This is a genomic window from Citrobacter sp. CK189, assembly GCF_030333505.1.
Taxonomy (GTDB): Bacteria; Pseudomonadota; Gammaproteobacteria; order Enterobacterales; family Enterobacteriaceae; genus Citrobacter_B; species Citrobacter_B koseri.
In genome coordinates this window covers 287,737-345,407 of the sequence record NZ_JAOWFV010000038.1, presented here as the reverse complement: position 1 = coordinate 345,407, position 57,671 = coordinate 287,737, and the positions used below count along the sequence as shown (strand labels likewise).

The following is a 57,671-nucleotide window of genomic DNA, read 5'->3' as shown; positions in this document are numbered from 1 at the left end:
GCGCCAGTAGCGCATAAACCAGGCCAGCGACTCCAGCGACCCGCGCCAGGCATTCCCCATCGCCGCACAGTCGGAGTCGGCAAACAGCGGCTCAAAATTGGGCACCACGGTTTTATCGTCGCGCGCCCGGCTGGACATCACGCCGTTTTCCGCCGTTAAGCGATTCTCGGCAATGTATTTGAGTTCTTTCATTACGTCAGACGTGCGCTGAATATAGCGCTGCGCCTGGTCGGAACTGAGATTGAATTCCTGACGGATTTCAGACTCTCTCTGATGCAGCGCATTGACGATGTAAAACACCGAAGCAAAAGCGATCAGCAGCCAGATCAGTAACGCCAACGCTCTGAACAGGTAGCGCGAAACTTTCAGGGTTGTACGAAAGGAAGCAAGGTATTTCAAAGGGGCGAAGCTCCGCCTCAGGCGATAAATAGAGTGTGGTTAAGGTAGCGGTAAATGCCCGGCGTCGCAATGCCCTCTCTTTGCGGGAATATGATATACCGCTGAGAAACCTGCGCCTCAACCCCCGATAATTGGCGTTTGCCTGATAAAGACCACACGGATGTCAGCATGCGCTACCTGAGACGGCTTTACCCGCGACGCTTACGCAATCAAATGATACTGATGGCTATCCTGATGGTCATCGTGCCGACGCTCTCTATTGGTTATATCGTAGAAACCGAAGGCCGATCAGCGGTCTTATCTGAAAAAGAGAAAAAATTATCGGCTGTCGTGCATCTGCTTGATGAAGCGCTGGGCGACAGCTTCAACCAGCAGGAAAATCTGCCGCGCGATGAGCGTATCCGCGCGCTGAATGCGCAGTTATCACCGGTCACTGAGCGTATCACCCGCGCGTTCCCGGGAATTGGCGCGGGCTATTACAATAAGGCGCTGGACGCCATTATCACCTACGCTCCTTCGGCACTGTATCAGAACAACGTCGGGGTCACTATCGCTCCCGACCATCCTGGCCGGGAGGTCATGAGTACCAACGCCCCGGTGGTATTTTCAGGCCGGCAGGTGCGCGGCGATATCCTCAACTCAATGATTCCGATAGCGCGGCATGGCGAGGTCATTGGTTATATCTGGGCGAATGAGTTGACCGAAGATATTCGCCGACAGGCCTGGAAAATGGATGTTCGTATTATTGCCGTTCTGGCGGCGGGGCTTATCAGCAGCCTGTTACTGATCATTCTCTTCTCACGCCGCCTGAGCGCCAATATCGATATCATTACTGAAGGCTTGCCTACTCTTGCGCAGAAAACGCCGGCCCAGTTACCCGATCTCCCCGGTGAACTGGGGCAAATCAGCCGCAGCGTCAACGCTCTGGCGCAGACACTGCGGGAAACTAAGACGCTGAACGATCTGATTATTGAGAACGCCGCCGATGGGGTTATCGCAATCGACAGACAAGGTAATGTCACCACGATGAATCCTGCCGCAGAGACCATCACGGGTTATACGCTGCATGAGCTGGCCGGGCGCCCCTACTCAACGCTGTTCGCCGATCCTCATTTCTCCAGCCCTGTGCTTGACACTCTGGAGAACGGCACTGAACATCTGGCTCAGGAAGTCAGCTTCCCCGCGCGTGACCGGACAATTGAACTCAGCGTCACCACCAGTCGTATTCATAACGCTGACGGTGAGTTGATTGGCGCGCTGGTGATGTTTTCCGATTTAACCGCCCGTAAAGAGGCGCAGCGCCGTCTGGCGCAAACGGAGAGACTCGCCACGCTGGGTGAACTGATGGCAGGCGTGGCGCATGAAGTGCGCAACCCGCTCACCGCCATCCGGGGTTATGTGCAGATTATTCGCCAGCAAATCAATCTGCCTGTCCATCAGGAGTACCTGTCCGTCGTACTGAAAGAAATTGATTCTATTAATAAAGTCATCCAGCAACTACTGGACTTCTCCCGACCGCGACAAAGTCAGTGGCAGCAGGTATCCATTAATACGCTGATCGAGGAGGTGTTGATCCTGGTGCAGACTTCCGGGGTGCAGGCGCGAATCAACTTCAATACGGAATTCAACGCCGCATTGCCCACGATCGTCGCCGATCGCGAACTGCTCAAACAGGTGCTCCTGAACATGCTTATCAACGCGGTGCAGGCGATAGGCGCGCGCGGCGAAATTCGTATCCGAACCTGGCGCTACACGACCACGCATCTGGCGATCGCCATTGAAGATAATGGCTGCGGCATTGACGTCGCTTTGCAGAAAAAAATCTTTGATCCGTTCTTCACCACCAAAGCGTCAGGAACCGGCCTCGGGCTGGCGTTAAGTCAGCGCATCATCAATGCGCATCAGGGCGACATATACGTTACCAGTATGCCCGGATGCGGCGCGACCTTTACCCTTATTTTACCGATTAACCCGCAGGAAACCTCGTCAGAATGAAAACTCGCTACCGTATTCTCATCGTTGATGACGAAGATAATGTTCGCCGTATGCTCGCCACCGCGTTTTCGCTGCAAGGGCATGAAACCCAGTGCGCCAGTAACGGTCAGACAGCGCTGCAACATTTTGCCGACACGCCGCCCGACGTGGTGCTGATGGACATCCGCATGCCGGAGATGAACGGCATTGAAGCGCTGAAAGTGATGCGCGCACAGCATCCACGGGTCCCCATTATTCTGATGACAGCCTACGCTGAAGTGGAAACCGCCGTAGAAGCACTGCGCAGCGGCGCATTTGATTATGTGATTAAACCGTTCGACCTCGATGAACTTAACTTATTGATTCAGCGGGCCTTGCAGCTCCAGGCCATGAAACAGGAGATCCGCAGCCTGCATCAGGCACTGAGCACCAGCTGGCAATGGGGACATATCCTGACCAACAGTCCGGGGATGATGGATATCTGCAAAGATACCGCGAAAATCGCGCTTTCCCAGGCCAACGTGCTCATTAGCGGCGAAAGCGGCACTGGAAAAGAGTTGATCGCCCGCGCCATTCACTATAACTCACGCCGGGCAAACGGCCCCTTCATCAAGATTAACTGTGCGGCGCTGCCAGAATCACTGCTGGAAAGCGAACTGTTCGGCCACGAAAAAGGGGCGTTTACCGGCGCACAAACGCGACGCCAGGGGCTGTTTGAGCGCGCTCATCAGGGAACGCTGCTGCTGGACGAAATAGGCGAAATGCCGCTGGTGTTACAGGCTAAGCTGCTGCGAATCCTCCAGGAGAGGGAGTTTGAACGCATTGGCGGGCATCAAACCATTCAGGTTGATATCCGCATTGTCGCCGCCACCAACCGGAATTTGCAGGAAATGGTGAAAGAAGGCACCTTCCGTGAAGATCTGTTTTATCGGCTGAATGTGATTCATCTGACGCTTCCTCCTTTGCGTGAGCGGCGGGAAGATATTCCCCTGTTGGCCAACCACTTTTTGCAGAAATTCAGCTCAGAAAACCAGCGGGATATTATTGAAATCGACCCTTCCGCCATGTCACTTCTCACCGCCTGGCCGTGGCCCGGTAATATCCGCGAATTATCCAATGTGATTGAGCGCGCGGTAGTGATGAACACCGGGGCGGTGATTTTTGCCGAAGACCTCCCTACCCAGTTCCGCCAGTCGGTGAGTCACGCCAGCGGAATAAAGCCAGCCCAACCCGGTGAACGGAACCTGAAAGAAGAGATTAAACGCGAAGAACGCCGAATCATTATGGAAGTTCTGGAGCAGCAGGAGGGAAACCGCACGCGCACCGCGTTAATGCTGGGCATCAGCCGACGCGCGTTGATGTACAAATTGCAGGAGTACGGCATCGATCCGGCAGGCCTCTGATACCAGAAGTTGCTATGCAGAATTTTGCACAGTGCGCAAAATTCTGCATAGCGCCTCACGCCCTCTCATCCCCCTTCCGTGAAAATTAATTTTTATATTCATCAGGTTAACCCTTCTCTTTTCGGTTTATTAATCCTGGCATCCCGCTTGCTATTCCTTTTGCGTACCCAAAATGGAGTATGCAAAAGGGAAACATAATGAAAACAAAACTGATTACCTTACAGAACGCCTCAGGCTTCTTTCGTGACGGCATGACCATCATGGTTGGCGGTTTTATGGGGGTAGGCACCCCGCCCCGCCTTGTTGAAGCCTTACTTGAATCCGGTGTCAGGGACCTGACGCTGATCGCCAACGATACCGCATTTGTCGATACCGGCATCGGCCCGCTCATCGTGAATGGCCGGGTGCGCAAGGTCATCGCCTCCCATATCGGCACCAACCCGGAAACGGGTCGGCGGATGATTGCCAAAGAGATGGAGGTTCAGCTGGTTCCGCAAGGCACCCTGATTGAACAAATCCGCTGCGGCGGCGCCGGGCTGGGCGGTTTTCTGACCCCGACTGGCGTCGGCACCGTGGTTGAAGAGGGAAAGCAAACGCTTCAGCTCGATGGCAAAACCTGGCTGCTGGAGCGTCCACTGCGTGCAGATCTGGCGCTTATTCGCGCTCACTGCGCCGACCCGCTTGGCAACCTGACCTACCAGCTCAGTGCCCGTAATTTTAACCCCCTCATTGCTCTCGCCGCAGACATCACCCTGGTTGAGCCTGACGAACTGGTTGAAACAGGCGAGCTACTGCCTGACCAGATTGTCACCCCTGGCGCCGTTATCGACCACATCGTTATTCCACAGGAGAGCAAATAATGGATGCTAAACAACGTATTGCGCGCCGCGTGGCGCAAGAGCTGCATGATGGCGACGTGGTTAACCTGGGAATTGGTTTGCCGACGATGGTTGCAAACTACCTGCCGGATGACATTCACATCACCCTGCAATCTGAGAACGGCTTTCTGGGACTGGGGCCGGTCACGACGGCCCACCCGGATCTGGTGAACGCTGGCGGTCAACCCTGCGGCATTTTGCCCGGCGCGGCAATGTTCGACAGCGCCATGTCGTTCGCATTGATTCGCGGGGGCCATGTTGACGCCTGCGTACTCGGCGGGCTACAGGTGGATGAGCAGGCAAACCTCGCCAACTGGGTGGTTCCCGGCAAAATGGTTCCCGGCATGGGGGGCGCAATGGATCTGGTCACCGGCGCGCGCAAAGTGATCATTGCAATGGAACATTGCGCGAAAGACGGCTCGGCGAAAATTCTGCGCCAGTGCACCATGCCGCTCACCGCCCAGCACGCGGTGCATATGCTGGTTACCGAACTGGCTGTATTTCGCTTTATCGACGGCAAGATGTGGCTGACAGAAATCGCCGAAGGGTGTGATTTGGAAACCCTGCGGGCAAAAACTGAAGCGCACTTTGAGGTTGCGGCCGATCTGGTCATTCAGAGAGGTGACGCATGATTGGGCGTATTTCACGCTTTATGACGCGGGTCGTCAGCCGCTGGCTTCCTGATCCGCTGATCTTCGCAATGCTGTTAACCCTGCTGACGTTCGGGATCGCTCTCTGGCTGACGCCGCAAACGCCGGTCAGTATGGTGAGGTTCTGGGGCGACGGCTTCTGGAACCTGCTGGCTTTCGGTATGCAAATGGCGCTGATTATCGTGACGGGCCACGCCCTGGCCAGTTCCGGCCCGGTTAAAAGCCTGCTGCGTACCGCCGCTTCAGCCGCTAAGACGCCCGCCCAGGGCGTCATGCTGGTGACCTTCTTTGGCTCGGTCGCCTGCGTGATCAACTGGGGCTTTGGTCTGGTGGTCGGCGCAATGTTTGCCCGTGAAGTGGCCCGTCGCGTGCCGGGTTCCGATTATCCGCTGCTTATCGCCTGCGCCTATATCGGTTTTCTCACCTGGGGCGGCGGCTTCTCTGGCTCTATGCCCCTGCTGGCCGCAACGCCAGGCAACCCGGTAGAACACGTCGCGGGGTTGATTCCGGTTAGCGATACCCTGTTCACCGGGTTCAATATTTTCATCACGCTCGGCCTCATCGTGGTGATGCCGTTTATTACCCGAATGATGACGCCAAAACCCTCCGACGTGGTCAGCATCGATCCGAAACTGCTGCTGGAAGAAGCCGATTTTCAGAAGAAATTGCCGGCTGACGCGCCACCGTCGGAAAAACTGGAAGAGAGCCGCATTCTCGCGCTGATCATTGGCGCATTAGGGATTGCTTATCTGGGGCTCTACTTCGCCGAGAAGGGATTCAACATCACCATCAATACCGTCAATCTGATGTTTATGATCGCCGGTCTGCTGCTGCACAAAACGCCAATGGCCTACATGCGCGCCATCAGCGCCGCAGCGCGCAGTACCGCCGGTATTCTGGTGCAGTTCCCCTTCTACGCCGGGATCCAACTGATGATGGAACACTCCGGCCTCGGTGGCCTTATCACTGAATTCTTCATCAACGTCGCCAACAAAGACACCTTCCCGGTGATGACCTTTTTCAGCTCTGCGCTGATTAACTTTGCCGTGCCATCAGGCGGCGGCCACTGGGTTATCCAGGGACCATTCGTCATGCCTGCGGCTCAGGCGCTGGGGGCGGACCTCGGCAAGTCAGTCATGGCAATCGCCTACGGTGAGCAGTGGATGAATATGGCGCAGCCATTCTGGGCGCTGCCCGCCCTGGCAATCGCCGGACTCGGGGTACGCGACATTATGGGCTACTGCATCACCGCCCTGCTCTTCTCCGGGATCATTTTTGTCATCGGTTTGACCTTTTTCTGACGGCAACCACGCACTTTTAAGGAACAGAAGATGAAAAACTGTGTCATCGTCAGCGCGGCGCGTACCGCAATCGGCAGTTTTAACGGCGCACTGGCAACTACCAGCGCCATCGACCTTGGCGCCACCGTGATTAAAGCGGCACTTGAACGCGCGCAGCTCGACCCGCAACGGGTGGATGAAGTGATTATGGGCAATGTGCTACAGGCTGGTCTTGGGCAAAACCCGGCGCGTCAGGCACTGCTCAAAAGCGGCCTCGCAGAGACGGTCTGCGGCTTTACCGTTAACAAAGTATGCGGCTCCGGCCTCAAAAGCGTGGCGCTTGCCGCGCAGGCGATTCAGGCCGGACAGGCACAGGCGATTGTCGCAGGCGGTATGGAAAATATGAGCCAGGCGCCGTATCTGCTGGATGCCAAAGCCCGCTGGGGCTATCGTCTTGGCGACGGACAGCTCTCCGATGTGATCCTGCGCGACGGTCTGATCTGCGCCACTCACGGCTACCATATGGGGATCACGGCAGAAAACGTCGCCCGGGAATACGGCATCAGCCGGGAGATGCAGGATGAGCTGGCGCTGCTCTCACAGCGCAAAGCCGTTGCCGCTATTGATTCCGGCGCATTCCAGGCCGAAATTGTGCCGGTTAGCGTCACATCCCGTAAGAAAACCGTGGTGTTTGAGCACGACGAGTTTCCGAAAGCCGATTCAACGGCGGAAGGTCTTGCAGCATTACGCCCGGCCTTCGACAAGGCGGGTACGGTAACGGCAGGAAACGCCTCTGGGATCAATGACGGCGCGGCAGCGCTGGTAGTGATGGAAGAATCCGCAGCGCTGGCGGCGGGCCTGACCCCACTGGCTCGTATCAAAGCCTACGCCAGCGGCGGCGTCGCCCCGGCGTTAATGGGGATGGGGCCGGTTCCCGCCACGCAGAAGGCGCTGCAACTGAGCGGTTTAACACTTTCGGATATCGATCTGATCGAAGCCAACGAGGCGTTTGCCGCACAGTTCCTTGCCGTAGGTAAGACGCTCGGTTTTGATCCGCAGAAGGTGAACGTCAACGGTGGGGCTATCGCCCTGGGACATCCCATCGGCGCCAGCGGCGCGCGTATTCTGGTGACGCTGCTGCACGCCCTCTCTGCACACGATAAAACGCTCGGGCTGGCCACGCTCTGCATCGGCGGCGGTCAGGGTATTGCGATGATAGTGGAAAGGATGAATTAAGGATTTGCGCCTTTGCCGGGTGGCGGCCTGATAAGGCGTTTACGCCGCCATCTGGCAAAAAAAAGGAGGCGCAATGGCCTCCTTTCACACACGATTTACAACGCCGAATTACTCGTCAGCGTCATCCGCTGCATCGTCATCGGTTTCCGCTTCCGGGGCGATATCCTCGTCCCCTTCCGCTACGCTGCCGTCGATGGAGTCGAGTTCCTCATCATCCACCGGCTCAGCAACACGTTGCAGACCCACCACGTTTTCATCTTCCGCCGTGCGGATGAGGATTACGCCCTGGGTGTTACGGCCAACGACGCTGATTTCCGATACGCGGGTACGAACCAGCGTACCGGCATCGGTGATCATCATGATCTGGTCGGCATCATCCACCTGTACCGCGCCAACAACGGAACCGTTGCGCTCGGTGACTTTAATGGAGATAACGCCCTGCGTGCCACGAGACTTGGTTGGGTATTCGCCTTCCGCCGTACGTTTACCGTAACCATTCTGCGTCACGGTCAGGATAGCGCCTTCACCACGCGGAATAATCAGGGAAACGACGCTGTCTTCGCCCGCCAGTTTGATGCCACGTACGCCGGTCGCGGTACGACCCATCGCACGAACGGCATCTTCTTTAAAGCGCACCACTTTACCGGCAGCGGAGAACAGCATGACTTCGTCGGAACCGGAGGTCAGATCCACGCCGATCAGCTCGTCGCCTTCGTTCAGGTTCACCGCGATGATACCGGCGGAACGCGGACGGCTGAACTCGGTCAGCGCCGTTTTCTTCACCGTACCGCTGGCGGTTGCCATAAAGACGTTAACGCCCTCTTCGTACTCGCGTACCGGCAGAATGGCGGTGATACGTTCATCGGCTTCCAGCGGCAGCAGGTTGACGATCGGACGGCCACGCGCGCCACGGCTCGCTTCCGGCAGCTGATAGACCTTCATCCAGTACAGACGGCCACGGCTGGAGAAGCAGAGAATCGTGTCGTGGGTGTTAGCCACCAGCAGACGGTCGATAAAGTCTTCTTCTTTTATACGCGCGGCAGATTTACCTTTCCCGCCACGACGTTGCGCTTCGTAATCGGTCAGCGGCTGATATTTGACGTAACCCTGGTGAGACAGCGTTACAACCACATCTTCCTGGCTGATCAGATCTTCGATATTAATATCGGCGCTGTTAGCGGTGATTTCAGTGCGACGCTCATCGCCAAACTGATCGCGGATCAGTTCCATCTCTTCGCGAATCACTTCCATCAGACGATCGGCGCTGCCCAGAATGTGCAGCAGCTCTGCGATCTGTTCCAGCAGCTCTTTGTACTCGTCGAGCAGTTTTTCATGCTCCAGGCCGGTCAGTTTCTGCAAGCGCAGATCCAGAATCGCCTGTGCCTGTTGTTCAGTCAGGTAATACTGACCATCACGCACGCCAAATTCCGGCTCCAGCCACTCAGGACGGGCAGCATCATCACCGGCGCGTTCCAGCATAGACGCCACGTTGCCCAGATCCCATGAACGGGAGATTAACGCCGCTTTTGCCTCTGCCGGCGTTGGCGCACGGCGGATCATCTCGATGATCGGATCGATGTTCGCCAGCGCAATCGCCAGCGCTTCAAGGATATGCGCGCGATCGCGGGCTTTACGCAGTTCGAAAATAGTACGGCGTGTCACCACTTCGCGACGGTGACGCACGAACGCGGAAATGATCTCTTTCAGGTTCATGATCTTCGGCTGGCCGTGGTGCAGCGCAACCATGTTGATACCGAAAGAAACCTGCAACTGGGTCTGGGAATAAAGGTTGTTAAGCACCACTTCCCCGACGGCATCGCGTTTCACTTCAATCACGATGCGCATCCCGTCTTTATCAGACTCGTCGCGCAGCGCGCTGATGCCTTCAACGCGTTTGTCTTTCACCAGTTCAGCGATTTTCTCGATCAGGCGCGCTTTGTTCACCTGGTACGGAATTTCATGAACGATGATGGTTTCGCGGCCGGTTTTCGCGTCAGCTTCCACTTCCGCGCGAGCGCGAATGTACACTTTTCCGCGACCGGTACGATAGGCTTCTTCAATACCGCGACGACCGTTGATGATCGCGGCGGTCGGGAAGTCCGGGCCAGGAATGTATTCCATCAGCCCTTCAATGCTGATGTCTTCATCATCGATATACGCCAGGCAACCGTTGATCACTTCCTTCAGGTTGTGCGGCGGGATGTTGGTGGCCATACCTACCGCGATACCGGACGAGCCGTTTACCAGCAGGTTAGGAATTTTGGTCGGCATGACGTCAGGAATTTTTTCCGTGCCGTCATAGTTGTCAACGAAATCCACCGTCTCTTTTTCGAGATCGGCCATCAGTTCATGGGCAATCTTCGCCAGACGGATTTCCGTATAACGCATTGCCGCGGCAGAGTCGCCGTCGATAGAACCAAAGTTGCCCTGACCATCCACCAGCATGTAACGCAGCGAGAAAGGCTGCGCCATACGGACGATAGTGTCGTACACCGCGGAATCACCATGAGGATGGTATTTACCGATTACGTCACCAACAACACGGGCAGATTTTTTATAGGCTTTATTCCAGTCATTGCCCAATACGTTCATGGCGTATAGTACGCGACGGTGTACCGGCTTCAGGCCATCTCGGACATCCGGCAGCGCACGGCCAACAATGACCGACATCGCATAATCCAGATAAGAGCTCTTCAGCTCTTCCTCAATGTTGACCGGTGTAATTTCTCTCGCAAGGTCGCTCATCTAACCGCTATCCCTCTACTGTATCCCGGATTCAAAGGTCGCAAATTATAACACAATCGCAATGAGACAGGTAAATGGAATGGTCTTCTACGGAGGCTTTATTCATCCCGTCGTGCTGATATACTCAGGCGACTTGCCAAATAAGGAGTAAAAGCGCCAATGAATGCCGAAAAACCCCCGGTGACGCATAACGTTGATCACGAAGAAATCGCCAAATTTGAAGCTGTCGCGTCACGCTGGTGGGATCTTGAGGGTGAATTTAAGCCTCTGCACCGCATTAACCCGCTGCGCCTGGGCTACATTGCCGAGCGTTCCGGCGGCCTGTTCGGCAAAAAGGTGCTCGACGTTGGCTGCGGCGGCGGCATTCTGGCTGAGAGCATGGCGCGTGAAGGTGCGACGGTAACGGGCCTGGATATGGGCTTTGAGCCTTTGCAGGTCGCGAAACTGCACGCGCTGGAAAGCGGTATTCAGGTTGATTACGTGCAGGAGACGGTTGAAGAGCATGCGGCGAAACATGCGCACCAGTACGACGTCGTGACCTGTATGGAGATGCTGGAGCACGTACCGGACCCGCAATCGGTCGTCAGGGCCTGTGCGCAATTAGTTAAACCGGGCGGTGAAGTCTTTTTCTCAACCCTTAATCGCAACGGCAAGTCGTGGCTGATGGCGGTGGTAGGAGCGGAGTATATTTTACGCATGGTGCCGAAAGGCACGCACGATGTGAAAAAATTTATTAAGCCTGCGGAGTTGCTGAACTGGGTCGATCAGACCGTGTTGAAAGAGCGTCACATGACCGGGCTGCACTACAATCCGATTACCAACACCTTCAAGCTCGGGCCGGGCGTTGATGTTAACTATATGGTTCACACTACCGCACAAGTTGACTAACTGCGTCTGTAGGCCGGGTAAGGCGTTTATGCCGCCATCCGGCAATTTGCCCGGGGCGCTGCGCTTGCCGGGCCTACGCATCGCCTACCAATCCTGAGTAGGATCGCCAGGGCAATTTTTGCGCCAGATCATAGGAACTTTTCCTGCCTTAGATGAAGAAATCAGCACTCGATCAAATTTTCATTTTTTTTTATGAATTATTGACATGCCCTCCAGGCCTTATAAGACGCGCACTTAGCGATTATCACCCTTTTGCAACCTCAATTTAACCTCAAAATCAACTCTTGTACTGAAAAGAATCCCTACTAGAATACTCACCATATAGCGTTTCATTTATCAGTTACCCCCTATATATAGTATTTATCCACAGACTTAGTCACAACGTGGCATTGTGGATAAACGGGGGATATTTTTTCTTTCACGGACAGGTAAAACCCACATGAATCAGAGTCTGCTGGTGACAAAGCGTGATGGTCGTACTGAACGCATCAATCTCGACAAAATCCATCGAGTTCTGGATTGGGCGGCAGAAGGACTGAATAACGTATCCATCTCCCAGGTTGAACTGCGTTCTCATATCCAGTTCTACGACGGCATCAAGACGTCCGATATCCATGAGACCATCATTAAGGCCGCTGCCGACCTGATCTCCCGCGATGCGCCGGATTATCAGTACCTGGCCGCGCGCCTGGCGATTTTCCACCTGCGTAAAAAGGCTTACGGCGAGTTCGAACCGCCAGCGCTTTACGATCATGTGGTGAAAATGGTTGAGCTGGGTAAATACGACAATCATCTGCTGGAAGACTACACGGAAGAAGAGTTCAAGCAGATGGATTCGTTCATCGTACACGACCGTGATATGACCTTCTCCTACGCTGCCGTTAAGCAGCTGGAAGGTAAATACCTGGTACAGAACCGTGTAACCGGCGAGATTTATGAAAGCGCGCAGTTCCTTTATATTCTGGTTGCCGCTTGCCTGTTCTCTAATTATCCGCGTGAAACCCGTCTCGACTACGTGAAACGTTTCTACGATGCGGTTTCTACATTCAAAATTTCTCTGCCGACGCCAATCATGTCCGGCGTGCGCACCCCGACTCGTCAGTTCAGCTCCTGCGTGCTGATCGAGTGCGGCGACAGCCTGGACTCCATTAACGCCACCTCCAGCGCGATCGTGAAATATGTTTCTCAGCGTGCCGGTATCGGCATCAACGCCGGTCGTATTCGCGCGCTGGGTAGCCCGATTCGCGGCGGCGAAGCGTTCCACACCGGCTGTATTCCGTTCTACAAACACTTCCAGACGGCGGTGAAATCCTGCTCTCAGGGCGGCGTGCGCGGCGGTGCGGCGACGCTGTTCTACCCGATGTGGCATCTGGAAGTGGAAAGCCTGCTGGTACTGAAGAACAACCGCGGCGTGGAAGGCAACCGCGTGCGTCACATGGACTACGGCGTACAGATCAACAAGCTGATGTATACCCGTCTGCTGAAAGGTGAAGACATCACCCTGTTCAGCCCGTCCGACGTTCCGGGCCTGTACGATGCGTTCTTCGCCGATCAGGACGAGTTCGAGCGTCTGTACACCAAATACGAAAAAGACGACAGCATTCGTAAGCAGCGCGTGAAAGCCGTGGATCTGTTCTCGCTGATGATGCAGGAACGCGCATCAACTGGCCGTATCTACATTCAGAACGTGGATCACTGCAACACCCACAGCCCGTTTGATGCGCAGGTTGCACCGGTACGCCAGTCCAACCTGTGCCTGGAAATCGCCCTGCCGACCAAACCGCTGATGGACGTTAACGACGAAAACGGTGAAATCGCGCTGTGTACGCTTTCCGCCTTCAACCTGGGCGCAATTAACAGCCTGGATGAGCTGGAAGAGCTGGCGGTGCTGGCGGTACGCGCGCTGGATGCACTGCTGGATTACCAGGATTACCCTATTCCGGCGGCTAAACGCGGCGCAATGGGTCGCCGTACGCTGGGTATCGGCGTGATTAACTACGCTTACTATCTGGCGAAACACGGCGTGCGTTACTCTGACGGCAGCGCGAACAACCTGACGCACAAAACGTTTGAAGCCATTCAGTACTATCTGCTGAAGGCCTCTAACGAGCTGGCGAAAGAGCAAGGCGCATGCCCGTGGTTTAATGAAACCACTTACGCTCAGGGCATTCTGCCGATCGACACCTACAAAAAAGATCTGGATGCGATCGCCAACGAAGCGCTGCACTACAACTGGGAAGCGCTTCGTGAGTCCATCAAAACGCACGGTCTGCGTAACTCCACGCTTTCCGCCCTGATGCCGTCTGAGACCTCTTCGCAGATCTCCAACGCCACTAACGGTATTGAACCGCCGCGCGGCCATGTCAGCATCAAAGCGTCGAAAGATGGCGTACTGCGCCAGGTGGTGCCGGATTACGAAGGGCTGAAAGACCGCTATGAGCTGCTGTGGGAAATGCCGAGCAACGACGGCTACCTGCAACTGGTCGGTATCATGCAGAAATTCATCGACCAGGCGATTTCAGCCAACACCAACTACGATCCGACGCGCTTCCCGTCTGGTAAAGTACCGATGCAGCAATTGCTGAAAGATCTGCTCACCGCCTATAAATTTGGCGTGAAAACCCTGTACTATCACAACACCCGTGACGGTGCGGAAGATGCGCAGGACGATCTGGTGCCGTCTATTCAGGACGATGGCTGCGAAAGCGGCGCATGTAAGATCTAAGTTATTTTTGCCGGGTAGCGCTACGCTTACCCGGCCTACGGTTTTGTAGGCCCGGCAAACGAAGTACCGCCGGGCGATACAATCTCAACAGGACTCACTTCAATGGCATACACCACTTTTTCACAGACGAAAAACGACCAACTCAAAGAGCCGATGTTCTTTGGCCAGCCGGTCAACGTGGCACGCTACGACCAGCAAAAATATGACATCTTCGAAAAACTGATCGAAAAACAACTCTCCTTCTTCTGGCGCCCGGAAGAAGTTGACGTTTCACGCGATCGTATCGATTTCCAGTCATTGCCGGAACACGAAAAACATATTTTCATCAGCAACCTGAAGTACCAGACGCTGCTGGACTCCATTCAGGGACGTAGCCCGAACGTGGCATTACTGCCGCTGATCTCCATCCCGGAGCTGGAAACCTGGGTAGAAACCTGGGCGTTTTCTGAGACGATCCACTCGCGCTCGTATACCCATATCATCCGCAACATCGTTAACGATCCGGCGGTGGTATTTGACGACATCGTCACCAACGAACAAATTCAGAAGCGCGCGGAAGGCATTTCTCACTACTACGATGAGCTGATTGAAATGACCAGCTACTGGCATCTGCTGGGGGAAGGTACGCACAACGTGAACGGCAAAACCGTCACCGTGAACCTGCGTGCGCTGAAAAAACAGCTCTACCTGTGCCTGATGAGCGTTAACGCGCTGGAAGCGATTCGTTTCTACGTCAGCTTCGCCTGCTCCTTCGCTTTCGCGGAACGTAAGCTGATGGAAGGTAACGCCAAAATCATCCGCCTGATTGCCCGCGACGAAGCGCTGCACCTGACCGGCACGCAGCATATGCTGAACCTGCTGCGTAGCGGCATAGACGATCCAGAAATGGCGGAAATCGCCGAAGAGAGCAAGCAGGCGTGCTATGACCTGTTTGTACAGGCCGCGCAGCAAGAAAAAGAGTGGGCGGATTACCTGTTCCGCGACGGTTCCATGATCGGCCTGAACAAAGATATTCTGTGCCAGTACGTCGAGTACATCACCAATATCCGTATGCAGGCGGTCGGCCTGGAGCTGCCGTTCCAGACGCGCTCCAACCCGATCCCGTGGATCAACACCTGGCTGGTTTCCGATAACGTCCAGGTGGCGCCGCAGGAAGTGGAAGTCAGTTCTTACCTGGTCGGCCAGATTGACTCGGAAGTTGATACCGACGATCTGAGTAACTTCCAGCTCTGATGGGACGCGTGACGCTACGTCTTTCCGGCACCGAAGTGCTGTGTCGGGAAGAACACCCTTCTCTGCTGGTGGCGCTTGAGGCGCATCAGGTTGAAGTGGAGTATCAGTGTCGTGCGGGCTATTGCGGCTCCTGCCGCTGCCGTCTGGTTGCAGGCCAGGTTGACTGGCTGACCGAACCGCTGGCTTTTATCAGCGAAGGGGAAATTTTGCCCTGCTGTTGCAGGGCAAAAGGCGATATTGAGATAGAGATGTAACCTTGTCGGGTGGCGCTACGCTTACCCGACCTACAAAACCGCAGTTCACAGGCCGGGTAAGGCGAAGCCGCCACCCGGCTTTTTAGTGCTTATCCTTCAAAAACACCACCGCTTTATCCGGGAAATCGGTGAACAATCCGTCCACCCCCGCCTTGTTATACAGGATGTCATAAAGCTGATTAACATCCGTGGCGTAGTCAGGAAGCTGATCGGCGCGTACGGTGTAAGGGTGTACCACCATCTTGTTCTGCTGCGCCTCTTTCACCATGCCGGTCAGCGTGATATGCCCGACCTTCGATTTTTCATCAATCAGCATATGGTAGTCCGGGCCGATCCCGTCAGCATAGCTGGCGATTTCTTTCATCGCGCCAGGCTTGAACATCCAGTCGTAGTTATAGTTAACCCAACTGCCGTCCGGCTGTTTTTGCTGAGTTTCATTCCAGTCGGTATACGCAATCAACTGCACCAGATTGAGATCCATCCCCCTCTTCGGTTCCAGCTCATTCTTAATGCGCTTCAGCTCCGCGGCATCGAAACACTGCAAATAAACGTTATCTTTTTTACCGGTATAACCATACTTTTTCAGCACATCCAGCGTCTTAGCCGCAATATCCTTCCCTTCCTGATGATGGAACCACGGCGCTTTGATTTCTGGATAAATACCGATATTTTTTCCGGTCGAATGATTCAGCCCCTGAACAAACTCAATCTCTTCCTCAAAGGTATGCACGCGGAAATCTGATTTTCCCATCGGGAAACGGCCAGGGTAAGTCTGTACTTTCTTGCCGTTCTCAATATCAAAACCTTCGGTGAACTTCAGGGATTTAATTTCATCCAGTGTGAAATCAATGGCGTAGTAACGCCCGTCCTTGCGGGCGCGATTCGGAAAACGTTCGGCAACGTCGGTAACCCGGTCAAGGTAGTGGTCATGCAGGACGACCAGATGGTCGTCCTTCGTCATCACCAAATCCTGCTCCAGATAATCGGCGCCCTGCGCATACGCCATCGCTTTCGCTGGCAGTGTGTGCTCCGGCAGATAGCCGCTGGCGCCACGGTGCGCAATCACGATTTTATCCGCAGCGATTGCCGCGCTGCTCACGCCCATACCCGCCAGCATCAATGCCACGCTGAGATTTTTCAGTGTCGTCTTCATTCACTTAAGCTCCGTTGCGTTTCAACATCAGCTCTTCATGGTGGCGTTTTTCGCCAATCATCACGATAATCAGCAGGATAACCGCCAGAACGCTGCCGCCGATCATCACCATGAAGCCGCCGTCCCAGCCGAAGAAGTCAACGGTATAGCCGACAATAGCGCTCGCCGCGACGGAACCGCCGAGATAGCCAAACAGGCCGGTGAAGCCCGCCGCCGTACCTGCCGCTTTTTTCGGCGCCAGTTCCAGCGCGTGCAGACCAATCAGCATGACCGGGCCATAAATCAGGAAGCCGATAACAATCATACAGGCCATATCCACGGTCGGATTTCCTGGAGGGTTCAGCCAGTAAACAACCGTAGCAATGGTCACCAGCGTCATAAAGAACACGCCCGTTGCGCCACGGTTGCCACGGAACACTTTATCCGACATCCAGCCGCACAGCAGCGTACCCGGGATACCGGCATATTCGTACAAGAAATACGCCCAGGACGATTTATCCAGCGCAAAGTGTTTCACTTCTCTCAGGTAGGTCGGCGACCAGTCGAGGATGCCGTAACGCAGCAGGTAAACGAACACGTTAGCAATCGCGATGTACCACAACAGTTTGTTCGGCAGCACGTACTGCATAAAGATCTGTTTTGCAGTCAGCTCTTCTTCCGCTTTTTCGTTGTAATCATCCGGGTAGTCGTTTTTGTACTCTTCAATCGGCGGCAGACCGCAGGACTGCGGCGTATCGCGCATCAGCGCGAAAGCGAAAATCGCCACCAGGATCGCACCAAACGCCGGCATGTAGAGCGCGGCTTTCCAGTCATTAAACCAGGCCATCCCCAGCAGGAACAGCAGCGGAGGAATACCGCCGCCAACGTTATGCGCGCAGTTCCAGACGGAGACGATACCGCCACGTTCTTTCTGTGACCACCAGTGCACCATTGTACGACCGCACGGCGGCCACCCCATTCCCTGGAACCAGCCGCAAAGGAACAGCAGCACGAACATCACGGCAATGCTGGATGTGGCCCACGGCACAAAGCCCATAAACAACATCACGGCCGCCGCCAGAATCAACCCTGCGGGCAGGAAAACGCGCGGATTCGAGCGGTCGGAGACCGACCCCATGATAAATTTCGAAAAACCATAGGCGATGGAGATCCCGGACAGCGCAAAACCCAGATCGCCGCGCGAGAATCCCTGCTCTACCAGGTAAGGCATCGCCAGCGCAAAGTTCTTACGCACCAGATAGTAAGCGGCATAACCAAAGAAAATCCCCAGGAAAATCTGCCAGCGCAGCCGACGATATGTCGGATCAATCTCCGCTGCTGGCAAGCGCGTTTTATGTTGCGCAGGTTTAAAAATACTTAACATATGTAGCCTCCGTGGCCGTGTCTTATTAGAGGTAAACACCGCAGTTCGTTTAACTAACCAACCTCGCTGCTCCCAGTGTGGGCGCGATGTTAAGTAAAGATACCTGTCGTTAATGTGAATTACAGCACAGATTGTTACACATTTATGACAAATGTTCAGAAAAGCGCACGAAATCACGTTTCATTTTCGAATCATGAGCGATTATGCGCGAAATCAAACAAACCATGCTTTTTATGTGGCTAAATGATAAAAAACGAACTGTGAGGGATAACCATGAAAACTCGCGACTCGCAAACAAGTGACGTGATTATCATTGGTGGGGGAGCCACAGGCGCAGGGATCGCCCGAGACTGTGCGCTACGCGGATTGCGCGTTATCTTAGTTGAGCGCCACGATATCGCGACCGGCGCAACCGGCCGTAACCACGGCCTGCTGCATAGCGGCGCCCGCTATGCCGTTACCGACGCGGAGTCTGCCCGCGAATGCATCAGCGAAAACCAGATTCTGAAACGGATCGCCCGCCACTGCATTGAGCCAACGGACGGTCTGTTCATTACCTTGCCGGAAGACGAATTATCCTTCCAGGCCACCTTTATTCGCGCCTGCGAAGAGGCGGGTATTCGCGCCGAAGCAATTGATCCGCAACAGGCGCGGCTGATCGAACCGGCCGTCAATCCGCAGCTGATTGGCGCGGTGAAAGTGCCTGACGGCACTGTCGATCCCTTCCGGCTGACCGCCGCGAATATGCTGGATGCCAGAGAACATGGCGCAATCATTTTAACGGCGCATGAAGTCACCGGACTTATTCGCGAAGGCGCGACCATTTGCGGCGTGAACGTGCATAACCATCTCACAGGGGAAAGCCAATCGCTGCATGCGCCGGTCGTGGTGAATGCCGCAGGCATCTGGGGTCAGCGCATTGCGGAATACGCCGATCTGAGCATCCGCATGTTCCCGGCGAAAGGGTCGCTGCTGATTATGGATCATCGCATTAACCAGCATGTGATTAACCGCTGCCGCAAGCCGTCCGACGCCGATATTCTGGTGCCCGGCGATACCATCTCGCTCATCGGCACCACATCGACCCACATTGACTACAACGAGATCGACAGCAACCGCGTCACTGCGGAAGAGGTTGATATTCTGCTGCGTGAAGGGGAAAAACTGGCGCCGGTGATGGCGAAAACGCGCATTTTGCGCGCCTACTCGGGCGTGCGTCCGCTGGTCGCCAGCGATGACGATCCGAGCGGTCGTAATGTCAGCCGCGGCATTGTGCTGTTTGACCATGCTGCACGCGACGGGCTGGACGGGTTTATCACCATTACGGGTGGTAAGCTGATGACCTACCGCCTGATGGCGGAATGGGCAACCGACGCGGTATGCCGAAAACTGGGCAACACTCGCCCCTGCGTCACGGCGCAAACCGCCCTTCCCGGCTCACAAGAACCCACGGAAAACACGCTTAAACGCGTGATCTCGCTGCCCGCCCCGCTACGCGGTTCCGCCGTCTATCGTCATGGCGATCGTACTCCGGCCTGGCTCAGCGAAGGTCGCCAGCACCGCAGCCTGGTCTGTGAATGCGAAGCAGTCACCGCAGGCGAAGTGCAGTACGCCGTCGAAAATTTAACCGTCAACAGCCTGCTGGATCTGCGCCGCCGTACCCGCGTAGGCATGGGCACATGTCAGGGAGAACTGTGCGCCTGCCGCGCCGCCGGGCTGCTGCAACGTTTTAATGTCACTACCGCCGCCCAGTCCATCACTCAGCTTTCTGCGTTCCTCAATGAACGCTGGAAAGGCGTACAACCTGTCGCCTGGGGAGACGCGCTGCGCGAAAGCGAGTTCACGCGCTGGGTTTATCAGGGATTGTGCGGTCTGGAGAAGGAGCACCAGGATGAAATTTGATACGGTCATTATGGGTGGCGGTCTCGCTGGATTACTGTGTGGCCTGGAATTGCAAAAACACGGTTTGCGCTGTGCAATCGTCACTCGCGGCCAAAGCGCGCTGCACTTCTCCTCCGGCTCGCTGGATCTACTCAGCACCCTGCCGGACGGTCAGCCCGTCACAAATATCACTGAAGGTCTGAATGCGTTACGCGAACAAGCGCCGACGCACCCTTACACCACAATTGGCGCGTCAACCGTTCTGGAACTGGCGCAGCAGGCGCAAGCGTTGCTGGAAGCGTCTGGCGCGCATTTACAGGGCGATGTACAACAGTCGCATCTGCGTGTCACGCCGTTGGGAACATTGCGCGCCACCTGGCTAAGCTCGCCAGAAGTGCCCGTCTGGCCGCTGGCCGCGCAACGCATTTGCGTCGTCGGCATCAGCGGTTTACTGGACTTTCAGGCGCACCTCGCGGCGGCGTCGCTGCGTCAGCACCATCTCACGGTAGAGACGGCAGAGATCGACCTGCCTGAGCTGGACGTATTACGCGATAACCCGACGGAGTTTCGTGCGGTGAATATTGCGCGTTTGCTCGATAACGAAGAAAAATGGCCGTTGCTCCACGACGCGCTCTTACCGATAGCAAAAACCTGCGACATGATCATCATGCCCGCCTGTTTCGGCCTGGCGGATGACAGCCTCTGGCGCTGGCTCAATGAACGCCTGCCCTGCTCACTGAATTTGCTGCCGACGCTGCCGCCTTCCGTGCCGGGCATTCGCCTGCACAATCGCTTGCAGCGCCAGTTTGTTCGTCAGGGCGGGATCTGGATGCCGGGCGACGAGGTGAAAAAAGTGACCTGCCGTAACGGCGTCGTGAGCGAAGTCTGGACCCGCAACCATGCCGACATTCCTCTGCGCCCGCGCTTTGCGGTACTCGCCAGTGGCAGCTTCTTCAGCAGCGGCCTGGTCGCCGAACGCGACGGCATTCGCGAACACATTATGGGACTGGACGTTCAGCAAACGGCCACCCGCGCCGAATGGTATCAGCGTGATTTCTTTGATGCGCAACCCTGGCAGCAGTTTGGCGTCACGACCGATGATGCGCTGCGCCCCTCACTGGCGGGGCAGACCGTAGAAAATCTGTTTGCCATCGGCTCGGTGCTCGGCGGATTCGATCCGATAGCCCAGGGATGCGGAGGCGGCGTATGCGCAGTCAGCGCCTTACACGCCGCACGTCATATTGCAGAACGTGCAGGAGGTCAGCAATGAGCGATACGAGTTTCGAGAGTTGTATCAAATGCACGGTGTGCACCACCGCCTGCCCGGTCAGCCGGGTGAATCCTGGCTACCCAGGCCCCAAACAGGCAGGGCCGGACGGCGAGCGCCTGCGCCTGAAAGACGGCGCGCTGTACGACGATGCGCTGAAATACTGCATTAACTGCAAACGCTGCGAAGTGGCCTGCCCGTCAGACGTTAAAATTGGCGATATCATCCAGCGCGCGCGCGCCAGGTATGACACTTCGCGCCCGTCGCTGCGCAACTTTATCTTAAGCCACACCGATTTAATGGGCAGCGTCTCTACGCCGTTCGCCCCGGTCGTCAATACCGCGACGTCGCTGAAACCGGTTCGTCAGTTGCTCGACTATGCGTTGAAGATCGACCATCGCCGCACGCTGCCGAAATACTCCTTCGGCACCTTCCGCCGCTGGTATCGCAGCGTTGCGGCACAGCAGGCGCAGTACAAAGATCAGGTCGCCTTCTTCCACGGCTGCTTCGTCAATTACAACCATCCGCAGCTCGGTAAGGATTTAATTAAAGTCCTGAACGCAATGGGCACCGGCGTGCAGTTGTTAAGTAAAGAGAAGTGTTGCGGCGTGCCGCTGATCGCCAACGGTTTTACCGATAAAGCGCGCAAGCAGGCGGTGAGCAATGTGGCGTCGCTCAGAGAAGCGATTGGCGTAAAAGGCATTCCGGTTATCGCAACCTCATCAACCTGCACCTTTGCCCTACGTGATGAATACCCGGAAGTGCTGGACGTGGATAACAGCGGGCTGCGTGAGCATATCGAACTCGCGACCCGCTGGCTGTGGCGTAAGATCGATGCAGGCCAGACGCTGCCGCTGAAAAAATTACCGCTGAAGGTGGTTTACCATACGCCGTGCCATATGGAAAAGATGGGCTGGACACTCTATACGCTGGAGTTGCTGCGCCAGATCCCAGGTCTGGAACTGACCGTGCTGGACTCCCAGTGCTGTGGGATTGCCGGAACCTACGGTTTTAAAAAGGAAAACTACCCCACCTCGCAATCCATCGGCGCCCCGCTGTTCCGCCAGATTGAAGAGAGCGGCGCGGATATTGTGGTGACCGACTGTGAAACCTGTAAGTGGCAAATTGAGATGTCGACAAGCAAACGCTGCGAACATCCGATTACCCTGCTTGCCCAGGCATTAGGTTAAGCGCGTTAACGTCTTATCGGGCCTGCAAACCACGGCAGGCCCGATAAGCGCAGCGCCATCAGGCTACAGGGTTAACGACTCCACTACCTCAATCCAGCCATGTTCACTGGCAATATCCTGACCGTTTAACCACCGACGCACCATATTCAGCGCCATCATGGCGCAAACTTCCTGCCGCACCGCCAGACTGTAGCGGCTGGCGCTGAAATGCACGCGCAGGGCAAATGTCCCATCCGGCGTCGCCAGCGCGAAATTAAGGTGGTCGTTTTCCAGCCCGGATACCGCCAGCGCCAGTCCGGCGTAGTGGTTGCTCCGTCGCTCTGTCGTCCAGTGCGCGGTCTGAGCCAGCGTCTCTTCCTGGGAAGGCACCACTTCGCTGGCAAGAATCGGCGCATTCGCACGGGAAAGCTGCAAAGCCAGCAGCCCGCTGGTGAACTGTTCGCTGAGCGTCAGGCTAAGCTGGCGCGTCTGCAAACAACGGGCGATTTGCGCAGGCAGTCCTTCCGTCCCTTCAAAAATCAGGTTCTGCCCTGCCACCCGCTTCACCTCCGGCCATAGCGCCAGCATCGCGTCCCGCTGCGCATCCGGGCCGGTGAGTTTCAGTTCAATAATCGGCATTGAAGAGCGATATCCCATCGTCACGCCCGCCGGTAGCGGCAGCGAATCGAGGCTCTGCGCCAGATCGCTTTCCGAACGTCCAAACGTGGTGAGTCGCAGACAAACCGGCGGTTCAGGAAGCGCAAAACGCGCACGCAGACGCGGCATAATTTCATGCTCGACCATCACCTTAAATTCAGACGGGACGCCCGGGGTAAAGAACATCAGGCAGCGATTTAGCTTCACCGCAAACCCACAGGCGGTGCCAACCGGGTTATTAATAAACTCGGCGCTGGCGGGCAGTTCTGCCTGCTTGCGGTTACTCGGCGCCATAACCCGTCCGCGCTCATGGAAAAAACGCTCCATCTCAGCCAGCCACGCGTCATGAAGCACCAGACCTTCACCTTTCGCCGTGGCGGCGGCCAGCGCGCTTAAATCATCGCTGGTCGGCCCCAGGCCGCCATTCACAATCAGCACGTCAGCATGTTCGCTACGTTCGCGTAAAATGGCGACCAGCGCATCCAGATTATCTCCCACCGTATTTCGGCGTGATAACGGCAACCCCTGATTAAAGAAAAAATCGGCCAGCCAGGCGGCATTCGTGTCGACGATTTGCCCGTGCAACACTTCATCCCCGGTGGATAACATCTCCACGTTTAACATCGTGTTCTCCTGCTTCTATGATGAAAACACTATAACGCAAAGCCCGCTGGGGCGGAGTAAGAAACTCAGAGGAAACAAACCGGGAAAGAACGCGATAGCATACAGGAAACGGCGCGACGGATGCCGCGCCCGAAAATCAGAAGCTGGCGTTAACGCCGACGTACGGGCCATCGGCAATCGCGTTGTCACGGTTGCCGTCTTTACCCGCCAGGTTCAGATAGCGATAGCCCGCTTCAATGCTCAGCGGACGCATAATGGTAAAGCGCGCTCCGGCATTGGCTTCTTCATAGCTGTCGATGCCGCTGGACAGTGAATCTGGAGAGTAGTAATACTCGCCAAACAGACGGAAGCTGTCGCCGATTTTCCACTGTAACCCGCCGCCTACCGCCGCCGCATAGCCTTCATCGCCGTCGTTCGGATTGGTATAAACGCCTTTCCCACCAACCGTTGCCAGCAGCGGCCCAACCGGAATATTCAGGCCGAGCCCCACGCCGGCAGCGTCGCCATCGTCGTCGTTATGCATCCAGTTGCCGCTCAACGCCAGCCCGGTGGATTCAGTACCGAAACCTACGCCAACGTTGGTGTAATCTTTACCCGCCTGGCCGCTAATGCTCATCGCATTCGCCGATGCAGAAGCGAACAACAGTCCGGCAACGCCTAATAAAATGCTTTTTTTCATTTTTACCCTTTCCAGCAAAGAAATAAACAAAAGACCCCAAAACCGCAGGATTGTACTGCCAGGCGCAACAGAATCAATGAGCTAAAAAAGCGATCTAATAACATATTGTAACTAAACACTACCTTTCAGGTTTATTAAACGTTACAAGAAGAGACGTTTAGCGCAGCAGTCATTGCCCGAGATCAATATTTCATTCACAAATATTTTCTACATTAGTTTCCGAAATTAAACGGAAATTAAACATTTTTTCTAACGATCGTCGGGAGATAAAGATGAGCAAAAAAGGACTCACCACCGCAGCAGGCGTGCCTGTCGCCCATAATAACAACGTTGCAACCGCTGGCCCACGCGGCCCCATGCTGCTACAGGACATCTGGTTCCTGGAAAAACTGGCCCACTTCGATCGTGAAGTGATCCCTGAGCGCCGTATGCATGCCAAAGGCTCAGGCGCGTACGGCACCTTCACCGTCACGCACGATATTTCACGTTACACTCGCGCAAAAATCTTTTCGGAGCCCGGTAAAAAAACGGATCTGTTCCTGCGTTTTTCCACCGTGGCGGGAGAGCGCGGCGCGGCGGATGCCGAGCGCGATATTCGCGGGTTTGCGATCAAGTTTTACACTGAAGAGGGCAACTGGGATCTGGTGGGTAACAACACGCCCGTTTTCTATCTGCGCGATCCGCTGAAATTCCCGGATCTGAACCATGTCGTGAAGCGCGACCCACGCACCAACCTGCGCAATCCGACCTACAAATGGGACTTTTTCTCCCATCTGCCGGAATCGCTGCACCAGTTGACTATCGACTTTAGCGACCGGGGTTTGCCTTTCTCTTACCGTACGATGCACGGTTTCGGTAGCCACACATTCAGCTTTATCAACAGCGACAACGAACGTTTCTGGGTGAAATTCCACCTGAAATCGCAGCAGGGCATCGCCAACCTGATGGATGACGAAGCGAAACGCCTGGTGGCGGACGATCGCGAAAGTTCTCAGCGCGACCTGTACAACGCCATTGAACAGGGCAACTTCCCCCGCTGGAAATTCTACGTGCAGATCATGCCGGAAGCCGAAGCCTCACAGGTGCCGTACAACCCGTTTGATCTGACCAAAGTATGGCCGCACGGCGATTACCCGCTGATTGAAGTCGGCGTGCTGGAACTGAACCGCAACCCGGAAAACTATTTCTCCGAAGTGGAACAGGTGGCGATGAATCCGGCGAACGTCGTGCCGGGGATTAGCTTCTCCCCTGACCGTATGTTGCAGGGGCGTCTCTTCTCCTATGGCGATGCGCACCGCTATCGTCTGGGCGTTAACCATCAGCAGATCCCGGTCAACGCCCCGCGCTGCCCGTTCCATAACTACCATCGTGACGGCGCGATGCGGGTGGACGGCAACAGCGGCAACGGCCCAACCTATGAGCCAAACAGCTTTGGCGTCTTCCAGGAACAGCCTGATTTCAGCGAACCGCCGCTCTCTGTCGAAGGCGCTGCCGCGCACTGGGATCATCGGGAAGATACGGACTACTTCAGCCAGCCGCGTAAGCTGTATGAGTTGCTGAGTGATGAAGAACATCAGCGTATGTTCGCGCGCATCGCCGACGACATGAAAGATGTGCCGGAATTTATTCAGCAGCGTCAGATTGGCTTGTTTAGCGAAGTTCATCCTGACTATGGCGCGGGCGTCGCCGCTGCCCTGCGGGCGTTAAAAGAAGCGAAATAACCGTTTCCACGGGAGCTGCGGCTCCCGTGTTGCTTACATTACGGACGGTTAGCGCGCACCCACTCCTGCAATGCCCGGCGCGAAACTTTGATCCCGCCGTTTTTCAGCGCTGATGGCAACGTCAACCAGCATACCGGCTGCTGAAAACGCGCCAGCTTGTCTTTCACCCATTCCGCGAGATCGACGTTCCCGGCCTGCGCGTCATATTCCACCACCGCCACCGGACGATGGCCGAACTCCCTGTCCTCTACCGGCACCACGAACGCCTGTAGAACATATGGATGCGCCGAGATAACGCGTTCCACCTCTTCCGGCTGAATGCCTTCTCCGCCGCTGAAGAACAGATTATCCAGCCGACCGGCAATCGTCAGCTTACCATCGTTCAGTTCGCCGCGATCGCGGGTAGCAAACCAGCCTTCGCCGTTCACCAGCGGGATCAGCTTACCGTCGCGCCAGTAGCCTTCCGCCATGCTGGCGGCGCGTAGCCAGACTTCGTCATTCACGATTCGGACTTCCCGCCCCGGTAACACCGCGCCGACATCGCCCAGGCCGTCGGCCTCTTTCGCGCACACCGTCGAGGCAAATTCCGTCAGGCCATAACCGCACCAGCAGCGAATACCCTGCGCGCGAGCCTGCTCCGTCAGTTCAACCGGGATAGCCGCGCCGCCCAGCAGTACCGCTTTCAACGTTACCGATGCAGGATTCTCCAGCAGCCGCCACAGCTGAGTGGGAACCAGAGACGCATGCGTACACCCTTGCAGCATTGCTTCCAGCGGCTGCTTCTCACGCACGGTCATTCGGGCGCCCGCAAACAACCAGCGCCACATAATGCCCTGGCCGGAAACATGAAACAGCGGCAGCGATAACAGCCAGTCATCCCCATCGGCAAACGGCATCAGGGACAGCACCCCTTCCGCGCTGGCCAGATGCGCCTGGCAGGTATGCACTGCGGCTTTGGGTAATCCGGTTGAGCCAGAGGTCAGCGTCATTGAACTCAGCCGCGTCGGCTGCCAGCCTGCGGCATGTTCGCCTGACTCTTGCTGCATTTGCAGCGGTTGCAACGCCGGGAAGGTATTCTCCCCCTCCAGCAGCAAAGCAAACCGGAGCGTTAAGTCCGGCAGCAGCGCGTCGAGCAGCGGTTGCGGAAGCTGCGGGTTAATCGGCAGGACTCTTGCCCCGCATTGCAGTAAAGCCAGCCAGGCCAGCAGCGTTTGCGGATGATTCCAGGCGCGCAGCATCACGCCGCAGCCTTCAGAGACGCCCTGAGCGGCAAAACCGCTCGCCAGCGCGTCAATACGGGTACAGAGTGTGCGCCAGCTTAGCACTTCATCATTAAGGCGTAAGGCAGGCGCATCTCCCCGTACCTGCCGCCAGTGACGCCACGGCCAGTCATTAAAAGATGACGGCTGGAGGCCCGATACGCTTGCGCTATCGGGCATTTCCCGGAGGCTCATAGCAGCCGTTCCAGCGCATCGTCGCTAACACACGGCAAAGCGCTGCCCGGCCAGCGGCGCACCTGCTGGGTTTGCATCAGGCTTAGCGTATCCAGACCCGGAATGGTCTGCGGCGTCAGCCACGCGGCAATACGCGCCAGCTGCGTTAAGCCGAGGCTCGACTCGATGGAAGAGCTGATCACCGCCGTCAGTCCCAGCGTATGCGCGGCCTGTACCTGCTCGCGAACCTTTTCCAGGCTTCCGGTGAGCGTCGGTTTGATGACCACCGCGCTGACGCCCGCTTCCGCCGCAAAGACAAAATCGTCTTCACGCAGACTTTCATCCCAGGCAATCGCAATCCCGGTTTCACGCGCAAAAGCGCGGGAGTCGTCGCGGGTTTTACACGGTTCTTCGAGGAAGGCGATGCGGGCACGGTAGTCCGGGTTGACGTATTTCGCGAACTGCTGCGCTTTCAGCGGCGTCCAGGCGCGATTGGCATCCAGACGCAGATGCAGATCGGGAACCGCCTCCAGCAGCAGGTTGACCACCATTCCATCGCGTACTGCTTCGTACAGACCGACTTTGATCTTGGCGACTTTCTCGCCAGGCATATCAGCCAGTTGCAGCACCAGATCGTCTGGATCGCCCGTACACAGCGGCGCAGCGCGGTAATCCGCCGCCTCTGGCAACGTCCCCGCCGCCTCCGCCAGCGCGCAGCTAACGCCAAACGCCACGGAGGGCACTTCAGGCAACGTTGACTGGCCTTGCAGCCAGCCGTTAACCCAGTCCAGCAGCGCGGCCTGCGCCTCCTCCAGGGTTTCCTGGCTGAAACCCGGAAGCGGGGAGATCTCCCCCCACCCTTCGCGCTCGCCGTCGCACAGACGGACATACAGCCCGTCGCGAGTTTTTAACCGCCTGTCGCGCAGAACCACCCCCGCGTCCATGGGGATCTGCCAGCGGTACACCTGCGCGCTACGCATTACGGATTCCGTTTGAATTTGCTGAAATCAGGCTGACGTTTCTGGTTGAAAGCGTTGCGGCCCTCCTGACCTTCTTCCGTCATGTAGAACAGCATCGTGGCGTTGCCCGCCAGCTCCTGTAGACCCGCCTGACCGTCGCAGTCGGCGTTCAGCGCCGCTTTCAGGCAGCGCAGCGCCATCGGGCTGTTCTGCAACATTTCGCGGCACCAGCGCACGGTCTCTTTTTCAAGGGAGTCCAGCGGTACGACGGTGTTGACCAGCCCCATATCCAGCGCCTGTTTAGCGTCGTACTGACGGCACAGGAACCAGATTTCACGCGCTTTTTTCTGCCCGACGATACGCGCCATATAGGAAGCGCCCCAGCCGCCGTCGAAGGAGCCGACTTTCGGGCCCGTCTGGCCGAAGATGGCGTTTTCCGCCGCGATGGTCAGGTCACACATCATGTGCAGTACGTGACCGCCGCCGATAGAGTACCCTGCAACCATCGCCACGACCGGTTTCGGGCAGGTACGGATCTGGCGCTGGAAATCCAGTACGTTCAGGTGATGCACGCCGGAATCATCCTGGTATCCGCCGTAGTCGCCGCGTACCTTCTGGTCGCCGCCCGCACAGAAAGCTTTCTCGCCTTCGCCGGTCAGAATAATGACGCCCACGTTGTCGTCATACCGGGCATCCGCCAGCGCCTGGATCATCTCTTTGACGGTCAAAGGACGGAATGCGTTGCGCACCTGTGGACGGTTAATGGTGATTTTTGCAATACCATCGGTGGATTTTTCATAACGAATGTCCGTGTAACCTTCGGAGCAGTCGTGCCATTCAACCGGTGCGTAAAGCATTGTTTCATCAGGATAGATCATAGTGTGTCCTTTAGTCAGAGACGCAGAATCTGAGCCAGACTGTCCACCACGCCTGCGGGGTTTTCCCGATGCGCGTTGTGTCCGGCGTTACGAATCATATGGCAAGGTACAGACAACTCCGCCGCCAGCGCGCGGAATTTGCTGTCGCGTTCACCACATAAATAATAAAACGGAAATGTGCGCGCATTTAGCCGCGCGCGTAAATCAGGCTGTACGGCAAGCGAGGTTGCCTCCAGCATCGCCGCCAGCGTTTCGCCATTGTTCTGGCTGCGCAGCGTGACTAATGCCTCTCTTTGCGAAGCATCCAGCGAAGCGAAAACCGGCTGCTGATACCAGTCAGTAAACACGTCGCGCAGCGGTTCACGGCGAAAGCGCGCCGCCCAACGACCGTCAGACAGTCGGCGCGCGTCACGCTCGGCCTCGCGTTGCAGTCCCGGGTGGCCGCCTTCAACCACCAGCCCGCAAAGACCCGGCAGAGTCTGGCACGCCGCCATCATCGCCACTCTGCCGCCGAGCGAGTAGCCGACCAGCCAGTATTTAAGTATGTTGTAACTAAATAATGTGTTACGCAATAAGTCGCACACATCAGCAAAGCCGCTGACACGAATATCGGCAGAATCGCCGTGACCAGGCAAGTCGATATACAGGCGCGAAAAGTCGGGAAACTGCTCACCGATCTGCTGCCATTCCCGGCAATCACCGGAAAATCCATGCAGAAAAACCAGCCAGGGAGACCCCGGCTGACCACCGTTCGCCTGCGCGCGCAGGATCATAGATGGCTCACCTGCGCCAGCAGCTGTTGCAGGGTTTGCGCCCCGTCGGTATCGTTCACGACCAGCTCAATCACCGTGGTTGTCGGCGTTCGCCAGGCGCCAGCCAGCGCCGCATCCAGCTCATCCCAGCTTTGCGGGCGGTGATATTTGAGGTTAAACATGGCCGCCGCGTGTTCAAAGTGGACGTTTTGCGGCATCAGGTAAAACCGCTCGCGCTCGCTCTGCGGCGTCGGCAGCAGAGAGAAAATTTGCCCGCCGTTGTTATTCACCACAATCAGCACAAACGGCGCGGACACCTGGCGCAATAGCGCCAGTGCGTTGAGATCGTAGAGCGCAGACAGATCGCCGACGATAGCCAGCGTCGATTTCGCGCTGGCGCGCTGAACGCCCGCCGCCGTCGAGAGCAAACCATCAATACCGCTGGCTCCCCGGTTGCTGTACACAGGGTAGCCCGCCGGTAGCTGCGACAGCGCGTCAATCAGGCGCACCACCAGGCTGTTGCCGACAAACAGTTGCCCTTGTTCCGGCAGATAGTCGCGAATGCGGTGCGCCAGTTGCGCTTCGCCGAACATATCGCGACGCGCGACAACCGCCTGCCACGCCTGCTCTGCCAGGCGCGGGATATCGACGCACCAGGGATGGCGTTTCTCCGCCGGATGCAGCTCCAGCCAGTCGGCGATTTTCGCCACCAGCCTGCGTCCGCGATGATGCGCCGGGTCCAGGCGACCTTCGATATTATCAATAATCCAGTACTCTTCCGGCTCGCAGGCGGCCTGCCATTGCAGCAGGCGCTTTCCGGTCAGGCTGCTGCCGAGTTGTACCACAATTTGCGCCTGCTGAAGCTCAGTGACGGCCTTCGCATTGCCCAGCCAGAGATCGGCGCACGGCAGCGGCTGCCCGGTTTGCGACAGCACGTCGCCAATCAGCGGCCAGCCCAGCGTCTGCGCCCAAAGCGCGACTTTCTTGCCCTCTTCCGCGCTCATGCGCCCGGCCACCACTACGCCGCGTTTTTGCCGCCAGAAGAACCAGTCGCGCTGTTTGTCGCTTTCCAGCCGACGCGCTTCGCGCAGCCAGGGTTTATCATCCTGCCACCAGTCGCCAAGGCTCTGCTGCCAGGTAAGCCCCGTGTCGTCCATATCGCCATACAGCGGTTCCGCAAACGGACAGTTGATGTGTACCGCGCCGGCATGCAGCGTCGCCAGGACGTTATCAAGGGTGGAGACCAGCCAGCGCGCGGAAATATCCTGCGTCGGGCGCGGCAAAGAGAGCGTTTGAGAAGGATGAGAAGCGAACATCCCGGCCTGACGAATCGCCTGATTCGCGCCGCAGTCAATCAGTTCCGGCGGACGGTCCGCAGTCAATAAAATCAGTTTTTCACCGGTAAGCCCCGCTTCAATCAGAGCCGGATAGAGATTTGCCACCGCCGTACCGGAAGTAACGATAACGGCAACGGGCTGCTTACTGACTTTCGCCAGCCCTAACGCCAGATGACCAAGACCACGCTCATCAAAGTGCGTGTGATGAATAAAGGCTGAATTTTCCGCTGCCACCAGGGTTAAAGGCGTGGAGCGGGAGCCAGGGGCAATGCAAACATGCCTGACGCCGTGGCGAGTGAGTGCTTCCAGAATGACCGCCGCCCAGCGTCGGTTAAATGCGCTTACTGACATGAGATTGTCCGGTATCAATATTGCGACTCAGTATAAGGATCAGAAAAAATGGATTATTGATATGAGTCGGGAATATACACAAAATCATTCAGCAGACCGCCTGAAGGATGAGGTGTATGTGCGACTCATTAGCTTTCCATCTGTAATAACGTGCGTAGCCCGGCTGCTTTGTTGTCGATCTCTTGCCATTCCTGTTCCGGGTCAGACCCGCGCACAATGCCTGCCCCGGCATACAGACGAACAACGTTCGCCGCGACTTTCGCCGAGCGCAGCGTCACGCAGAATTCGCTTTGCTGTAAAGACAGATAACCCGCCGACCCGGCGTACCACTCACGTTCAAACGGTTCATGTTGCTGAATAAACGCGCGCGCCCGTTCACGCGGAATCCCCGCGACGGCTGCCGTGGGCTGTAGCTGTAGCAAACAGAGCGTGTCGTCAGCCTGATTGAGCGCCGTCCAGATACAGCGGCGCAGATGCTGTACTTTGCGTAATCTGAGCACCTGCGGCGGCAAAACATCGAGCGAGTGGGTGCAGCTTTGCAGGCGCTGACAAATATCTTCCACCACCAGCATGTTTTCACGCTGGTTTTTATCATCCTTCATCAACCATTCGCCCAGTTGCCAGGCCTGATGGTCGTCGGGATGATTCGCCACCGTGCCGGCCAGCGCCTCGGTGCGCAATGCCGTTTCACGTCGCCGCCAAAGGCGTTCCGGCGACGAGCCAAGAAAGGCGCTTCCGGCGGAGAACGCCATAAAAAAATGGTAGCAGTTAAGGTTTAAACGGCGACTGGACGCCATCACGGCGGCGGCATTCACCGAATGGGAAAACTGCAAATCCGTCGCCCGCGCCAGCACCACTTTGTCGAGATCGTCTTCAGCGATAGTCTGCGTGGCAAGCTGAATCAGGCTACTCCAGCCCGCTTTATCCGGCCAGTGCTGCTCGCCCGTCAGGTGCAGGCGCAGCGCCGGGATCGGCTTTACGCCCCTTAATGAAGAGAGAAACGCGATCGCCCGCCCGGCGTCTTCACGCAGTGAAACCGGGCTGTAGAGATACAGCCGCAGCGTTGCCACAGCGCCAGCACGTCGCCATTCAAGACGCGGCAGCAGCAAATGCCCCTGCTGCGGTTCAAACGCATTCAGTCCCCAGATACGCAAATCGGATTGTGATTCATGCTGGCGGAGAAAGTGTTGCGCCTGTTCGAGAGAGGGGAACGTTTCAACGGCGCCGAGCACCGCGGCTTCTTCATCGCCGTTACGCTGTTGCCAGTAAAATTGCGGCCAGATGGCCTGACTGGCCAGCCAGCTTAATGCGTCAAACGCATCATTCAGAGGGAAAGGCACATCAACAATACGCATTCCTGGCGCCGCCGGTATCTCCTGCGATAACTGGCGCCGCAGATTTTCCAGCGCAGTAGTGATTGAATGCACGCGGACCTCTCCCTGTTAAAAACCTCACATTATACGGGGTACAGCGGAGAAAAAGCAGTACCCCCGTTTAGGGAGGAAATGCGATCCCGGTTACATTACCGCCGCGCCAGCAGTAGTCCCAGCACCAGGCCGACCGCCGCGCCTGCGCCAATCCCTTGCCAGGGTTTTTCATGCACGTAATCATCCGCTTTATAAACCGCCTGTTTTGCGCGGTAATAGTAGCTGTCAGACGCATGGCTGACGCGATTTTTTACCTCTTCAAGCGCCCGTTCTGCGCGTGCTTTTAACTCAACATATTTTTGATCGGCAGGATCGCCGGAGGAACGCAGCACCTCTTCCAGCGTTTCGCTCAGAAGTTCCAGGTCGTCATCAATACGTGAACCATAAGAATGAAAAGACATTATACTCTCCCTTTCGATTAACGTTCCCACTAACTATAGACAAAACCGGAACATCACACCTGGCTAACCTCACGCGCCATACCCATGTGCGGGATACCGTCTTCGTCATAAACGTCCGTCACCGGAACAAAACCGAATCGCGCATAGAAGGATTGCAGATGCGCCTGTGCGCCGAGGTAAAGCGCCTTCTCCGGCCAGTGTTGCTCGCAGGATGCCAGGGTCTGCGCCATAAGCTGTTGCCCCAGTTTTTCGCCGCGCAGCGCTTCGCTGACGATCACGCGCCCAATCACCACCGGCTCCAGTTCGTCGTCGCTTTTCAGAATCCTCGCATACGCTACCAGCTCATCGTTATGCCAGCCCAGGATATGACGGTTCTCCCCCACCAGGTCATCGCCGTCCACATCCAGATACGGACACTGTTGTTCAACCACAAATACCGCGCAGCGCAATTTCAGTAACGCATAGAGTTGCGGGACGGATAATTCAGAATGATGCAGGTCTTGCCAGTGAATCATGGTGCGCTCCTTTTACGTATTCGCTTTATACTAGCCAGAATATTTTTTAAACGTGTAATGAAATAATGGAATTAATTTTTTTAGGTACTTCTGCCGGCGTTCCTACCCGCACGCGTAATGTCACGGCAATATTACTGAATTTACAGCACCCGACGCAGGCGGGGCTATGGTTATTCGACTGCGGTGAAGGCACCCAGCACCAGATGCTCAACACCGCGTTCAACCCGGGTAAGCTCGATCGCATTTTCATCAGCCATCTGCATGGCGATCACCTTTTCGGTTTGCCCGGTCTGCTGTGCAGCCGTTCGATGGCGGGAAACGCACAGCCGCTGACGATTTACGGCCCCAAAGGCATTCGCGAGTTCACCGAAACCGCATTGCGCCTTAGCGGCTCCTGGACTGATTATCCGCTGGAGATCGTTGAAATTACCGCCGGCGAAATTCTGGACGACGGTCTGCGCAAAGTGACCGCCTTTGCGCTTGAGCATCCGCTTGAATGCTATGGCTATCGGATTGAAGAGCATGACAAGCCCGGCGCACTGGATGCCAGTGCGCTAAAAGCGGCAGACGTGAAGCCCGGCCCGCTGTTTCAGGATCTGAAAGCGGGTAAAACCGTCACCCTGAACGATGGTCGCGTTATTAACGGCGCCGATTTTCTCGCGCCAGCCACGCCCGGGAAATCGGTGGCGATATTTGGCGACACCGCGCCATGCGCGTCGGCCATCACGCTGGCAAAAGGCGTGGACGTAATGGTGCACGAAGCAACGCTGGATACCTCAATGGAAGAAAAAGCCAACAGCCGTGGGCACAGCTCCACCAGGCAGGCCGCGCAGCTGGCGCACAATGCCGAGGTAGGCCAGCTCATCATTACTCACGTCAGCTCGCGTTACGACGACAGAGGCTGTCAACGCCTGCTGGCAGAATGCCAGGCGATCTTCCCCGCAACTGCGTTGGCTCACGATTTCGCCGTTTTCACGGTTTAACGCTCCATTTTTCTTCCTCAGTGCCGATAACAGAGAAAAGGCTGGCTTTCATATTGAGGATGCGATGGATAATTTCCAGAAAGATATTGATGACAGGGCTAACTTAACCCTGTCTAACCGCTTTGAACTGCTGTTATTCCGTCTCGGCACATCGCTGCATGAGCAGAAGTCGGAGCTATTTGGCATCAACGTATTCAAACTGCGCGAAATTGTGCCAATGCCCACATTTACGCGCCCTGCCGGAATGAAAGCCCCGCTTTTAGGTATGGTCAACATCCGCAATCAGGTGATCCCGGTCATCGACCTGCCCGCCGTGGCCGGATGTAAACCGGAGAACGGGCTTAACATCCTGCTGATCACCGAATATGCGCGCAGCGTACAGGCATTTGCGGTGGAGTCCGTCGAGAATATTATGCGTCTGGACTGGCAGCAGGTGCATACCGCCGAGAAAGCGGTTAACGGCCGCTATATCACCAGCATTGCCTGTCTGGATGAAGACAAAGAGACCAACAACCTGGCGCTGGTACTCGACGTAGAGCAAATTCTCTATGATATCGTGCCGTCAAATCACGACTTGCGCGCCACCAATTTGAAAACCAGCAAGTTCAACATCACGCCGGGTGCGGTGGCGATTGTGGCGGAAGATTCTAAAGTTGCCCGCGCCATGCTGGAGAAAGGGCTGAATGCGATGGAGATCCCGCATCAGATGCACGTTACCGGTCAGGATGCCTGGGAGAAAATCCAGCAACTGGCGAAAGAAGCGGAGGCGGAAGGCAAACCAATTAGCGAGAAAATCGCTCTGGTGCTGACCGACCTCGAAATGCCGGAGATGGACGGTTTCACCCTGACGCGTAAGATCAAAACCGACGAGCGCCTGAAGAAAATTCCGGTAGTGATCCACTCTTCCCTTTCCGGCAGCGCCAACGAAGATCATGTGCGTAAAGTTAAAGCGGATGGTTATGTCGCGAAGTTTGAAGTCAACGAACTGTCGTCGGTGATTCAGGAAGTAATGGAACGCGCCGCGCAAAACGTCAGCGGGCCGCTGGTCAGCCGTCAGTTGCTGAGTTAACGTCCTGACGTTCAGGGCATAAAAAAACCCGCCGTGGCGGGTTTTTTCGTTTCTGCTTTCGCTTACATCAGCGGCGTAGCTAACTGCACGATGCTAATCAGCGGTTGCGGGTAGATACCCAGCACCAGAACCAGCAGCGCGGAGATCAGAACCACAATACCGCCCGCGCTGTACTGCCAGTTAGACGGCGCATCACGGTTAAGCTGCTGCGGCGCGCTCAAATAGAGGCTTACCGCAACACGCAGGTAGTAGTAGAGACCAATCGCGGAACCGACCACCACCGCGGCAACCAGCCACCACAGGCTGGCCTGTACACCGACCGCCAGTACGTAGAATTTGCCGATAAAGCCCAGCGTCATCGGGATACCCGCCAGAGAGAGCATCATCACGGTCATCACCGCCGCGAGGATCGGACGATGCCAGAACAGACCACGGTAGGAGAACAGCGAATCGGCATCCGGGCCACGGAACGGGCTGGACATCAGGCTGACCACGCCGAACGCGCCGAGGCTGCTGAACAGATAACCGGCCAGATAAACGCCAACGGCTTCCATCGACATCTCGCCGCTTTGCAGGGCGATCAACGCCACCAGCAGATAGCCGAGGTGAGAGATAGAGGAGTAACCGAGCAGACGCTTAATGTTGGTCTGGCTCAGCGCCATCAGGTTACCGAAGATGATGGAGGCAAAGGCAATCACGCCCAGCACGATACGTACCGCTTCGCTGTCGCCAACCGGCGCGTACAGGAACAGACGCATCACCACGCCGAAGATAGCGATTTTGCTCGCCGTCGCCAGGAAGGTGGAAACCGGCGCAGGCGCGCCCTGGTATACGTCTGGCGTCCACAGGTGGAACGGCACCAGCGAGAGTTTAAAGCCGAGACCAACAATCATCAGACCGAAGCCCGCCAGCAGCAGCGGTTCATGCAGCATGCCGTCGCCGAGGCTCTTACCGAGCGCGACAAACGACAGGTTGCCAGACTGCGCGTACACCAGCGCCATACCGAACAGCAGGAAGGAAGACGCTGCGGCAGACAGAATGGTGTATTTGATACTGGCTTCCAACGAGCGTTTCTGACGGAAGGCGTAACCAATCAGGCCAAACAGCGGCAGAGAGATCAGCTCAATACCGAGGAACAGCGCCGCCAGGTGGTTGGCGTTCGCCAGCAGAATACCGCCCAATGCGGCAATCAGCACCAGCAGGTAGAACTCTTCCTGGTTGTCGTTATAGCCTTCAAGCCACGGATAGGCAAAGGTACAGGTGGCAAGACTCGCCAGCAGAACCAGCCCGGTGTAAAGCATGGCGAAACCGTCAACGCGCATCAGCGGGGTGACGTCCATCGCGCCCGCCTGGCCGACAAACCAGAGCGAAACCAGCGCGGCGTTAAGCCCAATGACCGACAGCGTGGCATTGAGGAAGTGATTGCGTCGCCACGCAATGGAGAGCATCACAACCACCACCGTCAAGCCGACGATCAGCAGCGGTAGCAGCGCAATCAGGTGTTGTGGAGTTATTGTCATGGCGATTTACGGCCTTGTAGTAGTAACGGAATTAACAAACCACTGCTGGATGTTGCTCATCGCAGAATGCGAGGTATCCAGAATCGGCTGCGGATAGAAGCCAAGCAGTACCAGAAGCACGACCAGCAACAGGATGATAAACAGCTCTCGCAGCGACATCCCTGGCATGTCCTGGCTGGCAATCTGGCTCTTCGCTTTACCGAAGTAAGCGCGATGCAGCATCGCCAGCGAGTAAACGGAAGCAAACACCAGACCAAAGGTTGAGATCACGGTAATGACCGGAACCACCTGGTAGCTACCGAACAGAATCATAAATTCGCCAACGAAGTTACCGGTGCCCGGCATACCGAGCGTCGCCACCGCGAAGAACATCGACAGCGCAGGCAACCATTTAATTTTGCTCCACAGACCGCCCATCATACGCATATCACGCGTATGCAGACGTTCGTACAGCTGACCACACAGGATGAACAGACCCGCTGCCGACAGACCGTGCGCAATCATCTGGATTACAGCGCCCTGGTACGCCAACTGGCTGCCGGTGTAGATAGCAATCAGTACGAAGCCCATGTGCGAAACGGAAGTGTACGCAATCAGACGTTTAATGTCGTACTGGGTGAAAGCCATCCACGCGCCGTAGAAGATGCCAATCACACCCAGCCACATCGCAATCGGCGCAAACTCGGCGGAGGCGTTCGGGAACAGCGGCAGCGAGAAGCGCAGCAGACCGTAAGCCGCCGTTTTCAGCAAAATACCGGCGAGGTCAACGGAACCTGCGGTCGGCGCCTGGGAGTGCGCGTCCGGCAGCCAGCCGTGCAGCGGAACCACCGGCATTTTCACCGCAAACGCGATGAAGAAACCCAGCATCAGCAGGTATTCCACCCCGTGCGACATCGGCGTTTTCAGCAGGTCTTCGTAGTTGAAGGTCCAGACGCCGGTCGCATTGTGGTGTACAAACACCAGCGCCAGGATGGCAATCAGCATCACCAGACCGCTCGCCTGGGTATAGATGAAGAACTTGGTAGCCGCCGTGATACGCGTTTTACCGTCAGAGGCTTTGTGCCCCCACAGCGCGATCAGGAAGTACATCGGCACCAGCATCATTTCCCAGAAGAAGAAGAACAGGAACATGTCGATGGCAAGGAACACGCCGATAACGCCGCCCAGAATCCACATCAGGTTCAGGTGGAAGAAGCCCTGATATTTTTCGATTTCATTCCAGGAGCAGAGTACCGCCAGAACGCCCAGCAGACCGGTCAGCACCACCATCAGCAGCGACAAACCGTCGATAGCCAGATGGATAGAGATGCCGAAGCGCGGGATCCACGGCAGAATGAACTCAGACTGCCACTGCGGAATGCCAGCGGCTTGCGTCAGTGAATAGCCGCCCTGCAACCACAGTTGCAGGCCAAGCGCCAGCGTCAGTCCCATGGTGATCAGCGCAATCCAGCGCGGCACCTTCACGCCGAAGCGTTCGGTCTGCCAGCACAGAAAGCCACCGATAAAGGGAATTAATATTAGCCAGGGTAGTAACATGGCGATCTTTATTCCTTGTTAAAGTCCCATCAGGACCTGATTTTCAACGAATTCTCACAACAGAAAATTCACTTCGGATTGCGGCCTTTTTTGCCCGGTGGCGCTAACGCTTACCGGGCCTACAGATTCCCGTAGGTCGGATAAGCGCCAGCGCCATCCGACATCAACCCCACAATCCTCAAACTCAACGCAGTACCATCAACAGCGCCAGCACAACGACCGCACCGATGCTCATGGATGCCACATACCAGCGCAAATATCCGTTCTCGCTGAGCAGCAGGCCTTTACCTGCAAAGCGGGAAAGGATAGCCGGAACGTTCATCAGCGCATTGAGCGGGTCGCGTTTCAGCAGCCAGGCGACGCCGAGGAACGGCTTCACGAACACTTTGTCGTACAGCCAGTCGAAGCCCCAGGCGTTATACCACCAGGTGCCCAGCAGACGGCCCGGCGCACTGTTGGCGACAGAAGTCACCAGAGTACGTTTACCCAGCCACAGCCATGCGGCAATCAGGATGCCGACAATCGCAACCACGCCGGAGGCAATTTCCAGGGTCATCACGCGGCTATGCTCAAGCTCGGTCGTCTGCGGCAGCACACCCTGCAACGGCGGCACAATCAGCGCGCCAACAAAGGTGGACAGTACCATCAGCACAATCAGCGGCAGGTGATGCGTAATCCCCTTCCCTGCATGAGCGTGAATTTGTTCTTTACCGTGGAACACGATGAAAATCATACGGAAGGTGTACAAGGAGGTCATGAACGCACCGACCAGACCTGCAACCATCAGATTGATATGACCATTCGCCATCGCGCCAGCCAGAATCTCATCCTTACTGAAGAAGCCGGCGGTAATCAGCGGCAGAGCCGACAGCGCCGCGCCGCCCACCAGGAAGCAGAGATACACCAGCGGAATAGACTTACGCAGGCCGCCCATCTTGAAGATGTTCTGTTCGTGGTGGCAGGCCAGAATCACCGAGCCGGACGCCAGGAACAGCAGCGCTTTAAAGAAGGCGTGCGTCATCAGGTGGAAAATCGCCGCATCCCACGCCTGGACGCCCAGCGCCAGGAACATGTAGCCAATCTGGCTCATGGTGGAGTAAGCGAGAACACGTTTGATGTCGGTCTGCACCAGCGCGGCGAAACCGGCCAGCACCAGCGTAATCGCCCCAACGATCCCCACCAGATGCAGCACTTCCGGCGTCATCAGGAACAGGCCGTGGGTACGGGCAATCAGGTAAACACCGGCGGTAACCATCGTCGCGGCGTGGATCAGCGCGGAGACAGGCGTCGGGCCCGCCATCGCGTCTGCAAGCCAGGTCTGCAACGGCAGCTGCGCAGATTTACCTACCGCGCCGCCCAGCAGCATCAGCGTCGCCCACATCAGCATGTTGTTGCCGTCGGCGAAGTGCGCTGGCGCCAGTTCCACCATTTCGCGGAAGTTCAGGGTGCCCAGTTCGTTGTACAGAATGAACAGCGCAAACGCGAGGAACACGTCGCCCACACGGGTCACAACAAACGCTTTCATTGCCGCAGCGCCATTCTTCGGATCGGTGTAGTAGAAACCGATCAGCAGATAGGAGCACAGACCCACGCCTTCCCAGCCGAGGTACATCAGCAGCAGGTTATCGGACAGCACCAGAATAACCATGCTGGCGATAAACAGGTTGGTGTAGGCGAAGAAGCGGGAGTATCCCTCTTCACCGCGCATATACCAGGAGGCGAACATGTGGATCAGGAAACCCACGCCGGTCACTACCGAGAGCATGGTCAGCGACAGGCCGTCCAGCACCAGGTTGAAACCGATGTTGAAATCACCCACCGACATCCACGTCCACAGCGGCTGGCTGAACGCCTGCTTGCCGTTAGCGAAGAAGTCAACGCCGACAAACGCCGTCACCAGCGCCGCCAGGCCAATGGAGCCGACGCCCACGGTCGCGGAGAGGTTTTCCGACCAGCGACCGCGAGAGAACGCCAGTAATACAAAGCCAATCAATGGCAGAATAATGGTTAAGGCAAGCATGTTCATCCACGCATCTCACTTACTGAATCGATGTTCAGGTTCTGGCGACGGCGATGAAGTTGCAGTAACAGCGCCAGGCCAATACTCGCCTCCGCAGCCGCAAGGCTGATGGCGAGAATGTACATCACCTGACCATCCGTCTGGCCCCAGTAGCTCCCGGCGACCACGAAGGCCAGCGCGGAGGCGTTAATCATGATTTCCAGCCCAATCAGCATAAACAGCAGATTGCGGCGGATAACCAGACCGGTTAAGCCCAGCACGAATAAAATCGCCGCGAGGATCAGTCCATGTTGTAAGGGGATCATGCGTGCTCCTCCGTTTTTCTTTTCGCGCTGTCACCAGGACGGTTGCTCAGCACTTCGCCCACACGCTCTTCGCGACCGACGTGGAAGGCGACAACCAGACCGGCCAGCAGCAGCATAGAGGCCAGTTCGACCGCCAGAACGTAAGGCCCAAACAGCGAGATACCGACCGCTTTGGCGCTAATTGGCGTACCGTCGATACCCTGGTCGTTGACGCCCAGAATGGCGTACACGATCACCACCAGCATGATGGCCGACAAAATCGCCGGGCCAATCCACACCTGCGGTTTCAGCCACTGGCGTTCCTGTTCGATTTCCGAACCGCCGAGGTTGAGCATCATGACCACGAACACGAACAGCACCATGATGGCGCCCGCATAAACGATAATTTCCAGCGCACCGGCAAAGTAAGCGCCCAGCGAGAAAAACACCCCGGAAATCGCCAGCAGCGAAATAATCAGATACAGCAGCGCGTGTACCGGATTGGTATGGGTGATGACTCGCAAGGTTGCGAGAATGGCGATCAGGCCACAGATATAAAAAGCGAACTCCATTGCCCCTCTCCTTACGGTAACAGGCTCTTGACGTCGATAGGCTTGGCTTCGTTCTCTGCTTCGCCCTTATCTTTGCCGTCGATTGCCATACCTGCCATCCGGTAGAAGTTATATTCCGGGTATTTGCCCGGACCGGAGATCAGCAGATCCTCTTTCTCATAAACCAGGTCCTGGCGCTTGTACTCACCCATTTCAAAATCGGGGGTGAGCTGAATGGCCGTCGTCGGACAGGCTTCTTCGCACAGGCCGCAGAAAATGCAGCGTGAGAAGTTGATACGGAAAAACTCAGGATACCAGCGACCATCTTTCATCTCTGCTTTTTGCAGCGAGATACAGCCTACCGGGCAGGCTACCGCACACAGGTTACAGGCAACGCAACGCTCCTCGCCGTCCGGGTCGCGCGTCAGCACGATACGGCCACGGTAACGAGGCGGTAGATAGACCGGCTCTTCCGGGTACATCTGCGTTTCGCGTTTCGCGAACGCATGCAGGCCGATCATCCAGATACTGCGTACCTGGGTGCCGAAGCCTACTAACAATTCTTTTAAGGTCATGGTCTTTGTGCCCCTTATTGCGCCTGCCAGAGAATGACAGCCGCCGTTACCAGCAAGTTGATGAGCGTCAACGGCAGGCAGACTTTCCAGCCGAAGGACATTACCTGGTCATAACGAGGACGCGGTAACGACGCACGAATCAAAATGAACATCATCATAAAGAACGCGGTTTTCAGCGCGAACCAGATGAATGGCGGTAAGAACGGGCCATGCCAGCCACCGAAGAACAGCGTCACCATCAGTGCGGAGATAGTAACGATACCGATGTATTCACCCACGAAGAACAGACCGAATTTCATACCGGAGTATTCAATGTGATAACCATCGGCCAGTTCCTGTTCGGCTTCCGGCTGGTCAAACGGATGACGGTGACACACCGCCACGCCCGCGATGGCAAAGGTGACAAAACCAAAGAACTGCGGAATAACGTTCCAGATATCAGCCTGGTTGTTGACGATGTCGGTCATATTAAATGAACCGGCCTGCGCCACCACGCCCATCAGGGAAAGCCCGAGGAACACTTCGTAGCTGAGCGTTTGTGCTGATGCACGCATCGCCCCCAGCAGCGAGTATTTGTTGTTGCTCGACCAACCGGCGAACAGCACCGCATACACCGCCAGACCCGCCATCATCAGGAAGAACAGAATCCCGATGTTCAGGTCAGCGACAACCCAGGTCGGGCTAACCGGAACGATAGCGAACGCCAGCAGCAGCGAGGTAAAAGCGATCATCGGCGCCAGGGTAAAGATGACGCGATCCGAGAATTTCGGGATCCAGTCCTCTTTAAAGAACATTTTGATCATGTCCGCGACCAGCTGGAGCGAACCGCCCCAGCCAACGCGGTTTGGCCCATAACGGTTCTGGAACAGACCCAGCAGACGACGTTCGCCAAAGCTCATGAATGCCCCGCAGGTGACCACCACCAGCAGGATCACCACCGCTTTGAGAATGCTCAGCAGGATCTCGATCAGATCCGGTGTAATCCAACTCATTGTTGCGCCTCCTGCAGATTCTCAAGACGACCGCCCGCCAGAACCGGCGCGATGCCAGGCATACCCATCGGCAATCCGACCTGCCCTGCCGTTAAGCCTTCAGCGATTTCAACCGGCAGCGTTACCGTATTGCCGTCGTAGCTGAAGGAAACGCGCGTTCCCGCATTCACGCCCAACTTCGCGGCATCAGCCGGGTTGAGTTTGATGTACGGTTGCGGCATACGGCTCTGGAAGACCGGAGAGCGCTGCGACATTTCGTCACTGCCAAACAGGTGATAGTACGGCGCGATACGCCACTGACCATCCTGTGCCTGGAAGCTGGCCGGAACGGTAGTGAAGTAATCAAGACCGTTTTCAGATGCTTCAATCAAACGCACACCCGGATCGCCATGACGCAGTTTGCCGCCCACTTCATCCTGGAACTTGTTCCACGCCTGTGGGGAGTTCCAGCCTGGCGCCCAGGCAAACGGAATCTGCGAACGCGGCGCGCCCGGCTGGTTGTTCCCTTCCATTGAGAAGGCGAACATGGTGTCTTTATCCTGCGGCTGACGCGGCTCGTGAACGCTGATGTTAGCGCGCATCGCGGTACGACCGCTGTAACGGTGCGGCTCACGCGCCAGTTTCTGCCCGCGAATGCGGAAGGTCGCGTCCGGCGCGGCATCTTTAATGCCCGCCAGTTGCGGCATTGCGGCGATCGCGGCGTCAATAACGTGGTCCAGTTGCGTCCAGTCCACCTCGCGGTTCTGCACGGTGCTGTGCAGCGAGTGCAGCCAGCGCCAGCTTTCCAGCATCACGGTGTTGCTGTCGTAATAGGCCGGGTCATAAACCTGGAAGAAACGCTGCGCGCGGCCTTCGTTGTTGATGACCGTACCGTCGCTTTCCGCAAAACTTGCGGCGGAGAGCACCAGATGCGCATTCTCCATAATCGCCGTGCGCTGATGGTCAATCACCATCACCAGCGGCGCTTTTGCCAGCGCGGCATTTACGCGAACGGCGCTTGCATGGCGGTGCAGATCGTTTTCCAGCACCACGACAGCGTCGGCACGACCGGTTTCCAGTTCGGTCAACGCGTCGTCCAGCGAACCGCCGCCCATCATGCCCAGCCCCATGCTGTTGACCGAACGGGCAATCATGGTGATGCCGACATCCGAACCACGGCCTTTCAGCGCTTTCGCCACGTTGGCGGCCGCCTGAATCACTTCCGCGCTACCGGCGTTGGTGCCGGAGATAATCAGTGGTTTCTTCGCACCCGCCAGCGCCTGAACGATGACGTCGATTTTGTTCTGCAAATCGCTGCTGATGCCGTCGACCACCGGTGCGCTGTCGTCCAGCGCATGAGCGATGGCAAAGCCTAAACGCGCCTGATCTTCCACCGGCGCACGGTAAGTCCATGCCGCGATGTCGTCCAGACGGGTGTTGTCAACGTTGGTCACAAACAGCGGATGCTTAGCGCGCTGGCCGATGTTGAGGATGGCCGCAATCTGCCAGTCGGCCACTTTCTGGGCCGCCGCCATTTCACGCGCTTTGCCTTTCACCGCCTGGCGAACCGCCAGCGCAACGCGCGCGCCGGTCTGGGTAATATCTTCGCCCAGCACCAGTACCGCATCGTAAGATTCGATGTCACGCAGCGCCGGAGTATGAATGCCGCCTTCGCGCAGCACTTTCAGCGCCAGTTGCAGACGTTCCTGCTCGCCCTGAGCGATACCGGTATAGAAGTTATCCGCGCCCACCAGTTCACGCAGCGCGAAGTTGCTCTCAACGCTGGCGCGCGGAGAACCGATGCCGATCACCTTCTTCGACTGACGCAGAATATCCGCCGCGCCCTGCATCGCCTGTTCGGCGTTGAGGGTGATCAGGTCATCGCCACGACGCTGAATCGGCTGACGAGGCCTGTCTTTCAGGTTCACATAACCATAACCGAAACGACCACGGTCGCAGAGGAAGTAGTGGTTAACGGTCCCGTTGTAACGGTTCTCGATACGACGCAGTTCGCCGTAGCGCTCGCCCGGGCTGGTGTTACAACCGATGGAGCACTGCTGGCAGATGCTTGGCGCAAACTGCATGTCCCACTTACGGTTATAACGCTCGGAGTGCGTTTTGTCGGTGAATACGCCGGTCGGGCAGATTTCTACCAGGTTGCCGGAGAATTCGCTTTCAAGCGTACCGTCTTCAGGACGACCGAAGTAGACGTTGTCATGCGCGCCATATACGCCCAGATCCGCGCCGTCTGCGTAGTCTTTGTAGTAACGCACGCAGCGGTAGCAGGCGATACAGCGGTTCATTTCGTGAGAGATGAACGGCCCCAAATCCTGGTTGCGGTGAGTACGCTTAGTGAAACGGTAACGACGGAAGTTGTGGCCCGTCATCACGGTCATATCCTGAAGGTGGCAGTTACCGCCCTCTTCACAGACCGGACAATCGTGCGGGTGGTTGGTCATTAACCATTCCACCACGCTTTCGCGGAACTGTTTCGCTTCTTCGTCATCAATAGAAATAAAGGTGCCGTCGGTGGCAGGCGTCATACAAGACATCACCAGGCGACCACGCGTATCTTCCGCGTTTTGATATTGCTTCACCGCACACTGGCGGCAAGCACCGACGCTACCCAGCGCCGGGTGCCAGCAAAAGTACGGAATATCAAGGCCGAGGGACAGACATGCCTGTAGCAGGTTGTCTGCGCCGTTGACCTCATATTCTTTGCCGTCTACATGAATCGTAGCCATAGTCAGCATGCTTCCAGTTGGCTTAGTCAGGGACTAAGCGTTAATCGAATGACTTATCGCGATGCAGGGGTAAGCCTGCAATTACCAGCGCTCTTTCAGCAGGTTCGGCTGTATACCACCAATCACATGGGTATTGCTGAACGGCTGCTTGATGCCAGCTTCGAATTCTTCGCGGAAATATTTAATGGCGCTCTGCAACGGTTCGACCGCGCCTGGCGCATGCGCACAGAAGGTTTTACCCGGCCCGAGGAAACGACACAGTTGCTCAAGTGTCTCGATATCCCCAGGCTGGCCTTCGCCGCGTTCCAGCGCACGCAGAATTTTTACACTCCACGGCAGGCCGTCGCGGCACGGCGTACACCAGCCGCACGATTCGCGCGCAAAAAACTCTTCCAGGTTACGCACCAGCGACACCATGCCAATTTCGTGGTCAACGGCCATCGCCAGCGCCGTACCCAGACGGCTGCCCGCTTTACCGATGCTTTCAAATTCCATCGGCAGGTCGAGGTGCGCTTCGGTCAGGAAGTCGGTTCCCGCGCCGCCTGGCTGCCAGGCTTTAAATTTCAGGCCATCGCGCATACCACCGGCGTAATCTTCGAGGATCTCACGCGCGGTAGTGCCGAACGGCAGTTCCCACAGTCCCGGATTTTTCACGCGACCGGAGAAGCCCATCAGCTTGGTGCCCGCATCTTTGCTCTTCGAAATGTTCTGATACCACTCCACGCCGTTCGCGAGGATCGCCGGGACGTTACACAGCGTTTCCACGTTGTTGACGCAGGTCGGCTTGCCCCATACGCCGGAGCTTGCCGGGAACGGCGGCTTAGAGCGCGGGTTGGCGCGACGACCTTCGAGGGAGTTAATCAGCGCGGTTTCTTCACCGCAGATGTAACGCCCTGCCCCGGTGTGGACAAACAGTTCGAAGTCGAAACCGGTGCCCATGATGTTTTTGCCGAGCAGACCGGCTTCGGTCGCTTCCGCGATTGCGCGGCGCAGATGCACAGCCGCTTCGATGTATTCGCCACGCAGGAAGATGTAGCCACGGTACGCTTTCAGGGCAAAGGCGGAGATCAACATACCTTCCACCAGCAGGTGCGGCAGTTGCTCCATCAGCAGACGGTCTTTATAGGTGCCCGGCTCCATTTCATCGGCGTTACACAGCAGGTAACGGATGTTCATGGATTCATCTTTCGGCATCAGGCTCCACTTCAGACCGGTGGAGAAGCCCGCGCCGCCGCGCCCTTTCAGGCCAGCGTCTTTCACCTGATTGACGATCTCGTCAGGAGACAGCCCGGTCAGCGCTTTACGCGCGCCTTCGTAGCCGTTTTTACTACGGTATTCGTCCAGCCATACCGGCTGCTTGTCATCACGCAGACGCCAGGTCAGCGGATGCGTTTCGGGAGTACGGATAACGTTTTTCATTTATACCGCTCCAGTAGTTCGGGAATGGCTTCCGGGGTCAGATGGCTGTGAGTATCCTCATCAATCATCATGTTCGGCCCTTTGTCGCAGTTCCCCAGGCAACAGGTCGGCAGCAGCGTAAAGCGACCGTCAAAGGTCGTCTGCCCCGGCTTGATATTGAGTTTTTTCTCCAGCGCGGCCTGGATCCCCTGATAACCGGTGATATGGCACACCACGCTGTCACAGTAACGGATCACATGGCGACCGACCGGCTGGCGGAAGATCTGGCTGTAGAATGTGGCGACGCCTTCGACATCGCTCGCCGGAATACCCAGCACGTCGGCGATCGCGTAGATCGCGCCATCCGGCACCCAGCCACGCTGCTTCTGTACGATTTTCAGCGCTTCAATGGACGCCGCACGCGGGTCTTCGTAGTGGTGCTTCTCGTGCTCAATGGCTTCACGCTCTGCCGCACTCAGCTCAAAAGCCTCGGTTTGTGGTTGTTGATTCTCGTGCATAATTAGCGGTCCACATCTGACATAACAAAATCGATACTACCTAAATGAACGATCAGGTCAGACACCAGGCTGCCGCGCACCGCCACCGGAATCTGCTGCAAATGCGCATAGCTCGGGGTACGGATACGAGTACGGTAACTCATGGTGCTGCCATCGCTGGTCAGGTAGTAACTGTTAATACCCTTGGTCGCCTCTACCATCTGGAAGGATTCATTCGCAGGCATGACCGGGCCCCACGACACTTGCAGGAAGTGGGTGATCAGGGTTTCGATATGTTGCAGCGTGCGCTCTTTCGGCGGCGGCGTCGTCAGCGGGTGATCCGCTTTGAACGGGCCTTCCGGCATGTTATTGAGGCACTGCTCAAGGATGCGCAAACTCTGACGCAGCTCTTCGACTTTCAGCATCACGCGGGTATAGCAGTCGGACACGCCGCCGCCAACCGGGATTTCAAAGTCAAAGTTCTCGTAGCCAGAGTACGGACGTGATTTACGCACGTCGAAATCAATACCGGTCGCACGCAGCGCGGCGCCTGTACAGCCCCAGTCCAGCGCTTCTTTCTTGCCGTAAGCGGCAACGCCCTGGGAACGCCCTTTCAGGATGGTGTTGCGCAGCGCCGCTTTCTCGTAGGAGTCCAGACGCTTCGGCATCCAGTCCAGGAAATCGCGCAGCAGGCGATCCCAGCCACGCGGCAGGTCGTGCGCGACGCCGCCGATACGGAACCAGGCCGGGTGCATACGGAAACCGGTGATCGCTTCCACCACATCGTAAATTTTCTGACGGTCGGTAAAGGCGAAGAAGACCGGGGTCATCGCGCCGACGTCCTGAATAAACGTCGAGATGTACAGCAGGTGGCTGTTAATGCGGAACAGTTCGGAGAGCATAACGCGAATCACGTTTACGCGATCCGGTACGGTAATACCCGCCAGTTTTTCTACCGCCAGTACGTACGGCATTTCGTTGACGCAGCCGCCGAGGTATTCGATACGGTCGGTATACGGAATGTAGCTGTGCCAGGACTGGCGTTCGCCCATTTTCTCAGCGCCACGGTGGTGGTAGCCGATGTCAGGCACGCAGTCGACAATTTCTTCGCCGTCAAGCTGAAGTACGATACGGAATGCGCCGTGTGAGGACGGGTGGTTCGGACCGAGGTTGAGGAACATAAAGTCCTCGTTTTCGGTGCCGCGTTGCATCCCCCAGTCTTCCGGTTTGAAGGTCAGCGCTTCCATCTCCAGATCCTGCTTGGCTTTGGTCAGCTCAAACGGATCGAATTCGGTAGCGCGCGCCGGGTAGTCTTTACGCAGCGGATGCCCTTCCCAGGTCGGCGGCATCAGCAGACGCGTCAGGTGCGGGTGGCCGTCAAACGTGATGCCAAACATCTCCCAGGTTTCACGCTCGTACCAGTTGGCGTTCGGGAAGAGTTTGGTAAACGTCGGCACATGCAGGTCGTTTTCAGACAATGCCACCTTGAGCATGATGTCGCGATTGCGGTCTATTGAGATCAGGTGGTAGAAAACGGAAAAATCCGCAGCGGGTAACCCGTCGCGGTGCGTGCGCAGACGCTCGTCCATGCCGTGTAAGTCAAACAGCATGACGTAAGGTTTCGGCAGTTTCTTTAAGAAATCGCCAACTTCCAGTAATTGTTCACGCTTGACCCAAACAACGGGTACCCCGGTGCGGGTCGCCTGAACGGTAAAGGCATCCGGCCCAAAACGGTTGCGCAGTTCGCCAATGACCGGGTCATCCAGATGATCCCGGGTTTGCCATACAGCGTCTTGCGCGGTTAAGTCGGTCATATTGTTCACCATTGCAAATGGTCCGTGGTAGTCGGCAGTGCTTCGCGTTATTTATGTAGTGATAAGCGAAGTGAAGTCTGCTGCCGACAGGCGCAAATTAAATCTCGTCTGGTGTACGTAGATTCGTTACTGCAATGCGTTCGCCGCGTTTACGTTCGCGCTCTGACTGCATATTGGCGCGATAAACGCCCTGATCGCCAACCACCCAGGAGAGCGGACGACGTTCTTTGCCAATTGATTCCTGCAACAACATCAGCGCCTGCATGTACGCTTCGGGGCGCGGCGGGCAGCCCGGGATATACACATCTACCGGGATAAATTTATCAACGCCCTGCACAACCGAATAAATATCGTACATACCGCCAGAGTTAGCGCATGCCCCCATGGAAATCACCCACTTCGGCTCCAGCATCTGGTCATACAAACGCTGAATAACAGGCGCCATCTTGGTAAAGCATGTTCCCGCTACCACCATCAGGTCGGCCTGACGCGGCGAAGCACGCAGTACTTCCGCGCCGAAGCGCGCCACGTCATGCACGGCGGTAAAAGAGGTCACCATCTCGACATAGCAGCAGGAAAGGCCGAAGTTATACGGCCAAATTGAATTCTTACGACCCCAGTTAACCATGTCATGCAGCGCATGTTCGAGCTTGCCCATATACACGCTTTTGTTGATTTCTTGCTCCAGGGGGTCGGTTACGATCTCCTGTTTTTGCAGGGGGTAACGGTCATTCTCACCGTTGGGATCTATGCGGGTGAGCGTATAATCCATCTTAATGCCTCGCGGTTAGCGTTGACGATTAGCGATACTGTTCGTTTCCGGGTTCATACGCTCGCGGCGTGAACGCGCGGGCGTCCAGTCCAGCGCGCCAATACGCACCAGATAAACCAGACCAGCCAGTAACACAAAAATAAAAATTGCAGCTTCCACAAAGCCTACCCAACCGCTTTCACGGATAGAGGTCGACCATGCGAACAGATACAGCGCTTCAACGTCGAAGATAACGAAGAACATGGCTACCAGGTAAAACTTGGCAGACAGGCGTAAGCGGGCGGAGCCGACCGAGTCGATACCTGATTCAAACGGGGTGTTTTTCGACCTCGCGCGTGCGCGACCGCCTAAAAACCAACCGCCGACGAGCATCAGGCAGCACAGGCCAATGGCAATAATAAGAAAGATAGCGAATGCCCAGTGATGAGCGATGATTTCAGTGGATGTTGACATACTCATTGCTTACTCATCAAAAGTAGCGCCAAATTCTCTGCTCTTTTCGGCAGATGAACGCCACATCGATTCATGGGGAGGAATAAAAAAAACCTTACAATCACTGTAGAAAATGATTAAACAGCTAATTGATGTGGTTTTTTACTCCTTTCTATAACCTTTTGTCAACTTTAACAAAAGTTCCCTCACATTAATTTACATCGACCCAACACCATTAACATTTAATGCCATTTTGACTGATTTCGATCGCATCACCAGCCCGAATTTAATGTTGTTGAATCGTGTCCGTTGTGAAGTAAATGAGATAATACACTCCTATTTTGACAGGATTTTACGCAGATGCCTCCCCCTAAATGGGAGTATTTTCTTGATCTGTGACACGCTTTTGTTAATCCGCCATAAAAAACAGCAACAATTTCTCTAGTTTTTTAACATGGAAACAAAACCAGACCGTCAGTGCCTATTTTTCATCCAAATTAACAGGTTAATGACTACTTACTGATTTTTTAGGCTTTTTCCCGCATTTACGTTCGAAACGCCGGTAAATTGTATAAAAAAAGAACCGCTGGGTGTTTTTTCAGCATCAGCGGCCCTTTTTTACACTTACATTTTATAACGTTTTTTTTGTGACTGACTACTCAAAGTCACCTTCAACCATCAGCGAATCGTCTCCTCCTTCGGGAGTAAACTGACTGTATTGCCAGGGGTTTTGGTAACTGTCCATCGCCTGATAGATAACCTGCGCCAGTTCGTTCTGGCCTGATGGATCGCGACACAGTAAGTATTCCGTATCTGGCAACGGCGGTAATCCATCCGCAGCGCCGAGTACGCGTAAATCCGGGCTCATCATCTCAACCGGTCGCGCGGTGATCCCCAGTCCGGCTTTTACGGCCGCGCGTACTGCCGCTAACGTTGAGGCCACATAGGCAAGGCGCCAGGGAATATTCGCCGCATTCAACGTCGCTAATACGATATCGCGGAACGGGCTGGGATCGTCTAACAACACCAGCGGGATCGGTTCCCCCTTCTGTAGCACATATTCCGCCGCGCAGTACCAGTGTGTCGGCGATGTGCGCAGGTTCAGGAACTCGAAAGATCCCGGACGGTGCGTAGTGACAATCAAATCCACTTCCTGCGATTTCAGCATATCCACCATAAAGGCGTTACGTTTCACCCTCACATCCAGAGCAAGCTTCGGGTAAACCGAACTGATCCGATTGAGCAGGAAAGGCAATATCGTATCGGCGGATTCATCAGAAGCGCCAATTGTTAATACGCCCTGAAGATTGCTAAACATCAATGATGAGCACGCCTCATCATTAAAGCGCAGGATTTTTCTGGCGTAACCCAGAAGCTGAATACCGTGTTCAGTCAACAGCTTGTTACGACCATGACGGGCGAACAACTCCTTGCCCACAAGCTGCTCAAGACGCTGCATTTGCTGGCTCACCGCAGACTGAGTACGACATACCGCCGCCGCCGCAGCGGCGAACGTGTTCAGATCGGCAACAGCAACAAACGTTCTCAGCAGATCGAGGTCGAGGTTAATTATCGGACGATTTGCATTTATCATAATTTTTCACTTACTGGCGGGTCATACCATGCTGACCTGGTTAATGCTGTGTGTTCATAAACAAACAATTCCATTTGTAATGTGCTTCCCTCGCCGTTTCACTTGCGTAACCAAGTGAAAGTAAAAATGTATTTGGTGCTGCTAACAACCTCTTCTCCTTTCTTTTCGAATAATCCCAGAGGTCATTACCAGGGATATATCGAAGAGAAGACGCATACCTTTTTAGGTAACAACGGAATTCTGCTAAGGATAAACGTGTAATTTTGTAAATGTAAAAGAAGTTAACGGACATTTACCGACACAAAAAAAGCCTACTGAGCAACAAGTTAGTTATAGATGCTCGTCATAAAAATTAGCAGACAACGCAGACTGCGCACCATTTCCTGGGGCTTATCTTAACCCAAAACCACTATATTTATAAGCCTTAATACGAATAATCTGAAGCGTGATTATGTTATCTTAACTAAGAAAATTATGTATTATTAATCTCACCAGCAGGTGCTTTTTAAATATTAAATAATAATTAATTAAGATCGCCACTACTCATTAATTCTACTTAACAATAGATTTACACCCTAACGTTTACAGATCATGGCGATAACAGTAGTTTCGTAAAAGCATTCAGTATTTTCCTGATAATTGAGTTATGCTGACGCCGCTAACACTTTCCTCCCTGAGTTTAGACTATTTTTTAACAAAACATACAACCACACAAAAGCCTGATACTAAAAATAAAAAACCAATAAAACAAATAAAAGCAGTAATAAAAACTGTAATAATGGCATTAAAGCAGGACTTAACAGCACAATCCCACACTAAGCCTGAGCAAAATCTTCTACTGCTGACCCTTCAAAACTCACCGCTGTGGGAGTACATTGTTCCGTGCTGACTTCCACGGCAGGGAGTGGCGATAACAGCTAAAAAGGTCAAGATTCATGTCCCCCATTGAAAAATCCAGCAAACTAGAAAATGTCTGTTATGACATCCGCGGCCCTGTTCTGAAAGAAGCGAAACGCCTGGAAGAAGAAGGCAATAAAGTTCTGAAACTGAACATCGGCAACCCCGCCCCTTTTGGGTTTGAAGCGCCTGATGAGATCCTGGTCGATGTCATCCGCAATTTGCCAACGGCGCAGGGGTATTGCGATTCAAAGGGTCTGTATTCCGCACGCAAAGCGATCATGCAGCATTACCAGGCGCGCGGCATGCGCGACGTCACCGTAGAAGATATCTATATTGGTAACGGCGTATCCGAATTGATCGTGCAGGCAATGCAGGCGTTGCTGAACAGCGGGGACGAAATGCTGGTTCCCGCACCGGATTACCCGCTGTGGACAGCGGCAGTCTCGCTCTCCAGCGGCAAAGCGGTACACTATCTTTGCGATGAATCTTCTGACTGGTTCCCGGATCTCGACGATATCCGCGCCAAAATCACGCCGCGTACCCGTGGCATTGTGATAATCAACCCGAATAACCCAACCGGCGCGGTTTACTCCAAAGAGCTGCTGATGGAGATCGTTGAGATTGCCCGTCAACATAATCTGATCATTTTCGCCGATGAGATTTACGACAAGATCCTCTACGACGACGCTGAGCATCATTCTATCGCCGCGCTGGCGCCGGATCTGCTGACCATTACGTTCAACGGGCTGTCCAAAACCTATCGCGTCGCCGGATTCCGCCAGGGCTGGATGGTGCTGAATGGGCCGAAAAAACACGCCAAAGGCTACATTGAAGGGCTGGAGATGCTGGCGTCAATGCGTCTGTGCGCCAACGTTCCGGCGCAGCACGCGATCCAGACGGCGCTGGGCGGCTACCAGAGTATTAGCGAATTCATCATGCCGGGCGGGCGTTTGTATGAACAACGTAACCGCGCGTGGGAGCTGATTAACGATATTCCGGGCGTTTCCTGCATGAAACCGCGCGGCGCACTGTATATGTTCCCGAAAATAGATGCGAAACGCTTTAACATCCACGATGACCAGAAGATGGTGCTCGACTTCCTGTTGCAGGAAAAAGTGCTGCTGGTGCAGGGAACCGCGTTCAACTGGCCCTGGCCGGATCACTTCCGCATTGTAACGCTGCCTCGTATTGACGACATTGAAATGTCGCTGAGTAAATTCGGGCGCTTCCTGTCAGGATATCATCAGCTGTAACCGTAAACTGGCCGTCGGATGCAACGTGAGCAAGACGAGTATTTGCATCCGATGGCCTTCTCTGCGCACAATGACCCTCAGGTTGTCATCATGAAAAGGTCACTATGAAGCAGAGCCATTTTTTTGCCCACCTCTCCCGCCTGAAACTGATTAACCGCTGGCCATTGATGCGCAACGTGCGCACCGAAAACGTCTCCGAACACAGTTTGCAGGTGGCGATGGTCGCCCACGCGCTTGCCGCTATCAAAAATCGCAAATTCGGCGGCCAGGTTAACGCCGAGCGTATTGCGCTACTGGCGATGTACCACGATGCCTCTGAAGTGTTGACCGGCGATCTCCCGACCCCGGTGAAATACTTCAATTCGCAAATCGCGCAGGAATACAAAGCGATTGAGAAAATTGCCCAACAAAAACTGGTGGATATGGTTCCTGACGAACTGCGCGATATTTTTGCACCGCTGATCGACGAACATGCTTACAGCGAAGAAGAGAAATCGGTTGTGAAGCAAGCCGACGCGCTTTGCGCCTATCTGAAGTGTCTGGAAGAGTTATCGGCGGGCAATAATGAATTCCTGCTGGCAAAAACGCGACTGGAAAAAACCCTGGCGTCGCGCCGCAGCGAAGAGATGGACTATTTTATGGCGGTGTTTGTGCCCAGTTTTCACCTCTCGCTGGATGAAATCAGCCAGGATTCGCCGCTATAAATCGTTTTGCCGGATGGCGACGTAAACGTCTTATCCGACCTACTGCTACATTTGTAGGCCGGATAAGCGAATAGCGCCATCCGGCAAAAAATCAAAACGGAAACAGCACCGGGATCATCACCACGCATACCGCCATAACGATTATCGTAAACGGCACCCCAATCTTAACAAAGTCGCTAAAACTGTAGTTCCCCGGCCCCAGAACCAGCGTGTTTACCGGCGAGGAGACCGGCGTCATGAACGCCGCCGACGCCGCCATCGCCACCACCATCGCGAAAGGATACGGTGACACCCCCATCGACTTCGCTGCCGCAAGGGCTATCGGCGCCATCAGCACGGCGGTCGCGGTATTGGAAATAAACAGCCCGATGGTGGCGCACAGCACAAACAGACATGCCAGCATCATATAGGGGCCATAGCCGCCGCCGACATCCATCAATCCTTTAACGACCAGATCAACGCCGCCGGTCTTTTGCAACGCCAGCGCAAAAGGCATCATCCCGACAATCAGGATAATGCTCGGCCAGTGAATCGCTTTGTAGGAGCTCTCTGCATCAATACAGCGGAATTTCCCCATCAGCAGGCAAGCAATGATTGCCGCGATCGGGTTAGGGATCTCATCGGTCAGCATCAGCGCAACCATCAGCACCAGACAGAAGATCGCATGCGGCGCCTGGCTGTGCGCCGGGGAGGCGTCGCTCACTTCCACAGGCATATTCAGCACCACGAAGTCACGGCCCTGCTTCGCCAGTTGACCAATCAGCTTCCAGTTTCCCACCACCAGAATAATGTCGCCCATTAACAGCGCTTCATCAGCAAGCGACCCTTCGATTGCCACGCCGTCACGCTTCAGACCGACGACATTCAGGCCATAGCGCGTACGAAAACCGATCTCGCGCACCGATTTGCCAATCAGTTCCGATTCGGGAATCAGGGAGATTTCCGCCATCCCCACGTCCAGCGCCTGATCGGAAAAATACTCGCCGCGTAAAACCATCGGCTCCAGCAGTTGCTCGCTGCAAAATTCCCGGAGATCCACCTCGGCGGCAGACATATCGATCAGTAACACATCGCGGGCGCGAAATTCCGACACCCCATTGACGTTAACAATAACGCGCCGAAAGCGCCGCCAGCGTTCAACGCCGATCACGTTCGCGCCATAGCGCTCACGCAGCTTGAGGTCATCCAGACGCTGGCCGACCATCGGCGAACCCGGGCGAATGGCAAGCCGACGGGCGCGACCGGTCAGACGGTACTCTTTGATTAAATCGCGAAAGGCGCGACGCTTCCAGCCATCACGCTGCTGCGACGCATCATCCCCTTTCAACATAAAGCGCATCACCAGCATGTAGATAATGCCGAGGAACAGCACCACCAGCCCAATCGGCGTGACGCTAAAGAAGCTAAAACCGTGCAGCCCTTCGCGCAGCAGTTCACTGTTCACCACCAGGTTGGGCGGCGTCGCCACCAGCGTCATCATGCCGCTGATAAGACCGGCAAAACTGAGCGGCATCATCAGGCGTGAAGGCGAGGTCTGCATACGCATAGAAACGCTTAACACCACCGGGATGAAAATAGCGACCACGCCGGTTGAACTCATAAACGCGCCAAGCCCGGCAACGGTGATCATCAGCAGCACCAGCATTTTGACTTCGCTGCTACCGGCCATTTTCACCAGCCAGGCGCCCATGACCGTCGCGACGCCGGTACGCACCAGTCCGTCGCCGATAATGAACAAGGCGGCAATCAGAACAACGTTAGGATCGCTGAAGCCGGAAAAGGCCTCTGAGATGCTCAATGTTCCACTCAGAACAAAGGCGAC

General features: G+C 55.8%; 48 protein-coding genes (2 of these 48 only partly in view). 19 read left to right on the top strand and 29 right to left on the bottom strand.

All coding sequences use genetic code 11. The annotated features are described in order from the left end of the window. Positions 1 to 399, bottom strand: partial view of a two-component system sensor histidine kinase RcsC gene (gene rcsC, locus OGV83_RS11575; RefSeq protein ID WP_199971635.1) — the beginning only. Its footprint begins 2,448 nt before the window's first position; only the first 399 of its 2,847 coding nucleotides appear in the window; it begins with the start codon at positions 397 to 399; its stop codon lies beyond the left edge, outside the window. A gap of 168 nt (positions 400 to 567) precedes the next feature. Here rcsC and atoS point away from each other — a divergent pair, with 168 nt between their 5' ends. The 6 genes from atoS (at position 568) to OGV83_RS11545 (ending at position 7,820) form a co-directional block, all read left to right on the top strand. After that, complete coding sequence (gene atoS / locus OGV83_RS11570; protein ID WP_286463619.1) at positions 568 to 2,394, top strand: two-component system sensor histidine kinase AtoS; 1,827 nt, start codon at positions 568 to 570, stop codon at positions 2,392 to 2,394. Continuing rightward, a complete protein-coding gene (gene atoC, locus OGV83_RS11565; protein WP_101744037.1) occupies positions 2,391 to 3,776 on the top strand; it encodes an acetoacetate metabolism transcriptional regulator AtoC in 1,386 nt (461 codons plus the stop codon). The genes atoS and atoC overlap by 4 nt, the downstream gene beginning before the upstream one ends. Positions 3,777 to 3,973: 197 nt before the next feature. Beyond that, positions 3,974 to 4,636: an acetate CoA-transferase subunit alpha gene (gene atoD / locus OGV83_RS11560; protein WP_134769210.1), complete on the top strand. Its 663-nt coding sequence runs from the start codon at positions 3,974 to 3,976 to the stop codon at positions 4,634 to 4,636. After that, on the top strand, positions 4,636 to 5,286 hold the full coding sequence (locus tag OGV83_RS11555) for a 3-oxoacid CoA-transferase subunit B (RefSeq protein WP_012131528.1): 651 nt from the start codon (positions 4,636 to 4,638) through the stop codon (positions 5,284 to 5,286). The genes atoD and OGV83_RS11555 overlap by 1 nt, the downstream gene beginning before the upstream one ends. Continuing rightward, on the top strand, positions 5,283 to 6,605 hold the full coding sequence (locus OGV83_RS11550; protein ID WP_012131527.1) for a TIGR00366 family protein: 1,323 nt from the start codon (positions 5,283 to 5,285) through the stop codon (positions 6,603 to 6,605). The genes OGV83_RS11555 and OGV83_RS11550 overlap by 4 nt, the downstream gene beginning before the upstream one ends. Before the next feature lie 30 nt (positions 6,606 to 6,635). Further along, positions 6,636 to 7,820 carry an acetyl-CoA C-acetyltransferase gene (locus OGV83_RS11545; RefSeq protein ID WP_286463615.1) on the top strand — a complete coding sequence of 395 codons (1,185 nt, stop codon included), beginning with the start codon at positions 6,636 to 6,638 and terminating at the stop codon, positions 7,818 to 7,820. A gap of 108 nt (positions 7,821 to 7,928) precedes the next feature. Here OGV83_RS11545 and gyrA read toward each other — a convergent pair whose 3' ends face one another. After that, positions 7,929 to 10,565: a DNA topoisomerase (ATP-hydrolyzing) subunit A gene (gene gyrA / locus OGV83_RS11540; RefSeq protein WP_012131524.1), complete on the bottom strand. Its 2,637-nt coding sequence runs from the start codon at positions 10,563 to 10,565 to the stop codon at positions 7,929 to 7,931. A 159-nt stretch (positions 10,566 to 10,724) separates the two neighbouring features. On the opposite strand from gyrA, the gene ubiG reads away from it, so the two are divergent. The 4 genes from ubiG to yfaE all read left to right on the top strand — a co-directional run bounded on the left by ubiG (position 10,725) and on the right by yfaE (position 15,665). Next, positions 10,725 to 11,453, top strand: a complete 729-nt coding sequence (ubiG, locus tag OGV83_RS11535; protein ID WP_012131523.1) for a bifunctional 2-polyprenyl-6-hydroxyphenol methylase/3-demethylubiquinol 3-O-methyltransferase UbiG — start codon at positions 10,725 to 10,727, stop codon at positions 11,451 to 11,453. Between the two features lie 439 nt (positions 11,454 to 11,892). Further along, the gene (nrdA, locus tag OGV83_RS11530) at positions 11,893 to 14,178 is read left to right on the top strand and encodes a class 1a ribonucleoside-diphosphate reductase subunit alpha (protein WP_012131522.1); all 2,286 of its coding nucleotides are present in this window, start codon (positions 11,893 to 11,895) and stop codon (positions 14,176 to 14,178) included. A 102-nt stretch (positions 14,179 to 14,280) separates the two neighbouring features. Further along, on the top strand, positions 14,281 to 15,411 hold the full coding sequence (gene nrdB / locus OGV83_RS11525; RefSeq protein WP_012131521.1) for a class Ia ribonucleoside-diphosphate reductase subunit beta: 1,131 nt from the start codon (positions 14,281 to 14,283) through the stop codon (positions 15,409 to 15,411). Then, positions 15,411 to 15,665: a class I ribonucleotide reductase maintenance protein YfaE gene (gene yfaE / locus OGV83_RS11520; protein WP_012131520.1), complete on the top strand. Its 255-nt coding sequence runs from the start codon at positions 15,411 to 15,413 to the stop codon at positions 15,663 to 15,665. The genes nrdB and yfaE overlap by 1 nt, the downstream gene beginning before the upstream one ends. Positions 15,666 to 15,747: 82 nt before the next feature. Here the strand turns inward: yfaE and glpQ are convergent, their stop codons facing one another. Then, positions 15,748 to 16,818: a glycerophosphodiester phosphodiesterase gene (gene glpQ / locus OGV83_RS11515; protein WP_286463614.1), complete on the bottom strand. Its 1,071-nt coding sequence runs from the start codon at positions 16,816 to 16,818 to the stop codon at positions 15,748 to 15,750. Positions 16,819 to 16,822: 4 nt separating this feature from the next. Then, positions 16,823 to 18,181 (bottom strand): glycerol-3-phosphate transporter, encoded by a 1,359-nt coding sequence (gene glpT, locus OGV83_RS11510; RefSeq protein WP_047462375.1) that lies wholly within the window; start codon positions 18,179 to 18,181, stop codon positions 16,823 to 16,825. A gap of 273 nt (positions 18,182 to 18,454) precedes the next feature. Here glpT and glpA point away from each other — a divergent pair, with 273 nt between their 5' ends. From glpA to glpC, 3 genes are read left to right on the top strand one after another with little or no spacing between them, the layout of a single operon-like run. After that, on the top strand, positions 18,455 to 20,083 hold the full coding sequence (gene glpA / locus OGV83_RS11505; protein ID WP_114848246.1) for an anaerobic glycerol-3-phosphate dehydrogenase subunit A: 1,629 nt from the start codon (positions 18,455 to 18,457) through the stop codon (positions 20,081 to 20,083). Beyond that, positions 20,073 to 21,332 carry a glycerol-3-phosphate dehydrogenase subunit GlpB gene (glpB, locus tag OGV83_RS11500; RefSeq protein WP_286463612.1) on the top strand — a complete coding sequence of 420 codons (1,260 nt, stop codon included), beginning with the start codon at positions 20,073 to 20,075 and terminating at the stop codon, positions 21,330 to 21,332. The genes glpA and glpB overlap by 11 nt, the downstream gene beginning before the upstream one ends. Beyond that, on the top strand, positions 21,329 to 22,519 hold the full coding sequence (gene glpC, locus OGV83_RS11495) for an anaerobic glycerol-3-phosphate dehydrogenase subunit GlpC (protein ID WP_198447478.1): 1,191 nt from the start codon (positions 21,329 to 21,331) through the stop codon (positions 22,517 to 22,519). Before glpB ends, glpC begins: the two co-directional genes overlap by 4 nt. Positions 22,520 to 22,582: 63 nt before the next feature. Here glpC and OGV83_RS11490 read toward each other — a convergent pair whose 3' ends face one another. Beyond that, complete coding sequence (locus tag OGV83_RS11490) at positions 22,583 to 23,779, bottom strand: nicotinamide mononucleotide deamidase-related protein YfaY (protein ID WP_012131514.1); 1,197 nt, start codon at positions 23,777 to 23,779, stop codon at positions 22,583 to 22,585. Positions 23,780 to 23,915: 136 nt separating this feature from the next. Next, positions 23,916 to 24,458, bottom strand: a complete 543-nt coding sequence (locus OGV83_RS11485) for a YfaZ family protein (protein WP_047462367.1) — start codon at positions 24,456 to 24,458, stop codon at positions 23,916 to 23,918. Between the two features lie 272 nt (positions 24,459 to 24,730). On the opposite strand from OGV83_RS11485, the gene OGV83_RS11480 reads away from it, so the two are divergent. Beyond that, complete coding sequence (locus OGV83_RS11480; protein WP_286458012.1) at positions 24,731 to 26,179, top strand: catalase; 1,449 nt, start codon at positions 24,731 to 24,733, stop codon at positions 26,177 to 26,179. Positions 26,180 to 26,217: 38 nt separating this feature from the next. Here OGV83_RS11480 and menE read toward each other — a convergent pair whose 3' ends face one another. The 8 genes from menE to OGV83_RS11440 form a co-directional block, all read right to left on the bottom strand. After that, the gene (menE, locus tag OGV83_RS11475; RefSeq protein WP_286463610.1) at positions 26,218 to 27,633 is read right to left on the bottom strand and encodes an o-succinylbenzoate--CoA ligase; all 1,416 of its coding nucleotides are present in this window, start codon (positions 27,631 to 27,633) and stop codon (positions 26,218 to 26,220) included. Further along, on the bottom strand, positions 27,630 to 28,592 hold the full coding sequence (gene menC, locus OGV83_RS11470) for an o-succinylbenzoate synthase (protein ID WP_012131510.1): 963 nt from the start codon (positions 28,590 to 28,592) through the stop codon (positions 27,630 to 27,632). The genes menE and menC overlap by 4 nt, the downstream gene beginning before the upstream one ends. Then, on the bottom strand, positions 28,592 to 29,449 hold the full coding sequence (menB, locus tag OGV83_RS11465; protein WP_012131509.1) for a 1,4-dihydroxy-2-naphthoyl-CoA synthase: 858 nt from the start codon (positions 29,447 to 29,449) through the stop codon (positions 28,592 to 28,594). The genes menC and menB overlap by 1 nt, the downstream gene beginning before the upstream one ends. A 14-nt stretch (positions 29,450 to 29,463) precedes the next feature. Next, a complete protein-coding gene (gene menH / locus OGV83_RS11460) occupies positions 29,464 to 30,222 on the bottom strand; it encodes a 2-succinyl-6-hydroxy-2,4-cyclohexadiene-1-carboxylate synthase (RefSeq protein ID WP_114848249.1) in 759 nt (252 codons plus the stop codon). Next, a complete protein-coding gene (menD, locus tag OGV83_RS11455) occupies positions 30,219 to 31,889 on the bottom strand; it encodes a 2-succinyl-5-enolpyruvyl-6-hydroxy-3-cyclohexene-1-carboxylic-acid synthase (protein WP_286463609.1) in 1,671 nt (556 codons plus the stop codon). Before menD ends, menH begins: the two co-directional genes overlap by 4 nt. 128 nt (positions 31,890 to 32,017) lie before the next feature. After that, on the bottom strand, positions 32,018 to 33,316 hold the full coding sequence (menF, locus tag OGV83_RS11450) for an isochorismate synthase MenF (RefSeq protein ID WP_286463608.1): 1,299 nt from the start codon (positions 33,314 to 33,316) through the stop codon (positions 32,018 to 32,020). 95 nt (positions 33,317 to 33,411) lie between these two features. Further along, positions 33,412 to 33,717 carry a stress response protein ElaB gene (gene elaB, locus OGV83_RS11445; protein WP_012131505.1) on the bottom strand — a complete coding sequence of 102 codons (306 nt, stop codon included), beginning with the start codon at positions 33,715 to 33,717 and terminating at the stop codon, positions 33,412 to 33,414. 53 nt (positions 33,718 to 33,770) lie between these two features. Then, positions 33,771 to 34,232 (bottom strand): GNAT family N-acetyltransferase, encoded by a 462-nt coding sequence (locus OGV83_RS11440; RefSeq protein ID WP_047462350.1) that lies wholly within the window; start codon positions 34,230 to 34,232, stop codon positions 33,771 to 33,773. A 65-nt stretch (positions 34,233 to 34,297) separates the two neighbouring features. Between OGV83_RS11440 and rbn the strand changes: the two genes are divergently transcribed. Together rbn and OGV83_RS11430 are read left to right on the top strand one after the other, a co-directional pair. After that, complete coding sequence (rbn, locus tag OGV83_RS11435; protein WP_286463607.1) at positions 34,298 to 35,215, top strand: ribonuclease BN; 918 nt, start codon at positions 34,298 to 34,300, stop codon at positions 35,213 to 35,215. Between the two features lie 64 nt (positions 35,216 to 35,279). Continuing rightward, complete coding sequence (locus tag OGV83_RS11430; RefSeq protein WP_115609069.1) at positions 35,280 to 36,284, top strand: chemotaxis protein; 1,005 nt, start codon at positions 35,280 to 35,282, stop codon at positions 36,282 to 36,284. 62 nt (positions 36,285 to 36,346) lie between these two features. On the opposite strand, the gene nuoN is transcribed toward OGV83_RS11430, so the two are convergent. The 14 genes from nuoN to lrhA form a co-directional block, all read right to left on the bottom strand. Further along, complete coding sequence (nuoN, locus tag OGV83_RS11425; protein ID WP_012131501.1) at positions 36,347 to 37,804, bottom strand: NADH-quinone oxidoreductase subunit NuoN; 1,458 nt, start codon at positions 37,802 to 37,804, stop codon at positions 36,347 to 36,349. Between the two features lie 6 nt (positions 37,805 to 37,810). Continuing rightward, positions 37,811 to 39,340 (bottom strand): NADH-quinone oxidoreductase subunit M, encoded by a 1,530-nt coding sequence (gene nuoM / locus OGV83_RS11420; RefSeq protein WP_012131500.1) that lies wholly within the window; start codon positions 39,338 to 39,340, stop codon positions 37,811 to 37,813. Between the two features lie 184 nt (positions 39,341 to 39,524). Continuing rightward, positions 39,525 to 41,366: an NADH-quinone oxidoreductase subunit L gene (gene nuoL / locus OGV83_RS11415; protein WP_012131499.1), complete on the bottom strand. Its 1,842-nt coding sequence runs from the start codon at positions 41,364 to 41,366 to the stop codon at positions 39,525 to 39,527. Next, entirely contained in the window at positions 41,363 to 41,665 is a 303-nt protein-coding gene (nuoK, locus tag OGV83_RS11410) for an NADH-quinone oxidoreductase subunit NuoK (protein ID WP_000612644.1), read from the bottom strand. The genes nuoL and nuoK overlap by 4 nt, the downstream gene beginning before the upstream one ends. After that, positions 41,662 to 42,216 carry an NADH-quinone oxidoreductase subunit J gene (gene nuoJ, locus OGV83_RS11405; RefSeq protein ID WP_012131498.1) on the bottom strand — a complete coding sequence of 185 codons (555 nt, stop codon included), beginning with the start codon at positions 42,214 to 42,216 and terminating at the stop codon, positions 41,662 to 41,664. Before nuoJ ends, nuoK begins: the two co-directional genes overlap by 4 nt. A gap of 11 nt (positions 42,217 to 42,227) precedes the next feature. After that, the gene (gene nuoI, locus OGV83_RS11400; RefSeq protein WP_012131497.1) at positions 42,228 to 42,770 is read right to left on the bottom strand and encodes an NADH-quinone oxidoreductase subunit NuoI; all 543 of its coding nucleotides are present in this window, start codon (positions 42,768 to 42,770) and stop codon (positions 42,228 to 42,230) included. A gap of 14 nt (positions 42,771 to 42,784) precedes the next feature. After that, positions 42,785 to 43,762 carry an NADH-quinone oxidoreductase subunit NuoH gene (gene nuoH / locus OGV83_RS11395; RefSeq protein ID WP_012131496.1) on the bottom strand — a complete coding sequence of 326 codons (978 nt, stop codon included), beginning with the start codon at positions 43,760 to 43,762 and terminating at the stop codon, positions 42,785 to 42,787. Further along, positions 43,759 to 46,485: an NADH-quinone oxidoreductase subunit NuoG gene (gene nuoG / locus OGV83_RS11390; protein WP_104869116.1), complete on the bottom strand. Its 2,727-nt coding sequence runs from the start codon at positions 46,483 to 46,485 to the stop codon at positions 43,759 to 43,761. Before nuoG ends, nuoH begins: the two co-directional genes overlap by 4 nt. A gap of 81 nt (positions 46,486 to 46,566) precedes the next feature. After that, complete coding sequence (gene nuoF, locus OGV83_RS11385) at positions 46,567 to 47,904, bottom strand: NADH-quinone oxidoreductase subunit NuoF (protein WP_012131494.1); 1,338 nt, start codon at positions 47,902 to 47,904, stop codon at positions 46,567 to 46,569. Next, positions 47,901 to 48,401, bottom strand: coding sequence for an NADH-quinone oxidoreductase subunit NuoE (gene nuoE, locus OGV83_RS11380; protein WP_012131493.1), 501 nt, complete (start codon positions 48,399 to 48,401; stop codon positions 47,901 to 47,903). The genes nuoF and nuoE overlap by 4 nt, the downstream gene beginning before the upstream one ends. Before the next feature lie 2 nt (positions 48,402 to 48,403). Next, on the bottom strand, positions 48,404 to 50,206 hold the full coding sequence (gene nuoC / locus OGV83_RS11375) for an NADH-quinone oxidoreductase subunit C/D (protein WP_012131492.1): 1,803 nt from the start codon (positions 50,204 to 50,206) through the stop codon (positions 48,404 to 48,406). Between the two features lie 85 nt (positions 50,207 to 50,291). After that, positions 50,292 to 50,966 (bottom strand): NADH-quinone oxidoreductase subunit NuoB, encoded by a 675-nt coding sequence (gene nuoB, locus OGV83_RS11370; protein ID WP_012131491.1) that lies wholly within the window; start codon positions 50,964 to 50,966, stop codon positions 50,292 to 50,294. Between the two features lie 15 nt (positions 50,967 to 50,981). After that, positions 50,982 to 51,425: an NADH-quinone oxidoreductase subunit NuoA gene (nuoA, locus tag OGV83_RS11365; RefSeq protein ID WP_012131490.1), complete on the bottom strand. Its 444-nt coding sequence runs from the start codon at positions 51,423 to 51,425 to the stop codon at positions 50,982 to 50,984. 628 nt (positions 51,426 to 52,053) lie between these two features. Then, the gene (gene lrhA / locus OGV83_RS11360) at positions 52,054 to 52,992 is read right to left on the bottom strand and encodes a transcriptional regulator LrhA (RefSeq protein ID WP_012131489.1); all 939 of its coding nucleotides are present in this window, start codon (positions 52,990 to 52,992) and stop codon (positions 52,054 to 52,056) included. A gap of 646 nt (positions 52,993 to 53,638) precedes the next feature. On the opposite strand from lrhA, the gene OGV83_RS11355 reads away from it, so the two are divergent. The 3 genes from OGV83_RS11355 to yfbR all read left to right on the top strand — a co-directional run bounded on the left by OGV83_RS11355 (position 53,639) and on the right by yfbR (position 55,849). Further along, entirely contained in the window at positions 53,639 to 53,881 is a 243-nt protein-coding gene (locus tag OGV83_RS11355) for a hypothetical protein (protein ID WP_286463606.1), read from the top strand. Between the two features lie 46 nt (positions 53,882 to 53,927). Then, positions 53,928 to 55,145, top strand: coding sequence for an alanine transaminase AlaA (alaA, locus tag OGV83_RS11350; RefSeq protein ID WP_198447474.1), 1,218 nt, complete (start codon positions 53,928 to 53,930; stop codon positions 55,143 to 55,145). Between the two features lie 104 nt (positions 55,146 to 55,249). Continuing rightward, entirely contained in the window at positions 55,250 to 55,849 is a 600-nt protein-coding gene (gene yfbR, locus OGV83_RS11345; protein WP_012131486.1) for a 5'-deoxynucleotidase, read from the top strand. 91 nt (positions 55,850 to 55,940) lie between these two features. Here the strand turns inward: yfbR and OGV83_RS11340 are convergent, their stop codons facing one another. Then, on the bottom strand, positions 55,941 to 57,671 hold the 3' portion of the coding sequence (locus tag OGV83_RS11340; RefSeq protein WP_012131485.1) for an SLC13 family permease. Its footprint extends 102 nt past the window's final position; only the last 1,731 of its 1,833 coding nucleotides appear in the window; its start codon lies off the right edge, out of view — the gene reads right to left on this strand; it ends in the stop codon at positions 55,941 to 55,943.

Coding starts and splice junctions, on each gene's coding strand:
- atoS (WP_286463619.1), top strand. CDS start 568: ATGCGCTACCTGAGACGGCTTTACCCGCGACGCTTACGCAATCAAATG.
- atoC (WP_101744037.1), top strand. CDS start 2,391: ATGAAAACTCGCTACCGTATTCTCATCGTTGATGACGAAGATAATGTT.
- atoD (WP_134769210.1), top strand. CDS start 3,974: ATGAAAACAAAACTGATTACCTTACAGAACGCCTCAGGCTTCTTTCGT.
- OGV83_RS11555 (WP_012131528.1), top strand. CDS start 4,636: ATGGATGCTAAACAACGTATTGCGCGCCGCGTGGCGCAAGAGCTGCAT.
- OGV83_RS11550 (WP_012131527.1), top strand. CDS start 5,283: ATGATTGGGCGTATTTCACGCTTTATGACGCGGGTCGTCAGCCGCTGG.
- OGV83_RS11545 (WP_286463615.1), top strand. CDS start 6,636: ATGAAAAACTGTGTCATCGTCAGCGCGGCGCGTACCGCAATCGGCAGT.
- gyrA (WP_012131524.1), bottom strand. CDS start 10,565: ATGAGCGACCTTGCGAGAGAAATTACACCGGTCAACATTGAGGAAGAG.
- ubiG (WP_012131523.1), top strand. CDS start 10,725: ATGAATGCCGAAAAACCCCCGGTGACGCATAACGTTGATCACGAAGAA.
- nrdA (WP_012131522.1), top strand. CDS start 11,893: ATGAATCAGAGTCTGCTGGTGACAAAGCGTGATGGTCGTACTGAACGC.
- nrdB (WP_012131521.1), top strand. CDS start 14,281: ATGGCATACACCACTTTTTCACAGACGAAAAACGACCAACTCAAAGAG.
- yfaE (WP_012131520.1), top strand. CDS start 15,411: ATGGGACGCGTGACGCTACGTCTTTCCGGCACCGAAGTGCTGTGTCGG.
- glpQ (WP_286463614.1), bottom strand. CDS start 16,818: ATGAAGACGACACTGAAAAATCTCAGCGTGGCATTGATGCTGGCGGGT.
- glpT (WP_047462375.1), bottom strand. CDS start 18,181: ATGTTAAGTATTTTTAAACCTGCGCAACATAAAACGCGCTTGCCAGCA.
- glpA (WP_114848246.1), top strand. CDS start 18,455: ATGAAAACTCGCGACTCGCAAACAAGTGACGTGATTATCATTGGTGGG.
- glpB (WP_286463612.1), top strand. CDS start 20,073: ATGAAATTTGATACGGTCATTATGGGTGGCGGTCTCGCTGGATTACTG.
- glpC (WP_198447478.1), top strand. CDS start 21,329: ATGAGCGATACGAGTTTCGAGAGTTGTATCAAATGCACGGTGTGCACC.
- OGV83_RS11490 (WP_012131514.1), bottom strand. CDS start 23,779: ATGTTAAACGTGGAGATGTTATCCACCGGGGATGAAGTGTTGCACGGG.
- OGV83_RS11485 (WP_047462367.1), bottom strand. CDS start 24,458: ATGAAAAAAAGCATTTTATTAGGCGTTGCCGGACTGTTGTTCGCTTCT.
- OGV83_RS11480 (WP_286458012.1), top strand. CDS start 24,731: ATGAGCAAAAAAGGACTCACCACCGCAGCAGGCGTGCCTGTCGCCCAT.
- menE (WP_286463610.1), bottom strand. CDS start 27,633: ATGAGCCTCCGGGAAATGCCCGATAGCGCAAGCGTATCGGGCCTCCAG.
- menC (WP_012131510.1), bottom strand. CDS start 28,592: ATGCGTAGCGCGCAGGTGTACCGCTGGCAGATCCCCATGGACGCGGGG.
- menB (WP_012131509.1), bottom strand. CDS start 29,449: ATGATCTATCCTGATGAAACAATGCTTTACGCACCGGTTGAATGGCAC.
- menH (WP_114848249.1), bottom strand. CDS start 30,222: ATGATCCTGCGCGCGCAGGCGAACGGTGGTCAGCCGGGGTCTCCCTGG.
- menD (WP_286463609.1), bottom strand. CDS start 31,889: ATGTCAGTAAGCGCATTTAACCGACGCTGGGCGGCGGTCATTCTGGAA.
- elaB (WP_012131505.1), bottom strand. CDS start 33,717: ATGTCTTTTCATTCTTATGGTTCACGTATTGATGACGACCTGGAACTT.
- OGV83_RS11440 (WP_047462350.1), bottom strand. CDS start 34,232: ATGATTCACTGGCAAGACCTGCATCATTCTGAATTATCCGTCCCGCAA.
- rbn (WP_286463607.1), top strand. CDS start 34,298: ATGGAATTAATTTTTTTAGGTACTTCTGCCGGCGTTCCTACCCGCACG.
- OGV83_RS11430 (WP_115609069.1), top strand. CDS start 35,280: ATGGATAATTTCCAGAAAGATATTGATGACAGGGCTAACTTAACCCTG.
- nuoN (WP_012131501.1), bottom strand. CDS start 37,804: ATGACAATAACTCCACAACACCTGATTGCGCTGCTACCGCTGCTGATC.
- nuoM (WP_012131500.1), bottom strand. CDS start 39,340: ATGTTACTACCCTGGCTAATATTAATTCCCTTTATCGGTGGCTTTCTG.
- nuoL (WP_012131499.1), bottom strand. CDS start 41,366: ATGAACATGCTTGCCTTAACCATTATTCTGCCATTGATTGGCTTTGTA.
- nuoK (WP_000612644.1), bottom strand. CDS start 41,665: ATGATCCCCTTACAACATGGACTGATCCTCGCGGCGATTTTATTCGTG.
- nuoJ (WP_012131498.1), bottom strand. CDS start 42,216: ATGGAGTTCGCTTTTTATATCTGTGGCCTGATCGCCATTCTCGCAACC.
- nuoI (WP_012131497.1), bottom strand. CDS start 42,770: ATGACCTTAAAAGAATTGTTAGTAGGCTTCGGCACCCAGGTACGCAGT.
- nuoH (WP_012131496.1), bottom strand. CDS start 43,762: ATGAGTTGGATTACACCGGATCTGATCGAGATCCTGCTGAGCATTCTC.
- nuoG (WP_104869116.1), bottom strand. CDS start 46,485: ATGGCTACGATTCATGTAGACGGCAAAGAATATGAGGTCAACGGCGCA.
- nuoF (WP_012131494.1), bottom strand. CDS start 47,904: ATGAAAAACGTTATCCGTACTCCCGAAACGCATCCGCTGACCTGGCGT.
- nuoE (WP_012131493.1), bottom strand. CDS start 48,401: ATGCACGAGAATCAACAACCACAAACCGAGGCTTTTGAGCTGAGTGCG.
- nuoC (WP_012131492.1), bottom strand. CDS start 50,206: ATGGTGAACAATATGACCGACTTAACCGCGCAAGACGCTGTATGGCAA.
- nuoB (WP_012131491.1), bottom strand. CDS start 50,966: ATGGATTATACGCTCACCCGCATAGATCCCAACGGTGAGAATGACCGT.
- nuoA (WP_012131490.1), bottom strand. CDS start 51,425: ATGAGTATGTCAACATCCACTGAAATCATCGCTCATCACTGGGCATTC.
- lrhA (WP_012131489.1), bottom strand. CDS start 52,992: ATGATAAATGCAAATCGTCCGATAATTAACCTCGACCTCGATCTGCTG.
- OGV83_RS11355 (WP_286463606.1), top strand. CDS start 53,639: ATGCTGACGCCGCTAACACTTTCCTCCCTGAGTTTAGACTATTTTTTA.
- alaA (WP_198447474.1), top strand. CDS start 53,928: ATGTCCCCCATTGAAAAATCCAGCAAACTAGAAAATGTCTGTTATGAC.
- yfbR (WP_012131486.1), top strand. CDS start 55,250: ATGAAGCAGAGCCATTTTTTTGCCCACCTCTCCCGCCTGAAACTGATT.